Genomic DNA, 43,735 nt, shown 5'->3' with positions numbered 1-43,735 from the left:
TCTTCTGTTCTTAGCTTTTATACAAGTTTTATGTCTTTAACCATTGAAATAATCATACATATCAAAAATATCATACTCATGTTAAAAATATCCCCTTAAGTAGTTTTACTACGTTAAAACCCCTATGTTATCAGCTATTATATTAAAATTAAGATATAATATATCAAAAAAGGATACTGTTATATCAAAAACCTTTCATATACATTAAAAAATCATTATGCAATAATAATCAATGTTACAGAAACATTCTAGCAAAATACTTGTATATGGGAGGATACTAATGAAATCAGCTATGCAGTTAGACCAAAAAAGTATAAGAAAGGGGAAACCAGTAAAAAGAAGGGTAGATAAAAATAGGATAATAAAAAATATAGTAAAGTATAAGCAGCTTTATCTTATGATGTTACCTGGAATACTAATTCTATTTATATTCAAATATGTTCCAATGTTTGGTATTGTGGTTGCATTCAAAAATTATTTGCCAGCAAAAGGATTTCTTGCAAGTGAATGGGTGGGATTGGAGCATTTCAAACATCTGTTTTTGAATTCGCCTGAATTTATTAACGTATTCAAAAATACATTGATCATCAGCTTTTATAAGCTTGTTATTGGATTCCCAATACCTATCATGTTAGCAATACTGATAAATGAATTAAGGTACATAGGTCACAAAAGGACAATACAGACATTAATTTATCTACCACATTTTTTATCCTGGGTTATATTTGGAGGAATTGTATATAATGTATTAGCCTTATCTGGACCAGTAAACACCCTTTTGCAGTCATTTGGGTTTGAACCTATAATGTTTATGACCAAGACTAATATGTTCAGGGGTATCATAGTAGGTTCATCAATATTCAAAGATAGTGGTTGGGGTACAGTTGTCTATTTAGCAGCAATAGTAGGGGTAAACCCCACATTGTACGAAGCAGCGGTTGTTGATGGAGCCAATAGATTTCAACGTATATGGCATGTGACACTACCTGCTATAAAAGGAACTATCATTGTTCTATTAATTCTCAGAATAGGAAGAATACTGGACGTAGGATTCCAGCAGATTCTAGTATTATACAATCCTATTGTATATAATGTTGCAGATGTTTTTGGTACTTTTGTCTACAGGGTAGGAATCAATCAAGGTAATTACAGTTTTGCTACAGCGGCTGGACTATTCAAAGGAGTTGTAGGATTCATACTAGTAAGATTAGCAAACAAATTAAGCAAAAAAATGGGAGAAGCAGGTGTCTGGTAGAAGGAGGTTGAAAAATGAAAATTAAACGAAGTAAAGGTGAAAAAATATTTGATGTATTTAACTTTGTATTTATGACTATAATCGGTTTGTTGATGTTCTATACTTTTTGGAACCAGATATGTATTTCATTAAGTAAACCTGAACTAGCAATTAAAGGTGGTTTGTTTCTTCTACCAAAAGGATTTTCTGTGTCAGCATACAGAGCTGTCTTGAAATTTAAAGAAATATGGATTGGCTATAGAAACACGCTGTTCATTACAGTAGTTGGGACAGCATTAGCTGTTTTTACTACTTCATTACTTGCTTATCCGTTATCAAGAAAATATCTTCCAGGCAGGAAATTCTTTAACATATTTATTGTTATCACTATGTTGTTTAGCGGAGGAATCATTCCAACATATTTGGTAGTTAGAGGTATGGGACTTTTGGACAGCTTGTGGTCATTAATTCTCCCAACTATGATTATTGGATTTAATGTTATTATTGTGAGAAACTTTTTCTCCAACATACCAGACTCCTTAGAGGAATCTGCTAAAATTGATGGTGCCAGCGATTTTACTATTTTCTTGAAGATTATACTGCCTTTATCTAAACCAGTATTAGCAACTATTACATTATGGGTGGCAGTTCGTATTTGGAATGAATATTTTCATGGATTAATTTATTTAAGTGATAGAAATAAATATACTTTGCAATTAGTACTAAGAGACATTGTTACAACATCTGACCCTCAAGATATAATGGATGCAGATGATTTAGTTGCTATTCCAGAAACGTTGAAAGCAGCATCTATTATGGTTGTGACTATACCAATATTAATTGTTTATCCTTTTGTTCAAAAGTATTTTGTAAAGGGTGTCATGGTTGGTTCTGTCAAAGGCTGATATTGGAAATGTATTTCATGAATAAAAAATATGATTTTATAAAAATATAATAAATATTGGAGGTTGTCATGAGAAGACTAATTATGTATTTATCAACAATAATGATTATGGCGTTATTATTAGCAGGGTGTCAAAAAGAAAAGCAAAACGATGAAGATAAACAAACAAATGTTGAACAGACTAAAGGGAAAAATGATACAGGTTCAAATGATACTTTGCCAGAACAGAAAAATCCATTTTTTATACTATCTAATCAAGTAAAACCAGGATGGCCAAAAGATCTAAAAGAAGATATTATCAAGCAGAAGATTCAAGAGTCATCAGGATATGAATATAGACTGGAAATGTATAAAGGTGATGATTACATAACCAAACTTCAACTTTATCTAGCTTCAGGAAAATATCCGGATATATGGTATGCAGAGACACCACAACAGGTAGCAGAATGGAAAGAAGCCGGTGTAATACAACCAGTTGGTGATTTACTACAAAAATATGGGAAAGACTTATTACCATTCATAAATGAAAAAGCTATAGAAGGATTCAGTATAGATGGTGAATTATATGTAGTACCATGGGGATCAGGTGAAGGTAGTATCAATCAGCCAATAACACAAGGACTAGTAATAAGAAAAGACTGGTTAGATAATCTAGGATATGAAATACCAGAAACATTAGACGATTACTATAAGATACTAAAGGCTTTTACTTATGATGATCCAGATGGTAACGGTGAAGATGATACATATGGATTATCTGGAGTTGTTAACAAGGGTAGTGCATTTAAGATGGTATTTAATGCATATGGAATTGATCCAGAACATTGGTATGAAAGAGATGGAAAATTAGTTCTAGGATTGGTTACACCTGAATATAAACAAGCTGTCGCTACTATTAGAAAGTGGTACGAAGAAGGATTAATCGATAAAGAATTTGTTGTATACAATAAGTTATCTGAGGTAGAGAAGAAACTTATACAAGAAAAGGTAGGAAGCTTTAAAGGTCATGTATGGTATACAGATAGTATATGGAAAGTAGAAAGTGCACTTCATAAGAGTAATGAAAAAGCAGATTTTGTTATGGTACCTGCACTAGAAGGACCAAATGGTGCAAGAGGATATAGTGCTCCACTTATTGCTAAGGGAGGAGCTGTAATTAGTGCAGAGGCTGAGAATCCAGAATTGATTATGGATTTTCTTAACTGGTTTGGTAAAGACGAAAATTATCTAATACCACATTTCGGTATTGAAGGAGAGCATTGGAAATGGACAGATGAGACTAAGTCAAAAGTTGAATTCATTGACGATTGGGGTGTATCAGATGTTAAGTTCAAAGCAGGTATAGGAAACCCAAATAGAATTCATAGAATAGAAGATAGAAGACATAGTAGTAATGATATAATAGAAGCTATTGAAAATGTTAATAAATATCTCTTAACAAATGAATTTGAAGGAGCAACACCATCAATGGCTAAGATGTCCAGTTTATTTGAGACAGTAGTTAACCCAGTATTCGCGAAAGTTGTTATAGGAGAAGAATCATTAGAAGCAATTGATGCTATGCAGGAGAGATGGTTATCAGAAGGTGGACAGGATATCATTGATGAAGTTAATGCAGTGTGGAAAAAATAAAATGAGTTAAATTCTTAAAGTCATTCTTTCTATAATTAAGTACTAATAATATAGATTTATTGATATGATTAATAATTAATGATATCATAAAATCTATATTATATGATATGGGGGTGGACATGGTTAAGGATAAAATAGTTGAATTAGTTTATTCAAAAGAATTATTTTTTAAGATATTAAGCAGATTCATGTTGTTGATAATTCTTCCAACATTAACCATGGGTATATTCTTTTTTAAGAATATGACTATAAGATTAGAACAGGAACAAAGAGAGCTTAATAGAAAAGCGTTGGATCTAGTACAAAAGAATATTGACGAAGTATTGGATAATGCAGAGTATAAAATGATTACATTAGCGTTAAACAACAGTGTATTGGAATTCTTTAGAGAAGACATATATGATACAAAGAAATTATTAATAGTAAAGGATATTAGAAACTTATTAGATACAGGGGTATATCATTCCTATATAATGGATTCTATTTATATATATAATGTAAGAAATAATAAAATAATTACTAATCAAGCATATGAAAGCTTAGAGGATTTCAATGATAAAAATTTCCTTATTGGATTAAGAAAAGACGGTACTAATACAATTAGAACTATTAATGGTAGCAATGTAGTTACATGGTATATGAAAATACCTTTTAATTCTTTTACACCAGAAGGTTATATCGTTTATAATTGCAGCGTAGAAAAACTTACAAATGTATTAAGAAATAGACTATACATTGACAAGATTAATCTAGCATTAATTGATATTCATACGGGTAAAGTTATAGCTTCAACAGATGATTACTTTACAGAAGAAGTTATTGATGCTGAAGCTTTGGAAGAGGGTAAAACTAGTAAGTTCAAAGATAATATATTATTCAATAAAAGATCTAGTAAAGATGGTTATGCATATGTAGCTATAATGCCTAAAAATTATTTGGATAACTTATCAAGGCCAATATTATATACAGTATTATCTATTACTATCATACTTCTATTAGTAGGGGTATTAATCTCAATATACTTATCAAGACAGTTGTATAATCCAATAGAAACCCTTGTATATTCAATAAGAAAAGATATATCTAAGATAAATAATGTACCATCAAATAATATTAGAAGTGAAGTAGAATACATTAATTATGCTATGAAACAATATAAGACAACCAACAATAAAACTAAGCATATGTTAAGAAAAAATAAGGATATGATTAAAAATAGTGTTTTCAACAGGTTATTTAATAAAGAGTATATACATTACAGTGATATTCAATCTAATCTTGAAATACTTAATATAAACTTTAGTAAAAAGAATTATTGCTTGTTTGCTGTCTATCTTGAAAATGGTATAGCAAATAGTGAGATTGATATAGTAGACAGATTTGCAGTTATCAATATAGCTGAAGAGATTCTTAATAAAAATAATATAACAGCTGTAGGAGTGGATTCTGACCAAAAGAAAGTAATCATTGTGCTTAATTTTGATTCTGTTAGTGATGATTATACTATATTAAAAGAAATGGCTGTTGAGTTAAAGAGAGTCATATATGAATTTTCAGGTATATCAATCTCTATAGGTATAGGAGATATAGTAAACGAGTTGTTGGATATATGCTTATCTTACACTTCATCCTTAAGAGCATTAAATTATAATGTAATAACTGAAAAACATTCAATTGTTACTCATGAGGAGCTTAATCTGAATAGAGGGAATTATTATCCATTAAGGGATATTGAAAAGATATCAAATAATATTATGATAGGTAAAAAAGATGTAGTAGAAACTATGTTGAGAGATGTATTTGAAGATATCAGACAGAATGTAATGTCTCTACAGAATGTTAAATTCTGTACAATTCAAATGGTTGCTATTGTTTATAAGGATATGATAGATAAAGGACTTGATTTTAACAGTTTTATAGAACGTGAAATTGATATATTCAATGAAATGGATAACATGAAAACTGTTAATCAGATTGAAGAGTGGCTCATAGGATTAGTCGTTGAAGTGACTGATTATTATCAGCGTCTAAGCGGTAAAAGTAATGATGTAATCATTGACAAGGTATTGAGGTATGTACAAGATAATTATACTAAACCTATATATCTTTCTAATCTAGCAGATGAGCTGAATATAACACAACAGCATCTAAGTAGAAAATTCAAGAAGCATAGAGGTATTACTCTAGTAGCTTATATTAATAGATTACGCATACAAAAATCAGCAGAACTATTGAAGACAACCGATAAAAACATTGGTACCATAGCTATTGAAGTAGGATTTAATGATACAAAATATTTCATTAAGAAATTCAAAGAAGCTTATGGTATAACACCAAATATGTATAGAAACAGTTAAATATAGTAAGAAAGAAGGAGTACATTAATGAGTAAAAAAATGAACTTTATATTTTTCTTCCCTGATGAGATGAGAGCAGAGAGTGTTTCGTGTTATGGACACCCTTTAGTTAAGATGCCTAATTATGATAGGATGGCAAAAGAAGGAGTCAGGTTTGATAAATGTTTTGTACAGCATCCAGTATGTTCACCATCTAGATGCTGTCTAATGACTGGATGGTATCCTCATGTAAATGGACATAGAACATTATGGCATTTATTAAGGAGCCATGAACCAAGTATGCTGAAATACCTGAAAGAAGCATCTTATGAAATCAGGTGGTTCGGTAAAAATGATGTTTTTGCGACAGATTTTCTAGACGCAAATGCAGATATATATGGTAATAAAAATCCTGGTGGAGGACATAAAGGAGATAATATATTTGGTATTGAAGAAGAAGGTTACTATACTTTTTTGAAGGATAGCTATAATAAGGGAATAGACAATACAAACGATATGCATAATGTAAAAAAAGCTGTTGAATTCCTTAATTCATATGATGAAAATCAGGATAAACCTTTCATGCTCTATCTTCCATTGTCAATGCCTCATCCGCCATATTCAGCGCCTCATGATTATCATGATATGTATGATATAAATGATATTGAGGAGCTGAGACCTTACATAAAAGAAGGAAAACCAGATTTTCATAGATTAATTCGTAAGTACCGTAATATTGAAAACATACCAAAAGAATTATTAAAGAAAATACAAGCAGTATATTTGGGTATGAATTCCTGTATGGACAATATGCTTGGCATGTTGTTGGATGTTCTTGACAAAACAGGTTTAGCAGATAACACCACAGTTATAGTAAGTTCTGATCATGGTGATTTTGCAGGTGACTATGGTTTAGTAGAAAAATGGCCAAGTGCTATGAGTGATGTTATTACCAGAGTACCTTTAATTATAAGAATGCCAGAAAATAAAGCTGGTCATGTAGTTAATGAACAAGTGGAGTTATTTGATATAATGCCTACAGTCCTTGAACTAGCCAATGTTGAATGCAAGCATACCCATTTTGCTAGAAGTTTGGTAGAGCAATTAAATGGAGCTTCTGGAGATGCTGATAGATACGTCTTTACAGAAGGAGGATATGACGGGCATGAACTAAACTGTTTTGAAGGATATGAGGGTAGGTATTATGACCCTAATAAGATGACAGAAAAACATGATTATTATCCAAAGCGTACACAACAGCAGGAACATCCAGAAAGTGTATGCAGAACCACAATGATTCGTTCATTGGATTACAAACTTGTGAGAAGAACTAATGGTTGTAATGAACTGTATGACCTTAATAAAGACCCAAAAGAACTTAATAACTGTTATAACGTTGAAAGTTATAGTCATATTAGAAACCAACTGGAAATGAAGATGCTAGATTGGTATATGCATACTTCGGATGTAGTCCCTATGGATGATGATAATAGAGGATTTAAGCATGAAAAATGGGAAATGGATTAATTGAAAGAAGGATTGAGATGAAAAAAGATATATTGATATTCTTAAGTGACCAGCATAGTCCTTTATATTGGGAACTTAATTCCGATTCTAAGGTTAAGACACCTAATCTTGCTAAAATAGCAAAAGAAGGTACAAGTTTTGATAAGGCATATACTTCATGCCCTCTATGTGTTCCAGCAAGAATGTCAATGCTATGTGGTCAATTACCGTCAAAAACTCATATATACAATAATAAAGGAGCCCTTCCAGAAGATAAACCTACTTTTTTACATATGCTGGCAATTGAAGGTTATGAAACTGTTCTGTGCGGTAGAATGCATTTTAATGGAGTAGATCAACGTCATGGATTCACTAAGAGAATTATGGGAGATATTACGAAAATCTATTGGGGAGAAAGTAATTTCAGAAATGAATTAGGACCACTATGTAATACTGTAGGTGCCAATGGATGCCTAGGCTATTCAGGTGGTGGTGTTTCACCAATAATAGAATATGACCGAATAGTAGTTGAGAACGCCATAGAGTACCTCCAACAAGAACATGACAAGCCTCAATGTATAGTAGTAGGTACGTATGCGCCACATTTCACGTACATAGCGCCACCGGAGCTATACGAAGAATATAAACAAATTGTGGACTTACCGAAAACAATGAAAAACTCATCCAACCATGACCATCCTGTATTACGGCATAGAAAACAAAAAACAGAAGACAATAAAATAAAGAGTATACGTGCTGCATATTATGGTATGATTACTAACATGGACAAAGAGATTGGTAAATTACATAATAAATGGAAGAAATACTTAAAAAATAATAACAGAGAAGGAATATTTGTGTATATGTCAGACCATGGAGATCAAATAGGTGAACATGATATGTATGGGAAAATGACATTTTATGAAGGCTCATCGAGAATACCATTAATATTTGAAGGAGATGGAGTACAAGAAGGTAATATAATAAAAGAACCTGTAAGTATAATGGATTTAGGACCTACTATCTGTCAGTTGTCAGAAGCTTCAATACCTCCCAAACAAGATGGAATAAGCCTGGTTAAACAGTTGACTAATAATATTGAAGAAACTGATAGATATGTTATAAGCGAATTTGTTGAAAATATGGATGGTAATATTATTCCCGGACGAATGATTAGACAAGGGAAATGGAAACTTATTACCTATTCAATGTATGAAAGTTATGATCTCCTATTTGATATGGATAATGACCCCTACGAATTAACTAATCTTGCTGGTATTAATAAAAATAAACTAGAAGAACTTAGAAATATTGCACACCACAATTGGGATATAATTGAAATAATAAAAAGATACAAGGAAAATGCACAAAATCATAATATACTCAATGAATGGAGTCTGAAAACAGGAACAAAAGAAAAAGAACGATGGTCAGTACCAAAAGAGTTTGTAAAGATACCAGTTGAATAGATGATTAATTTAATATTTAAAAAGGGGTTGTCGGATTGATATTGATGTTAAAAATGTATTATCCGACAGTCCCGTTTATTGATTTATATATTATATTAAAATTATTTTTTACTCATATGATACAAAGTTGATGCATATAGTAATCCGGCAAGAAGGATATCACATATAAACTGTAGAATAAAACTTGGATTAAGGGTCGTAGCTCTAAAGAAGACGATTAATGCTTGTCTAAGAGGAGCAATAGGAGTGAATACACTAATAATTGCAATTAAGATAACATCCGCTACCCAACCAATCCACATATTCTGATATAGCACAAGTGTATGAATAAATGTACTTAATAATATGTAAAAGCCAGTTTGGTATATAAAACATGCAAAAACACCAGAGTTAGTCCAACCAAATGCAGGTATGTAAGATATTTCAAGACTGTTACCCCAGATTATTGGTTCAATAGCATAGTAGAATAAGATGTTTATAATTGCCACAATTACTGCAAGTACCACGTAGTTAATTATACAGCCCTTGATAAAATCGAGTTTTTTAGCTCCAATGTTTATTAGTTTTTTATAGTACTTTAAAACAATAAATATGGGAGCAAGTATATTAATTAGTGTAAATAGATTTCCTATGGAAAGACTACCTTGAACCTGACTACCTATTAAAAATTCTATTATAAGATTAATTATTGTTAGAAGTACTATAATAAGTGTGATTATAAATGTTTGTTTGCAACCATATCTAAAATTGAATTTAGCCACTTTTATTGCTTTATTCATTGATTTCACCCCCTATAAGGTTAGCAAAAAAATCTTGTAATCCCTCATTGCTGATTTGGATTCTATCATTTTCTTCTATTCGTGTATCGTATACATTTACAGTTTTGAATTTTCCTATATCATGTACATTAATAATATTTTTACCTTTTACAGCCTCATCAACATCTGAAGCGATTCCGGTTACACTGTAGCATTTATCTTGTAAATCAATGATATTTGACCTTAATAATAATTCACCTTTATGTATGATAATTATTTCTTCTGCAATCTTGGCTATTTCATCAATTAGATGAGTAGATACTATTATTATTTTTGGATGTCTAGCTATACTTTCTTCTAATAGTGAGTAGAATTTGTTTCTCATAATAACATCAAAACCTAATACAGGTTCATCAAATAGCACAATCTTATTAGTACTAGCAAGACCAATAATGGTATTTACCATAGTTTTCATGCCGAAGGAAAGCTTTTTGAACTTTTTATCTGGATTGAGGTTGAATTTTTTTATCATATCATCGGCAAATTCAGTGTCAAAGCCATCTTGAAAATCAGCTGCTAAACTTATTAAATCCTTTATCTTTAAATTGATATGATTCTCTCGTTCTTCAACGAAACAAACAATATCAGGCATAGATAGTTTATTAACTTTCAAGCCGTTAACTAATACTTCACCTTCTGTGGCTTGGGTTAAACCTGATATGGTTCTTAGAAAAGTAGTTTTGCCAGCTCCATTTTCTCCTAATAAACAATAGATCTTATTCTCATTGATATCTAGATTTATATTATTAAGTGCATTTGTTTTACCATATTTCTTAGATAAATTAATTAACTGAATCATTCCAATCCTCCTCAATCATTTTTATGACATCCTGTTTATTGATATTTAACTTTTTGCATTCCTTAATCAATTTTTTTATAGTATTTGTTTGTAATGAAGTTCTTCTCTTTTTCATTATTATATCTTTTGCCTCCTTAGTGACGTACATCCCCATACCTCTACGTTTATAGATAATACCTTGTTCCGTTAGAATGTTGACACCTTTTATGGCTGTAGCTGGATTGATTTTTAGTAATTTGGATAACTGTGTGGTTGATATAATAGCTGTATCAATTTCGTAAGTTCCATCTAAAATGTAGTCTTCTAACATAGTGGCTATCTGAGCAAAGATAGGTACACTGCTATTAGGATTAATATTGATAGTCATCACCTGCTTTAATTATATGGTTATTTAGTTAACTAATTAACCATATAATATCATTAGTATTATTTATTGTCAATGTATTTTAGAAAATAAACTTAGATTAAAATTTTTAGTTGATATTATAAAAAAATCATGATAATATATGAGTATATTCAAATACAGTAATATAGAGGTGATATTTTGGTAGAATTATTTAAGACTCTTGGTGATGAAAATAGGTTACGTATGGTGAATCTATTAATGAATGAAGAATTATGTGTCTGTGAGATAGAAGTATTACTTGAAATGACTCAATCTAATGTTTCTAGACACTTAAGTAAACTAAAGAATACAGGTATCATTATTTCATCAAAAGATGCTCAGTGGGTTCATTACAAAATAAGTGATAAATTTAAAAAAGATAATATATCACTTATTGAATATCTGATAAGCAAATTTAGATTAGAGGAACTTTTCCTTAATGACAAAAAAAGATTTAATAAATACAAAGAGTTATGTTTGAATTGTCAGATGATTAGAGATGATAAAGAAAAGGTATTAAATCTTATAAGATTGGAGCTTGAAGATGGACAACAAGAAAAACATTAAAATATCAAGTGGAATGGATATATTTGGTCGTTATTTAACTGTTTGGGTTGCATTATGCATAATCATTGGTGTCATGATTGGTAAATTGCTACCCTCAGTACCTAAAACCCTAAGTAGATTTGAATATGCAAATGTATCTATACCAGTTACTATATTAATTTGGTTGATGATATATCCTATGATGCTCAAGATTGATTTCTCAAGTATAGTTGATGCTACAAAAAAGCCAAAAGGACTTATTATAACCTGCGTAACCAATTGGTTGATTAAGCCATTTACAATGTATTTAATTGCTTTATTCTTTCTAAAAATTGTTTTTGGTTCTTGGATTGATACAAAGCTGGCAGATGAATACTTAGCTGGGGCAGTACTTCTTGGGGCTGCACCATGTACAGCTATGGTATTTGTGTGGAGCTATCTTACAAAAGGAGACCCTGCATATACCTTAGTTCAAGTAGCGGTAAATGATATTATTCTATTATTCGCATTTGCACCTATAGTCGCTTTCTTATTAGGAGTAAGTAATGTGATGGTTCCCTATGATACTTTATTCTTATCAGTTGTACTTTTCGTTGTATTGCCTTTTATAGCAGGATATATATCAAGGAAATACATTATTAAATATCAAGGAAAAAATTATTTTGAAAAAGTTTTCTTGAAAAAATTTGATAATACTACTATAGTTGGACTTCTTTTAACTCTTATAATTATTTTTTCTTTTCAGGGAGAAATTATTATTAATAATCCTTTGCATATTCTATTAATTGCAGTGCCCCTTATAATCCAAACATTTTTAATCTTTTTTATTGCATATGGATCCGCTAGATTATTAAAGTTGAATCACAATATTGCTGCACCAGCTGGTATGATTGGAGCGAGTAATTTCTTTGAATTAGCGGTAGCAGTTTCCATATCATTATTTGGATTGCAATCAGGAGCTACATTAGCTACAGTTGTTGGGGTTTTGGTGGAAGTACCAGTAATGTTAACTCTTGTTAAAATAGCTAATAGAACAAAAGGATTATTTGATTATAGGTAAAAATATATAATAAAATGGAGGCTAAAAATAATGAAATATAAAGTTGCATTTGTCTGTGTTCATAATTCATGTAGAAGCCAAATGGCGGAAGGGTGGGCTAAAACATTAGCCAATGATGTATTTGATGTTTACTCAGCGGGAACAGAAGAGTATCCAGAGGTAAAACCAAAGGCTGTACAAGTAATGGAGGAAGTTGGAATAGATATGAGTTCTCATAAACCCAAATTACTATCTGACATTCCTAGTGAAATAGACATTCTAATAAAAATGGGGTGTAATGTCACATGTCCATATTTACCTAATAAACATACTGAAGATTGGGGACTCATTGACCCGTCAGGTGGAGAAATAAAGGAGTTTAGAAAAACAAGAGATATGATAAAAATAAAAGTAGAAGATTTAGCAAAACGTGTCTCTGATGGAAAATTATGTTTATAGATAGTGTTTATTTTAATCCCCTAAATATTAATTCATAAGACTTATTTAGGGGATGGAATAATATTTAAAAAGTTTTACATTGTTGAAGAAATTCAATATATCCAATAATATGTTGAAGAAATTTAGGGGATTTATCTGATAAAGAATCTAATATCTGTTCTGTTAATGCATTTGAAGTAGGGCTAGATGATGTTATTAATAATTGATTTGGTGTTATTTCTAGAACTAAGCAGATTTTCATAATTGTTTCCAATGAAGCTGTTGTATTACCTCTTTCAATATTTCCAATATACTGTATAGAAAGACCTGTCAATCCAGCTAGTTTTTCTTGTGTCAATTCTTTTTTTAATCTATATTGTTTAATATTTTTACCTAAAAGGTTTAAATTTATGATTTTATTTTGCATTAATAAAATGCACCTCCTTCCATAGTTATAGCATATGATAAATTTCAATTTTTAATAAGCAACTATTAAGAGTAATTACTCTTTATAGTTTGCTTTTTTTATGGTATAATAAGTTAATTACTCTAAATAGTTTATATATTAATCCATATAGTTGCTATTTTGTTTATATCTGAAAGAAATTACTCATGGTATAAATATAAAGTTATATATTTATCTATTTATCATGCAATTATTATATTAATATATTGTAATTTTAAAATATAATCAATGGAATATAAAGTAAATGCAATAAGTAATATTACATTCTACTATATAGAAAAGTTAAATAACTTTTAATATACAACAGAGGAGGAACGAAATTGTTTAAGAGTATAAAATTCAAATTAATGGCTTATTTTACTATAATTATAATAGTAGTAAGTGGCGGAGTTGGTATTATGGCATGTATGTCATCAATAAATGCACTTCACAAAACAGTAGATAATGAATTAATAGAGTTAGCTAAAGGGTATAGCAGCTATATTGAATCAGAAATCAGCATAGCAAAAGCAACAATGAATGGAGTAGCTAATAGAAATGTGATAAAATCTTGGGATTGGAATGAACAGAAAAAAGCTATTTTTGCTGAAGTTGATAAAAATAAAATGTTTGCAGGAATGTTTATTGTAGATAAAAATGGTATGGCACATTTTACTAATGGTAAAACTACAAATGTCAGCGAAAGAACATATTTTAAAGAAGCTATGAGAGGAAATACATATTTTAGTGATCTAATATTCAGCGATATAATGGGGGGCATTGAATTTTTCGTAGCATCTCCTATTAAAAATAATGGGATTGAAGGAGTTGTTGTTGGGTATGTAAAGCCACAATATCTTAGTAATTCCATAAAAGATATAATTGTCAGTACTAGTGGTGGAGCTTTTATTGTTGATGAGAAAGGCAATACAATAGCCGATAACAACATGGATATAGTTTTAAAACAAGATAACGTATTAAATAATCAAGAAGATGGTACAGAACAGTTAGCTAAGGTTGTTGAAACTATGATTAAAGGAGAAGCAGGAACCGATGAATATGTGTATGAAGGAAATACATATTACTGTGGATATCATCCTATAGGTAATTCAGGCTGGAGTATAGCTGTTAAAGCTCTAAAAAGTGATTTATTTGCTGATGTAATAAAACTTAGAAAGAATCTTATATGTATTACAAGTATATCATTGATAATTGCTATAGCATTAGTATATTTTATTGGTAAATTATTTACAAAACCTATTATATTAGCAACTAAACATGCTGTAACAATGTCAAAATTAGATTTGACAGAAGAAGTACCAGAAAAATTTTTGAAAAAAACAGATGAAATAGGGGATTTAGCCAGGGCCATTCATGTTATTGCTGAAAATGTAAAAGATGTTATGAAAGATATTCAAGAACATGCTTTTAACTTAAAAGATTCTTCAATAAAATTATCTGATGCAATTAATGAAAATACAGCTACTTCAGAAGAAATTTCAAAAGCTGTTGAAGTAATAGCAGATGGAGCAACAACACAGGCTAGGCAATCGGATAGTGTAGTCAGGGAATTATCCCAGCTTGGTGCTCTTATAACTGAATCCCAAGAATTAGCACAAGAAGTCAATACAGGAACAATTAAAGTAAAAGATGTAAATCTTAAAGGTAGAGAGATAATTGATAAATTAAAAAAAGAGTTCCAGTTAAATATAGATGTTGCTAAAAAAATTAATAGTAATACCCATGAGTTAGCTGATCAATCAAAATTAATTGAAAACATATTAGTCACAATTTCAAGTATAGCGAACCAAACTAATCTACTTGCACTAAATGCCACCATAGAAGCGGCTAGAGCAGGAGAAGCCGGAAAAGGTTTTGGAGTCGTTGCAGAAGAGATAAGTAAGCTGGCAGATGATACAAAACAAGCTACAGAAGAGATTTCTGATATACTTAATAAAATGACTAATGAGATTGAGATTACTAATAAGAACATGAATGAAGCAGGAGAGATTGTAGGTAATGTAGATAGATATTTGGATAAGACTGTTTCAACTTATGATATAATTGAAAATTCAACTGGAGATGTGATTGAGTTATTCAAGCAGTTGAACGAAGCTCTAATTCAAATAAGTGAAAATAAGGATAAGACTTTCTCATTTGTTGAGAAAATCTCAGGTGTAACCCAAGAGTCAGCAGCATCCACAGAGGAAGTAAATGCGTCTGTTGAAGAACAGACAGCATCTATGGAAGAAATAACCAAGTCTAGCGAAAAGCTAGCAGATATTGCAATTACTATGGAAAAACTCTCTGAGAAATTTACCATATAGAATATATAGCAATAAATAAAGATATAGTTTTAACATAGTAATTTAACAAATTAAATTTTGTCTTTACCCTTAATTCTTCATGTTAAGAATTAAGGGTCTTTTTTAAAACTATATCTTGGGAAAATATTTATAATTATTAATAGAAAAATGGATCAATAATTTTTTATTTATAGATTCTTAGTATCCTAAAGCTTTAAGATAATTTTTGACTATCTCTTCCAAGCAGTGTAGTTCATTACCATTAAGCTTGGACAGTAGATTAGATATACTATTGGTATCATTTTCATTAGTAATACCCAATAATAGATAATCGGTACTAACGTTTAGAGCTTTGGCTACTTTGATGATACTTTCTGCACGAAGGTTTTTTCTGCCAGTTTCAACTGTCGAAAAAAATTGATGGCTTAGGTTTGATTTTTCTGCGGCTTGTTCCTGAGTATATCCAAGTTGTTTTCTTCTAATCATTATACGATGACCTATTGTTTCAGATAGGTTTTCTTCATTCATAACATACACCTCTTTTATATTATAAGCCTATAATAGAATTTTATCTATTATAGGCTTATAATATAATAGCCTTTAGTTGCAAAAATGTCACTAAAGATATAAAATAAAAATAAGAGGTGATAACGATGTATAAAATGAATAAGAAAATTAACATGGAAAAAATGAATACTCTACGTAAAAATTTTAATGATAATAGTTATGAAGAGAATAGCAACTTAGAAGAAGTATTAAGGATAAGTAAGGAATTGGATGATTATATATCAATAATGCAAAAAAGATTGAGAGATGATATAATTGACTATGACTAACATTAAAAGGAGATTACTTACATGATAAATATGACTATAGAATTATGGGAAAAACAACAATATAATAGTAGTAATAGTAATTTTATACCAACTATGGATACATATATACTAGATGGAGATAAGAAAAGAGGTACAATTCTAATATGTCCAGGTGGAGGATATGCATTTACATCAGAGAGGGAAGCAGAACCCATAGCATTAAAATTCAATGCAGCAGGTTATCATGCTTTCGTTTTACACTACAGCGTAGCTCCCGCAAGACATCCTCAACCATTATTGGATGTGTCAAAAGCTATGTGTATAATAAGGGAGAATTCAGAAGAATGGAACATTCAATCTGATAAAATCGCAGTATGTGGTTTTTCAGCAGGAGGTCATCTAGCAGCAAGTCTTGGAGTTCATTGGGAAAAAGATTATATAAATAATGCTGAAGGTATAATAGCAGGATTAAATTATCCCAATGCACTGATATTAAGTTATCCTGTAATTACTTCTGGTGAATTAGCTCATAGAGGTTCTTTTGATAATTTACTGGGAAAAGAAGCAAGTGAGGGTTTATTGAATGAAATGTCTCTAGAGAAGCAGGTTAATAAAAAAACACCTCCAACATTTTTATGGCATACTGTTGAAGATGCAAGTGTTCCTATGGAAAACAGCTTATTATTTGTTGGGGCTTTACGAAAAAATGATATTCCATTTGAACTTCACTTATATCCTCATGGTCCTCACGGTTTATCACTTGCAACGGAAGAGACTAGAAGTGAAGATATGAACAATTACCCACATGTTGCTACATGGATAAAATTATGTATAGAATGGTTAGGAAATGTTTTTGACAAAAAGTAGAGGGTAGTTTTATTTACAGTTTTGTTAAGTGTATTAACTCTTATAATGGAGGTAAATATTTATGTATGATATTATAGCACTAGGAGAATTATTAATTGATTTTACACCTATCGGAAAGTCTGATAGAGGTAATAATATATTTGAACAAAATCCAGGAGGAGCTCCAGCTAATTTATTGGCTTATTTATCTAAGTTACATGCTAAAACAGCGTTTATAGGTAAAGTAGGTAATGATTCATTTGGTGAATTCTTAAAGAACACTTTAAAAGAAAAAGGTATTGACACAATTGGAATTAAAGTGGATAAAGATATTAATACTACACTAGCATTTGTTCACATAGATGAAACAGGAGATAGAAGTTTCAGTTTTTATAGAAAACCTGGAGCAGACATCAATCTGTCAATAGAAGAGCTGGATAATGATTTAATCAAAAATACTAAGATATTTCATTTTGGTTCTTTATCACTTACTGATAGCCCAATTAGAGAAACTACTTTGAAAGCTCTTGAAATTGCAAAAAATAACGGAGTGTTCATAACATATGATCCTAACTTAAGAACTAATTTATGGAATAATTTAGATGATGCGAAAGCTATGATAATAAAAGGCTTGGAATATGCTTCAGTTGTAAAAGTTTCTGAAGAGGAATTGGAATTTATTACGAACGAAAAAAATATTAAAATGGCTTCGGCAAAATTGATGAGGGAATTTAATAATATAAAAATGTTGTGTATCTCTTTGGGTGCAGAAGGCAGTATTATAAAGACTGATAAATACTATGAGTTTGTGAAGGCTTATAAGGTACAAGCTATAGATACCACTGGGGCTGGAGATACGTTCTTTGGTGGTATAATATATAAATTGTTAGAAAGTAATATGAGAATAGAGGAGCTATCCAAAGAGGATATAATTGATATGTTAGCTTTTGCTAATGCTGGTGCGGCTATTGTGACTACAAAATATGGGTCAATTAGTATAATGCCCAGTGAGGAAGAAATTAGTGAGTTTAGGAGATTGTTTTAGGACAATTGAGGTGTTAGGACAACGGAATGATAGTTAATACCCTATATAGTGATAATCACTCTTATTACATTTGTTGTTTTATCTGTTTAAGATGTAACAACAACCTGTAAAAGTGGTTCTTATCACTATATAGGGTATCTTTATTGTGGCGCTCTTGAGCGAGTAAAAACCGTGATTTGGTATATTCAAAAAGATATATGGTGTTACACCAAAAAAATATAGAGATATGCAAGATATTTTATAATTTAAAAAAATGTCTTGACATTTCAAATCTACAAGTGTAAACTAAGAAATAGATTTACACGTGTAGATTTAAAAAGGAGGATTTATTATATGAAGAAGAATATTCCTAGTATCTCTGATTCAGAATTACAAGTTATGAAATTAATATGGAAGAAAAATCCTATTACCTCTGATGAGATAATAAATGGTTTATCTGAAAAAATGAGTTGGAATCCACAAACTATTAAGACTTTTATAACTAGGCTTGTTAAGAAGAAAGCTATATCTTATAACAGGTTAGGGCGCAACTATTTATATTATCCTGTTGTTACTCAAAAAGAATATTTAAAGGTTGAGAATAAGAGTTTTCTTCAAAAAATTTATGACGGTGCTGTTGATAGGTTAGTTTATAATTTTATTGAACAAGAGGATTTATCAGAAGAAGATATTAATAAACTTCAAAAAATGTTGGATAATAAGAAAAAAGATAGCACTAAGAATAAGTAATATATAAGGAGTAATAGCTATGGATATTCTTAATACGGTTTTCATGAATGTACTATTAGTCACATTCACATCAAGTATAATAGCAGTAATAATACTCTTAATCAGATATCTATTAAAAGCAAAAATAAGTATCCGATTTAATCAGATACTATTAAGTTTAATTTTATTAAGATTCTGTATGCTTATAGTGCCAGAAAGTTCTATAAGTATACTAAATCTACTGCCCCAATATGGAGCAGAAAATATTATATCAGAGAGTTTGTCCACTATACATCCCAATATAGAAAATCGACAAACTCCAAGAAATAGTATAGGAAAAATAACACAGCTTAATTATAGCAAAAATATTGATAAACGTCTAGATTCGCCTACTATCAATACAAGACATGTTGAAAAGAAATTTAGTATTACTAACATACTATCAATAATATGGTTAGTTGGATTATTACTAATCTTATTTGGCTCAATCATAATACAGGGGAGATTCACTTATAAATTAAAATTATGTAAACAAATAGATGATAGTGATTTACTAATAATAATTGACAAGTGTAAAAAGATACTAGGTATAAAAAGGAAGGTAAATATATATATGGGAGATAGTTTGAGGAGCCCATTTATAACAGGTTTATTTAGACCAAGTATATACATTCCTAAACAGATGATTAATGTGAATCAAGAGCATTTTCAACATGTGATTTTGCATGAACTTGCTCATTATAAGAGAAAAGACTTAATGCACAATATATTTAGCGTTATAGCTGTAGGTATTCATTGGTTCAATCCTATAGTATGGAAAATAACTTCTATTATCAAATCAGATATAGAAGTAGCCTGTGATACTTACGTTCTTGATAAATTAGGCGAGAATAATGCAATATCCTATGGGGAAAGTATATTGGTTGTGACACGTTTGTTTTTAACACGACGTAATCAAATAGGATTGGCTTGTTATTTCAGTAATACCAAAAAGCAGTTGGAGAGGAGAATTATAATGATTAATAAATTTAAGAAAAATACATATAAATTTACAGCACTATCTTTAATCATAGCGTTATTGATTGGAGGCATAGTGCTTACTAATCCAGTAAAGGCTAAACAAAAAAATGACCAGTTAAAAAATTCTAGAGATAATTTAGAAGTAGATGCCAATAAAGACATGATAGATGATATTCTTGTAGAATCTAATTGCAATAGGTATAATAATTTGGATAGCTTTATTGATGATGTTGGATTTGAATTTATGATACCAGATTATATACCACAAAATAATTACCGTTTAGGCGCACTAAATTGGTATCCACAGGATGAAAGGGCTAGGTTATTCTATAGTAATAAGAATAATGGTAACGGCTTCTACTTTAATATTATGATATCACATAAAGACCCGGATGAATATTTTGATGAGATGATGCCAAAGATTGATAGGTATAATAATAGTATAGAAGGTATAGATGGTGAAACATTAATTACTAAACTGGATTCTAGAGTAAGCAAACATTTCATCTATAAGAAAAATGATATATATTATGTTATAGAATATCAAAAAATCAATGAAGATAATAGTATAGATGGTGAATTACCAGAATTAGAAGTTGCTAAAATAATTAGGTCTCTAAAAAATCCAGATAATGTTGATAAAAGTATTTTTAATTTACCAAATACGGCTTTACGTGTTTATAGTATGGAAGATATGACAACAGCTAGAGAAATTGTTGGATTTGATTTTAAACTACCAATAGATGAATTTTTAGGTAAATATACAGAAATAATAGCTTCACAAGATAGAAAATATATAAATTTGAATTTTAAAGGTAGTCTTAGTTTAACACAAAAACAGGAAATTCCATATTATTATGAACAATACACTAAACTTGGAAAATTAGAGATGGCTGATTCTGAAAAGGGTTGGTTTGAAAAGATGGAAGGTAATTGGGAATATATCAACAATAGGAAAGTGTTAAAGATAATTAATACATATGAGTTATTAAAAGATCAAAAAGAACCAGATAGAGACATTGAATATATTTGGTGTGAAAATGATGTATACTATTGTGTTTCATATTATGATTATAAAAATCCTATAGACATTGAAAATATAATGAAACATATTATGGATTCAAAAACTTTTGATGAGATAACTAAGGGAGAATAATTTCCAATCATAATAAGGGAGTAATGGCTATGGATATTCTTAATACGGTTTTCATGAATGTACTATTAGTCACATTCACATCAAGTATAATAGCAGTAGTAATACTCTTAATCAGATATCTATTCAAAACAAAAATAAATATCAGATTTAATCAAATACTATTAAGTTTTATTTTATTAAGATTTTGTATGCTTATAGTGCCAGAAAGCTCTATAAGTATACTAAATCTATTGCCACAATATGGAACAGAAAATACTATATCAGGGAGTTTGTCCACTATACATCCCCATATAAAAAGTCAACAAACTACAATAAATGATATAGGAAAAAAAACACAAATCAAATATAGCCAAAATACTGATAAACATCTAGATACTCCTAATATTAATACAGAACAGGTCAAACACAGATTTAGTATTATTAACATATTATCAATAATATGGTTAGCTGGAGTATTAATAATCTTAGTTGGCTCAATTATAATACAGAAGAGATTTATTATTAGATTAAAATCATGTAAACAAATAGATGATAGCGATTTAATAATTATAATAGACAAGTGTAAAAAGATATTAGGTATCAAAAGAAATGTAAATATATATATGGGAGATAATTTGACAAGCCCATTAATAACAGATTTATTTAAACCTAATGTATACATTCCTAAGCAGATGATTAATGTGGATCAAGAGCATTTTCAACATGTGATTTTGCATGAACTTGCTCATTATAAGAGAAAAGACTTAATTTATAATATACTTAGCGTTATAGCTGTAGGTATTCACTGGTTTAATCCAATAATATGGAAAATAACTTCTATTATCAAATCAGATATAGAACTAGCTTGTGATACTTATGTTCTTGATAAATTAGGAGAGGATAATGCAATATCATATGGGGAAAGTATATTGATTGTGACACGTTTGTTTCTAACAAGACGTAATCAGATAGAATTGGCTTGTTATTTCAGTAATACCAAGAAGCAGTTGGAGAGGAGAATTATAATGATTAATAACTTCAAGAAAAATACATATAAATTTACAGCATTATCTATAATGATAGCGTTATTGATTGGAGGCATAGTGCTTACTAATCCAGTGAAAACTAAAGCACAAGAGCCCCAAATGAAATTTGTTGAAAATAAGGACATAGTGGAAGAGCTTATAGAGCCTAGATTTAGATATTATAAAGAATATAATGATTTGGATAGACTTTTAAAAGATGTTGATTTTAATATCTTGATTCCAGAATATATAATAGAAGATGATTATAATATAGAATGTATTCAATTTATTCCAGAAGAGGGTAGAGTTAATTTCTTCAATAGTATAAATAATGGATTTTACTTTAACATAAATATCTCTAAAACACACCCTGAATTCTATTTGTTAAATAAAGCATATAATAGTAATCCATCTATAATCAACAGATACTTTATAAATTTTGAAGGTATTGAAGGTGAAGTAATAGAAATTAGTATTGGTGGAAAAATAGTAACAAAACATAAACATTTGGTGTTTGAAAAAGATGATATCTATTATGATATAGAGTATAAAGTTATTGATCAAGATAATAATGTTATCGGTGAAATAGATTTATTAGAAGTTGCCAAAATGATTAAATCTCTAAAAGATCCTGAAGATATTAATAAAGATAATTTTATAATTCCTTATAAAACAACACATATATATAGAATGGAAGATATGAAAGAAGCTAGGGAAAACGTTGGATTTGATTTTAAATTTCCTATAGATAATAAATATAGGTCTATAAGTATCATAAATGAAAAAATAATATTAATTAGTGATAGTGAGTATAATTATAGCTTATCAATAGAGAAGAAAGAACCGTATTATTATAATCAATTCAATGAACATGGTAAAATAAACAATGATAATGAAAAAATGATTAAAAGATTAGAAGCAAATTGGGAATATATAAAAAATAAAAAAGTGTTAAAATTAATAACAACCTTTAATAATTCAGATCAACGACCATTTGAAAAAACAGCTGATGAGAGTATTCAATTTATATGGGAAGATAATGATATCTACTATAATATTGTATTTTCTTCGTTTGCAAACAATTATAATAAAACTGAAATGGAGAAAATAATTAAACATATTATGGATTCAAATAGTTTTGATGAGATAATTAAAGAAAATGGTATGAATTAGATAATATCTTACTTGGGGTGGAATTTTTTAAATTTCACCCCTTTACTTATGTTGCTTGCAATATCATTAACTCTAATGTATCATATTAAAATAGAGTTCATGAAGTCATTAATATGGAAGGATGTTAGCCTATGACAGATAATTTATTTATTGAAGAAATCAAGAAAAAAGATTTGGATATAGCTGCACTTGCAGAAAAAATAATAGATAATAAAGAATATAGAGATAGAATAGTGTTATATTTAACGACTTACAAAGAAATTATGGTTTATTACAATAGTTATTATGTTCTAGCACATGCAAGTGAAATTAAACCAGAATTATTTTATGAATATTGGAATCAATTTGCATCATTGCTCAATCATAATAATTCATATCATCGTGACATAGGAATGACATTAATTGCTAATGTTACAGCAGTTGATGTTGATAATAAGTTTGACCACATCTTTGATGAATATGTTAAATGTATTGATGATGAAAAATTCATGACTGCTCAATGCTGTGTAAGAAATTTAAAAAAAATACTTAAGTACAGAGAAGAGCTTATAGAGAAAATAAGTAATATGGTACTTAATATAGAGCATATAACATCATATCCAAAAAAGCAGACAGAATTATTGAAATACGATATTCTAGAGATTTTTGATTCAGTATATGATAAAGTAGAAGTAGACGATAAAAGTAAAATTGATATATTTATTAATGAGTGTATAGAAAGCATTAGCCCTAAGACAAAGAAAATGGCTAAAAGATTAAAGAAAAAATATAAACTCTAATATATAGACTATTGAAGTAAAAAAGTTTGAATATAGTTAGTTTTAGATAGGGAGGATAAAAATGGATATAAAAATACTCAATTTATTAGAAGGAGCAAAACATGCAGAAGGACTTACAGTCATTATTGATGTATTTAGAGCTTTTAGTGTAGAGTGTTACCTATACCAGCAGGGTGTTAAAAACATATATACAGTTGGAACAATAAGAAAAGCTCAACAGCTTAAATTAGAGCATCCAGAGTATATTTTAGTAGGTGAAAGAGATGGACTCTTATTAGATGGTTTTGAATATGGCAATTCACCATATTTTATAAATGAAGCTAATAATATAAAAGGAAGTACAGTAGTTCATACAACTAGTGCAGGTACTAGGGGAATTGTGAACGCAAAAAATGCTACAGAAATTATAACAGGCAGTTTTGTTAATGCTAAAGCTATAGCAACCTACATTTTACGTGAACAGCCTGATAAAGTATCTCTTGTAGCAATGGGGAATGGTGGTTCATATGAAGCGAAAGAAGACGTGCTATGTGCTAACTACATAAAAAGTTTGTTGCTTAATGAAGAGTTTGATTTATCTAATCTAAAAGATAAGCTGTTAAACAATGGTGGAGAGAGATTCCATCAAGTAGATACACAGGATAGTCAGCCAGAAGAAGACTTTCATCTTTGCTTGGAGTATGATAAATTTGATTTTGTAATTAGGGCTGATAAAGTTGACGATGATATGTATAAAATGATACTAATCAACCAATAAATATTATTGAAAAGGATATATATAATTATAGGAGTTTTCTTTCTCTAAGGGGAATAAAGCTCTTTTTTTATGTTAATTAATATAAATAATGAAATAGGTATTTGTACAAAGTGAACAAAAATGGACAAAATTGTACAAAAGTACTTGAAAATCATTATCAATATGATATAATGTATTTATTAAAATACTAGAAAGGTGATGCTCATGGAAGAAAAATATTACACTATTGATGAGGTTGCTAGCAAATTGGAAGTTCATACTAAAACCATAAGAAGATATATATATAGTGGTAAAATACAGGCTTTGAAGGTAGGTGGACAATGGAGAATATATGAAAGTGCATTGGACAAATACTACGAAGATTCTAAATGCGGGTGTGGAAACGGCGACGTCAGTCAAGATGATTTCTGTGTATTTATGGATGGACAAAACAGGACAACAGAAGACAAGCTTCAAGTGTGTAGTATAATAGACTATTACGTTAATGAACAAGAAGAAGCTAAACCTATTGCCCATGAAATAACAGATGTAATAATGTCTATGGAAGGGCAAAATCAATACAAATTTAATTATATATATGATTCAGCAGAAAAACGAGCTAGATTTGTTTTATGGGGAAACGCTACTTTCTTAGAAGAAGTAGCCAACCGTCTTAAAAAATTTCAATAATAAATGTAAATAACGAGATTGGAGGTTTGATGTTATGAAAACAAAAAAAACGTATAAAGTAGAAGGAATGCATTGTGCAGCTTGTTCAGCAGCAGTAGAGCGTGTAACTAAGAAATTAGATGGTGTTTCTTCAGTTAGTGTTAATATAAACACTAAAAAAATGCAAATAGAATATGACGAAGAGGTAGTTGACAAAGGCAAAATCTTTGAAGCGGTTGAAAAAGCTGGATTTGTACCTTCAGAGGATTCGGAAGAAAAAAAGGTTGTAATACCAATAGAAGGAATGCATTGTGCGGCTTGCGCCAAAACAATTGAAACAGGTGTTAATAAATTAGATGGCATTTTAGAAGTGTCCATAAATGTTCTAGCTAACAAAGCTTATATAAAATATGACGTTAAGAAAGTAAGATTATCAGAAATTAAGAAAGCAATTATAAAAGCAGGATTCACTCCTAAGGAAATAGAACGAAATAATGATACTGAAGAAGATAATTCTAATAATATAGAACAAAAGAAAATGTGGTTTAGATTAAAGATCGCCATAGGATTTGTTATTCCTCTTCTATATATATCCATGGGACATATGATAGGGCTACCAATTCCTAAATTCATTAATCCTATGTATGAGCCGCTTAACTTTGCACTTGCGCAATTTATATTGCTTATACCTATCGTTGTAGTTGGTAGATATTTTTATAGTAGAGGGTTTAAAGCTCTATTCACTGGGCATCCCAATATGGATTCACTTATTGCAGTAGGTACATCTGCGGCGATAATATATGGTATAGTTGCAACATACCAGATAAGTATTGGACAAATTCACTATGTAAAAGACTTATATATTGAATCAGCAGGTACTATCATAGCATTAATAATGCTTGGTAAATCCTTAGAGCATCGTTCTAAGGGTAAAGCATCTGAAGCCATCAAGAAATTGATAGGACTCAGACCAAAAGAAGCCTTAGTATTACATGAAACTGAAGAAATACGCATGCCTATAGATGAAGTAGAAGTAGGGGATATCGTTCTAGTCAAACCAGGTGAAAAAATTCCTGTTGATGGACGTGTAATAGAGGGAAGCAGCTTTGTTGATGAGTCAATGATAAGTGGTGAGAGTATACCAGTAGAAAAGAATGTTGGAAGTAATGTTATAGGAGCAAGTATTAATAAAAATGGGTTATTGAAGATTGAAACTACCAAAGTAGGTGATGATACAGCACTTGCAAAGATAATTGATTTAGTTGAACAAGCACAAGGCTCAAAAGCACCAATTGCTAAATTGGCAGATATCATAGCAGGTTATTTCGTACCTATTGTAATTTCTATAGCAGTATTAGCTGGTATAGCTTGGTATATAGGAACTGGTGATTTAGAACTTACTCTTAAGGTATTCATATCTGTTCTTGTCATAGCTTGTCCTTGTGCACTTGGATTAGCTACACCAACGGCTATTATGGTTGGAACTGGTAAAGGTGCAGATGAAGGAGTACTAATTAAAAGTGGTGTAGCACTTGAGACAGCACATAAAATAGATGTTGTCGTTTTTGATAAGACTGGTACCATTACAGAAGGTAAACCAGTAGTTACTGATATGATAACCAAAGATTATGATGAAAAAGAGATATTGAGATTGATTGCTTCAGCAGAAAAGGGCTCAGAGCATCCTCTAGGGGAAGCCATAGTTCATAAAGCTGACTTGGATAATATAGAATTAGTTAAAGATATTGTAGATTTTAAAACCATTTCTGGTCAAGGTATAAAAGCTGTAATAGAAGGTAAAGAGCTATTATTAGGTAATGAAAAGATGATGAAAGAGTTTAATATCAAAGAGTGTGATATTAGTAAAGGTGAGGATTTGGCTTCTGAGGGTAAAACACCAATGTTTATCGCTATTAATGGAAAATATGTTGGTATAGTAGCTGTAGCAGATACAGTTAAGCCAGATAGTAAAAAAGCTATTGACCATCTACAAGATATGGGTATAAAAGTAGCTATGATAACTGGTGATCATAAGAAAACAGCTGAAGCTATAGCTAAAGAAGTTGGAATAAGCTTAACTATAGCAGAAGTTTTACCCGAAGATAAATCTAGAGAAGTCAAAGCTCTGCAAGATAAAGGATATAGAGTAGCAATGGTTGGTGATGGAATCAACGATGCCCCAGCATTAGCACAGGCAGATATAGGTATAGCTATAGGATCAGGAACTGATGTAGCTATGGAATCAGCAGATATAGTATTAATGAAAGATAGTATTGTAGATGTTATAAAGGCAATAGAGCTCAGCAAAGGGACAATTAGAAACATCAAACAAAACTTATTCTGGGCATTTGGATATAATACATTGGGTATACCAATAGCAGCAGGATTACTTCATATATTTGGAGGACCTTTACTTAATCCAATGATTGGAGCTGCCGCAATGTCATTTAGTTCTGTATCAGTGGTTACTAATGCTCTTAGATTAAGAAATATCAAGTTATATGATATATAAATTAGTTGAGTAGCATTTCAGGAGAGTTTTGAATTAAATTTCTCTTTAATTAAGAATGAGGCTTCACCATAATACATTTCTTTTATATTAACGTATTAGGTGAGCCTCATTTTAATTACGTATATGCTTTAACTATTGGTTACTGTATGGTTCAAGAATTTCTTATGGGTATAATCAATACCTATAGCTCCAAGGGGAGCAGTTATTATTATGGCTAGAACAGCTACAGTGAGAATCGTATTACCAGATTCAACGCCTTTTTGTAAAGGTATAGCTCCGATAGCTGCTTGAACGGTTGCTTTAGGCAGATAAGCTATGGAACAAAATATTCTTTCTTTTTTATTCAATCTGGATTTTAATAAACAAATATTGACACCACAAATTCTGAATACTAACGCACATAAAACAAGTAGTATAGAGATTAAACCTGCATCAGCTAGATATCTAATATCTACAGCGGCGCCAACTAATACAAATAATAGTATCTCAGCTCCTACCCATATTTTTGAAAACTTAGTCATCAATCTTCTAGCCAGTACATTATATGATTCAGATATGGTTCCACCTAGAGCCATAACAGCCAGCAAACCAGATATTGATACTATAGGTTTTACAAAACTCTCAAGAGTTACAAATAAAAATGAAATACTAAGTATTATAAGTACTTTGACAGTATCTCTCATATGAAGCCTTTTTACTACCCAGATAAAGACAATACCTGTTAGTATACCAAGTAGTAATCCAAGTACTATTGACAGTGGTACAGATAATAAGCTTGAAGTCTCGAAGCCTTTTCCACTATACATTCCTAAAAAAGCGGTGAATAAAACAATAACATAGATATCATCAACAGATGAACTTGCCATTATCAACTGAGGTATGCTTTTGTCATTTCCATAACCACGTTCCATTAGGTTAATCATTCTTGGCACAACTACTGCTGGTGAAACAGCTGCTAATACAGTACCCATGATAGCTGCTTCAATATAGCTTATATGAAAAAATATTGGAGCAAGTATAATTACTGCTGTTAGTTCGAGAGTTGCAGGGATAAAACACATTAGTATGGCTTGTTTCCCAACTTTCTTCAAATCTCTTATATCAAGAGATAAACCAGCCCTAATTAGAATTACTATCAAGGCAATTTCTCTAAGGTCACTAGAAATATCAAGAATTTCTGGTGAAATAAGGTTAAGTGCAAATGGACCAAGTATTACGCCGGTTAATATCATGCCTAATAGACCAGGTAGATTTAACTTGTTAAGAATTCCACTTAATGCAAATCCTAAAATTAAAATTAACGCTAAACTAAATAACATCTAATAATCCTCCTTTGGCAGAACAGAACAAAAAGTTTTTTATCTATTCAATAAAAAAGCTGATGGTCCTGTGATATCATCACAGAAGTCATCAGCGTATAAGCGGTTTTAGCTTTTGCTAAGGGAGAACTTCATTCCCTGCACAAAATATATTATCATAATATGTCATAATAAGCAATAGTTTTTTATCCAGTTTTAAACTGGTTGTATTGATTAAAATTTCTTTAAGAAAAGATAATAGAAGCGGCTAATAAAGCTGAGATACATGTTTTCATTGAAACTCTGCCAGAGGGATAGGGGATGTACAGAAAAGTGCAGAAACAAGGAATTTATATAGTGCATAAAATTTTTTTTGATGGCAACGTATAGTGTATATACGTTGCTTTTTAAATTATGGAAATAATCTCTTTGTATTTTATAACTTGACATTCCAGTAGCTGGAACATATAAACTTAGTATATAATTATAAGGAGGTAATAATGATGAGTAAAAATATTATGGAATTATGTTGGACACAAATTGAGGAATTCGATAAAGAAAAAACGGTAATGATGATTGGAATAGCACCTATAGAAGAGCATGGTAGACATCTTCCAATAGGTGTAGATGTCTATGAAACAAAACATTGGATAGAAAGATCAATAAGCAAATTAGAGAACTCATTTCCAGAGTATACTTTTTTAACAATGCCAATTATTCCATTGGGACATGCTGATATAAGAGGATTTGTTGGAAACATTCATTTATCTCAGAAACTGATTTATCAAATAGTATTAGAGATGTTAGGTGGAATAGTTGAGTGGGGTATTAAAAATATAGTTATAATATCTGGACATGCAGACCCAAAACATCTAATAGCAATAGAGCAAGCATGTGATGAAATAAATAAAACATATCAAGATGTATCCTTTGCTCCCATGGGTGCGATATTCAGTCAAGATAACATAAACCTTGATTCTAAGGATGATTCAAATCAATTGGTAAAAGAAAAGTTAGGTAAGTATCCAAATGATTTCCATGGAGGGTGGATAGAAACATCAAATATGCTAGATATATGTCCGTGTCTAGTTAATGACAACTATGATAATCTTCCAGATATATCAATAAATGAAATGGAAATGATACAACCAGAAATAGTAAGTAGTAAAATAAAAGAGCAAGGTCATATAGGATATCCAAAAGAATCAACTGTGCAACTCGGTCAAGTACTCAATGAAAATATGGCGGAAAGAATTAAAATATGTGTTGAAGCATATTTAACAAGAAAAGATTATAAAAAATATTCACATCATAAATTGTATAATATACCTGCATTAAAAGTACAAGGAGGAAAGTAGACATGTATACCATAGGTGAATTTGCTATTATAGTTAAGCTGAATAAAAAAACTATAAGATATTACGATGAAATAGGTTTGTTTCAACCAGCTTATATAGATCCTAATAATCAATATCGTTATTATAAAAGAGAACAAATTAATGATTTAAATAGAATTATAAAATTAAAGGAAACTGGTATCTCCCTAGAACAAGTAAAAAATATAACCACAGATTCAGAAGATGTATCAATGAAAGATATATACAATAAAAGATTATCAGAAATAGAACTTGAAATTGAAAAATTAAAAAAGCAGCAAGACAATATTAAAACTCTCTTATCAACTTCTCATGCAGAAAGGAATGTTAATAAGGAATTTGATATTTCTAAAGGATATTACATTGAACAAGGATTAATAGTATACCAAAAAACAGAAAAGCAAAAAGATATTCATGACATCATCAATAATTTCTATAATTATGCAGGTAATAAAGTAAAACTTAGTTCAGGGCATTTTTTCAAGAGGTCTCTGGATGATAATTCAGATGGTATTAGTGAAATATTTGCTTATACAACCAATGCATCAGAAGAATTAGATATCAAAACACAAACAAAAGAACTTTGCTTAAGAATATTGTGCGATTCAATAGAAAATAGAGATCTAGCATATGCCTCGCTATTTGATTATGCAAAAAATAATAATATTGTAGTAGGCTCCATATATGAAAGATATAAAATGAATGACGGTAAGATGCAGATAGAAATAATGTTTGGGATTGTATAAATCGTGGAATGAAAGTTTGACATATGTTAAAATAGATATATAATTTGTTACACAGAAAGGGGTATACTATGTATTTATGCACATATAAATATGAAGGTAAAGAAAATGTAGGTATAATGATAAAAGATAATGTATCCATTATTCCAATTAATAAGCTTATTGATGAAACCATTAATGATATGAATGAATTCATAAGTAAGTATAGTGATAAAATGGTATCCTTGAAAAAGAAGGCTATTGAATACTCAGGTAATCTAATATCATTAAACGATGTAAAGGTCAGTTCACCTATTAGATACCCCAGAAGAGATATTCTGTGTTTAGGGAAGAATTATAAAGATCATGCTTTGGAAATAAAGGATTTTGTTAAGAACAAAGAACTCATTCCTAAGTATCCTATATATTTTACAAAAAGAGCTGATAAAACTATAGGTACAGGAGATACAATTCTTAGGCATGAGAAGATAACTAATGAAATAGATTATGAAGTTGAATTAGCTGTAATAATAGGCAAAGACGGAATTAATATAGATAAAAAAGATGTTGATGAGTATATTTTTGGATATACAATTGTTAACGATGTATCAGCTAGAGATGTTCAGAGAAAACATGAACAGTGGTTTAGAGGTAAAAGTCTAAGAACTTTCTGTCCCATGGGTCCATATATAGTAACTAAAGATGAGATATCTTCCCCTGTTGCTTTAGATATTACCTGCAAAGTGAATGATGAACTTCGTCAATCATCTAATACAAACAATATGATATTTGATATACCATACATTATATCGGAATTGTCAAAAGGCATAGAGTTAAAGACAGGTGATATCATAATAACAGGAACACCTTCAGGGGTAGGATTAGGTTTTAATCCTCCTAGATACTTAAAATCGGGAGATAAGATTGAATGTACAATAGAAAAAATAGGTACCTTGATAAACTATATGGAATAAAATTAATGAGATGATTATATTCTTATGATTTGTATCAATGGAAATTGGTGATAGTATCTGATAACCAAGAATTAATTGCTTATTTAAGGGCTGTCAGATAATATATTTTTGGAGATGGCTGCATGTATTATCCGACAGCCCCTTATAAAAGCATAGTTATGAAATCATTGTTTAATAACTATGCTATGGTTTCTTAAATATCATCTCTGTATTTTTTATAATATTGGCTTGGCGTCATGTTAAGGTATTTTTTAAACACAGTTGAAAAATAATTAGTTGACTCAAATCCAACTTTTAAGGCTATTTCAGTCAGGTTATAATTTGTATTCTTAATCAGTATGGTAGCCTGATTGATTCTATACTGATTCAAATACTGTTTTAATGATATATGATATTCTTGCTTGAATTGAGCTGACAAGTAGCTTTCGTTCATGGGAATACTCTTTGCAATATCCCCTAATTTTATATTATTCATATAATTTGTATGTATATACTTTAATACTTGAAGTATGTTGGGAGATAATTCTATGGAATCATAATCTTTTATCACACCAAAGAATTCTTTTATTATCAATTCTCCAATTTGAAACAAGGTACTATAATCATAATGCTGGTCAATATTTAAAATACAAGTATTGGAAATCTTGTGTAATTGGGTTTTCAGCTCTTTAAAATGAATACATAGATGATACTGTATAACTGTAGTAAATGCTACTAATTGATATTTTAGCATTTTTATATTACATTTATTTTGGTAAGGTAGCTCTAAAAATATCTGTATCGTATTATATGATTTTAGTGCGTTCTTAATATCTTTTATGACTAAGTAATCACATATCTGTTTAACTGCTGGAAAATTAATAAACCCATTTGTATAATTGTAAGAATCAAGAGGTAGGGCTTTACCCCATTTCGTACTATTCATAGTTTCCATAGGTCTAAAATGCTGATATCCAATATAGATGCTTTTAGACATCAAATGATAGAATAATTGTCCTAGATAATTAAGTCTGTTATTATGTATATAATTAAATTTTTTGAAAGTAGAGTAGGTAATAGGTATTTTTGTAGTCTTACAATACTTCTCAAAATAACATTTTTTATCTATTGTAGATAAATTGATAATTGTAAAAGGTTCCATGATTAAGAAAGCTATAAGTATATTATCTCTTAATACAGGAGCTATTATAGTGTATGTATTTTTATATAATTCATATATTAATGAATCTCGTGGGGATAAAGAAATATTATGTATATAGTTGGTAATTACACTCCCGGCTATGTTGTCCATATAATCATTTACGTCTGCATAATCATCCTTAGTTATTTTATCTATTAATTTTCCGGTATCATCATATGCGTAAACACTATATCCAGTAGTATAATAATAACTTTTTAGTACATGATTGAGATGTGGATAGATAATGTTATTGTTATTAGATAAAAAAATATTCATAACTTCCTCCTAATATTGATAATGATTATTAATATCATAACATACTTTTATTATAATAACAAAAGAAATTGAAGAAATTCTAAAAATATTAAATGTAATTGATAATGATAATTGATATCATTAAACGGAAAGAGATGGTGAGATTATGAAAAAAATAGCAATCTATGGAAAAGGCGGTATTGGTAAATCTACAACAGTATCAAATTTATCCAGAGCATTAGCTGCGACAGGAAAAACAGTAATGCAGATAGGATGTGATCCAAAAGCCGATTCTACGAAGAGTCTTGTAGGAGGGAAGAGAATTCCTACGATTCTACATACATTGAAAGAGAAGAAAAAATCTACTAAGTTAGAGGATATCATGGTTGTTGGTGACGGTGGAGTTTTATGTCTAGAAGCAGGAGGTCCAACACCAGGTATAGGCTGTGCTGGAAGAGGAATAATATCAGCTTTTGAATTATTGGAAGAGCTTAATGCTTATGAAATCTATAAGCCTGAAATAGTAATCTATGATGTTCTAGGAGATGTTGTTTGTGGTGGATTCGCTATGCCACTTAGAAAAGGATATTCAGATGAAGTATTTATAGTAACAAGTGGTGAAATGATGAGTATGTATGCAGCTAGCAATATTGCCAAAGCAGTAAGGCAGTTTTCTAATCGTGAATATGCTTCACTTGGCGGATTGATATTAAATGCTAAGAACATTGAAAACGAAGGCGAACTGGTTAAGAAATTAAGTACAGAACTGGATACATCAATTATTCAGTATATACCAAGGAATCCAATAGTACAAAAAGCAGAAAATCTAGGTAAGACTGTTGTAGAAGCTTTTCCAGATGATGAAATGTCTAAAATATATATGGATTTAGCACAAAAGATTATTAAGGAGGAAAATGATAATGAGAAATAAAGGTTTAATATGTTTGATATTAATAGTGATGATGATGGCTACAGGGTGTAGTTCTAAGAATACTCAAGTGGAAACAAGTAAAGATGGGACAAAGGTACAGGACAACAAGGAACAAGAAAAAGATAGTGATATAGATGCAAAAGAAGATAATAAAGAAAACGTACATAGTGATGAAGATAATAAAAAAGAAGAGATTGATGATATGACCAGCGCATCAAAAAGAGAAGAGAGTAAACTGGACTTTGACTCAATACCTGAAAAAGTTGCAGTAGGAACAATAGGATTAACAGAAATATTTGATGCACTAACAATAGATTTAGTAGGTGTACCATCATCAAAATCTCATAACATACCAGAGCGTTACGCAGACCTTCCAGCCATAGGAATGAGTATGCAGCCAGATATGGAAAAACTGAAAAGTCTGGAACTTGATGTATTTATTACTGATAGTGCTTTACAAGATAGTTTGGAAGAAAGTCTGAATGATAAGAAAATAAAAGCTGAATTTGTACAAACTAGTGGATACAATGATATCATTGCTTCAATTGAATCTATTGGAAAAGCTTTTGATAAAGAAGATAAAGCAAATGAGATTATAGGCAACATGAAAAAAATTGAAAAAGAAGTAATGGATAAGATTGAAGGAAAAGACAGTAAGAAAGTCATGATAATATTTGGAACACCTGAAAGCTTCATGTTAGCTACAGATATGTCATACATAGGAGATTTAGCCAATCGTATGAATCTAGAAAACATAACTGACGACATGGATATTAAAAGTCCTTATTTACCATTTAGTATTGAATCAGTTGTTGCAATGAACCCAGATGTAATACTTAGATTCACTCATACAGATCCAGAAACAAGTAAAAAAATGTTTGAAAAAGAGTTCTCAGAAAATCCAGTATGGAATGCTCTAGATGCAGTCAAAAATGAGCAAGTGTTTGATCTTGACCCACATTATTTTGGCGTAGTAGCTAATATAAGATGTGCGGAGGCGTTAGAAAAATTAGCTGACATGATTTATGGTGAATAATCTATGGTGAAAAAATGGCTAAAATCAAAATTGATAATTATTATTGGTGTACTTATTTTATCAATTTTCCTTGGTATATGTTTAGGAAGTGTAAGGATATCTTTGAATGATATTATTAAGAGCCTTTTCAGTGACGAATATACTGTAAAAAAAGCTATTATTAGTGACATAAGACTTCCAAGAGTATGGATAGCTGTTTTTGTGGGAGCTAATTTATCAGCTAGTGGAGCACTTCTACAAGCTGTTATGAGGAACCCATTGGCTGACCCTGGTATTACTGGGGTTTCAGCTGGTGCTAGCCTATTTGCAATTATAATTTTGCTGTTATTTCCAAGTTATGTGTCATTAGTTCCAATAGCTGCTTTTGTTGGCGGTGTTATAGCTTGTGGGATTGTGTATGGGTTGGCATGGAAAGGTGGAGGAATTGAACCTATTAGAATTGTATTAGCTGGTGTAGCCGTTAATGCTATCCTAGGTGGAGCCACTGGTCTCCTTTCACTCCTTAATTCAGACAAAATACAAGGTGTTATGTTATGGACCAATGGTTCATTATCTAGAGTATCATGGATGGATGTAAAGCTTCTTGGCATTTATTCTATTGTAGGCATCATATTAGCGCTGATATGTATTAGAGCTGCTAATGTATTACAGCTTGGTGATGATGTAGCTAAGAATTTAGGCTATAACGTAAATTTAACAAGAATACTTATCTCTCTTGTGGCTGTTTATTTAGCAGGTATAAGCGTTGCTTTTGTTGGGATAATTGGATTTGTAGGATTAGTCGTACCTCATATAAGCAGGTTACTATTTGGTTCTGATTATAAATGGTTGTTACCTGTAAGTATGCTCATGGGAGGAGCGGTTCTAGTTATTGCAGATACAATGGCTAGAATGATAGCGGCACCTATTGAATTGCCTGTTGGAACAATGATGGCAATGTTAGGTGGTCCATTCTTTTTATATTTACTAAGAAGGGGTGCTAAAAGGTGATTGAAATAAATAATATATCATTTTCATATAATGAAATGCCCTTTATAAATGATTTGAACCTAGTAATTAATAAGGGAGAAATATTATCAATAGTAGGGCCTAATGGTTCTGGAAAATCAACAGTACTGAAAAATATTACAAAAAAACTTGAATACCAAAAAGGAAATATATTAATAGAGAAAGAAGATATAAAAAATCTATCTGCTAAAAAGATAGCTAAGAGATTAGCTGCGTTAAGTCAACATCATGGTTCTACTACTGATTTTACTGTAAAACAGCTCATACTATACGGTAGAATGCCTCACAAAAAATGGTATGAGCCTATGAGCGATTATGACAAGGAACAAATCAACTGGGCTATGGAAAAAACAGGTGTCATGTATCTTGCTGATAAACCAGTTAATTCTTTATCAGGTGGTGAAAGGCAGAGAGTATGGATAGCTATGACTCTAGCTAGGAATCCTAAGATACTCCTTCTTGATGAGCCTACAACATATTTGGATATATGTCATCAATTGGAAATACTTGATTTGATAAAAGAATTGAATAAAGAACTGAATATGACTATTGTTATGGTTCTACATGATTTAAATCAAGCGTGCAGGTATTCTCACAGAGTATGTGTTATGAAGAGTGGACGGGTTGAAAAGATTGGAGAACCCAATAAGATTTTTAGTTCAGCATTAATTAGGGATGTATATAAAGTAGAGGCAATTGTAGCCCATGATGAAGATGGAAAAGTACATATAAGACCTATAAAAGTTTTTAAAGGAGGAAAGAATAATGTTAAGTGAAAAGTATCGTTTGACTAATATTAGAGAAGATAAAGATATCAAGAGCTTAAGCAAAGCTCAATTTCCTGGTCCTCACTGTCCTCTTTTTGGAGCAGTAATGACAGCTTCTTATATTGAAGATTTAACTCTTCTTATAATAGGAACGGAAGAATGTACATATTATGGGAAAGATTTTGCCATGATACGTCAAAATGGCAAAGATCGTGTTTATTCTGCGGTATTGGAACAGCATGATATTACTTTTGGATGTGAGGAAGATCTAAAAGATATTATAATAAAGATAGATAGAGAAGAGAAACCAAAAGCGCTTATGGTAATAACAACTTGTGTTGTAGAACTTATAGGTGAAGATGTTACAAGTATTCTGCGTAGTTTGAAGAATGAAGTAGATACTAAACTGCTAATAGTAAAGACTGAACACTTTAAATGCAATAGTCATATAGAAGGTGTTGAGAAGGCGCTAGAACAGTTGGCATCACTTATGACTCCTATGGAAAAAAAGGAAAAGACAGTTAATATATTAGGATTTAAATATCTTGGTGTAGAAAATACTGAACTGTATAAGGAACTTAAGAAAAACGGTGTAAACATATCAATGACCATACCTACTAAAGTAAATATGGAAGCTATAGAAAAAGCAGCTGAAAGTTCTTTGAATATAGTGGTAGAACATACAGCCATATCACTTGCAAAGGAGATGGAAAAATCATTAGGAATTCCTTATGTGATTTTTCCTATGGCACTGGATTTAGATAAGATAGTAAAAGCATATGAACAAGTAGGAGATATCTTAGATGTAAAATTTGATTCTCTGATTAGTGAAAAATATGAGCTGGTCACATCTAATTTAATTGCTGCAGAGCAATTACTAAAAAATAAAAGCTTCATTTATGGTAACACACCCTTTAATTGCTTTGAATTTACAGATTTTTTGGTTGGATTAGGTATGCAACCAATAATAATTCAATGTAGAGAATTAGTAAAAAATGATAGGGAAGTAATGGATAGGTTAATTGATAAAGGTGTAAATCCTTACATAGTACGTATGGCTAACATTGCACCTTTAAGGCGAATATATGGTGAGTTAAGTCCTGATTATTATTTTGGACATGAAAGCCCAATGATTCTTGCTGAACATAATATTGTACAGATAGTAACAGATAATTGTGCTAAGAAAATTGGATTTGAAAAAATAACTGAAGTTCTAAGTACTATTTTAGGGGAGAGAGGTATATTCAGCCTTCTAGATGAAAAAAAGAGTGCTATGGAGGATGAAGTTAGAGATAAAATAAAAAATCTTAAGAATATGCCTGCACCTATGAAAAAAATTCTACTTAATATGAAAGAAATTCCAGAAGGAATGAAAGTAGCCTTATTAACTTTGGATGACAATGATTCTATGATAGAAATGATGAAAAATCATAGAGCTAGTATGTAGAGGAGGCCCTAATATGAAATTATATAAAAATAATCCTATAGCTTCTGATAGAATGGGTATCCTATGGACATTAAATGGTATTAATGATGCTGTTATCGTAGAATTTGGTCCTGCTGGTACAACACATTTTTCTATTGAAGGGCTTATGCAATTTGGTGCAGATACATCTGCTAAGACTTTTACAACACATATGGATGAACATGATGTAACTTTTGGTAATGAAGATAGAATTATTGATGCTATTCTAGAAATAGATGAAATTGAGAAACCAGAATACATTTTTGTTATTGGATCATCCATAACATCAATAATTGGAATTGATTTAGAAAGTGTTAGATTTCAAGTAGAGGACAGAGTAAATAGTAAAATAATATTACTACCAGATTGTGATTTTCAAAATGATTTTACACATGGTGTTGATGAGACATTACAGATACTGGTTAATGAGATTACCAAGAAAAGTCCGAAGATGGAGAAATTACCTTTTTATAATATCCTTGGTTTAGGTATATATAATTATAATCAGAGTAGTGATTTTAATGAAATCAAAAGGCTAATGAAAGAGAATTTTTCACTAGAACTTGGTACAACTTTTATGCTAGATACTAATATCAAAGATATAGAACAAGCTTCAAAAGCCTTAATAAATATAGTGATTTATGAGGAAGGGTTAGAAGCTGCAAAATTATTAGAAGAAGCATATGACCAACCTTATATATACTTAACACCTTATGGTATTGAAGGTACTAAGAATTGGTTAAATAGTATTAGTGAGTTATTGAATATGGACATTACTCTGACAGAAGATAATAGTGAAATCAATAGAATAGTTTATAAAGAAAATATGTTAAAAAGAAGAGTAGCAAGGTTGGATAATAACAAATTCAGTTTTAACAACAATAATATATCAAACATGTATTTAGAAGATTATTTATATAAATTAGGCTTCAAAAAAACATTAGATGAAGAAGAAGCTATCATTTGTTTTTCTGATGGAATAGAAGCATTACATAATCAAAACGTAATACAGATAAGTCACCCAAGCTTTCGACAAGACAACGAGTATCCATATTTGCCTATCATGGGCTATAGAGGAGCTTATTATCTTGTACAACAGATCAATAATACTTTAACTAAAGCTGAGTTGTCACAGTGAGGTTGAAGTCTAAAGCTTAGGTTTCTTCATAAAAAAGGGGCTGTTTATTTAGCCCCTTCCTTAACACATAAGCTATTTAAGAGATTTGTAACAGAACCACCAATCTTTGCATTCAATCTCTCCATTGTTAACACTTTCTTCACGAGCTTTTATTTCTGCTTCTGAGCTAGCTGGAGGTATAATGACTTTATCACCAATAAAACCATTATTTGGCCAGTTTTCTGGCATTGCTACTTTATTAGCATCAGATACTTGTAAAGCTCTTACAGCACGAAGGACTTCATCTACGCTTCTACCTACTTCTTGAGGATAATACATCATGAGACGTAAAATACCACTGGCATCAACTATAAATACTGCTCTAACAGTATTAGTACCTTTTTTCTCATGAAGCATTCCAAGTTCAGTTGATACACGGCCCAATTCATCTGCTATAACTGGGAAAGGAATAGTGACATCTGTTTTCTCCTTAATCCACTGGACCCATTTAAGGTGAGAGAAGACTTGATCTACTGATAGACCTATTAATTCTGTATTAAGAGCCTTGAATTCGTCAGCTTTTTTAGCAAAGCCTATAAATTCTGTTGTACAAACAGGTGTAAAATCACCTGGGTGACTAAATAGTACAAACCATTTTCCGGCATAATCATCAGGTAAAGTTGTGTTTCCTTTAGTTGTTTTAACTACCATTTGTGGGAATTTATCTCCTAGTAAAGGTAATTTAGCGTTTTCCATAATAAAACCTCCTTGTAATATTTAATATTAATTAATAATTGTTATTAACTAATATCTATTATAGCACTATAAATTCTGTTGTCAATATATTTTTAAATAAAAATAAAACAAATATTTATTGGGCTGGATATTATAATATATTTTGCCACACAAACATTTGTTTTATAACTTTATTTTCGATGTACTTTTTATAGAAGACTATTGGTTTTTATTTCTTTAGCTCTTTCATAAGGTGCCTTTTCATTTGTAAGACCTAATAAGTAATCGGTACTGGTGTTATAGAATATAGCGAGTTCAATTAGAAGTTCTAATGGAATTCTTCTGACTCCTAATTCATAGTTACCATATGTTCTTTCAGGAATTTTTAGCTCATCAGCTACTTGTTTTTGCAATAAATCATTATCTTCTCTAAGATTTTTTAGACGTTCTAATATCATATAATCACCTCAATGTTATTATACAAAGTTCATAATGAGATATTGACAAATATCCCAAAATGAGAGATAATAATATCTAATCAATAATATATATACTAAAATAGGAGGTAATATTTATGAATCAGTTTTACACAGAGTCATTTAATAAATTAATTTATGATATATTAGATATAAAAATAAAAGAAGTATCATTGTATAATAAAGAAATAAAAGATCATGATAACTGACTTTGGAGAAGGGATATTCGAGAAATACGGAAATGATTTAGAAGGTCTATTAAAATTATAAAGGATATTTGTAAAACTTTACGGGTAACTAGTTGAATAAGGTTACGTTATATGTTAAAATAAAGTAAAATATTCCGTAATTAGAAGTTTATAAGTAATTATCATAAAGGGCTTTGAATATGTTCAAGCCTATTATTTATAAACATTAAGTGATAATGACTATCATTATTAAAAAAACAATAAGTTTAATTAGCGATTTATAGTTAATACTGATAATATAAAGGTTAAAAAATAATACCATAGTTAACATTTGAAAGCTATTAATTAAGATTTAAGGACTAGCTAACTTATTGATTATTCATAAATTAATAGAAACTAAAGAAAGAGGTGATATAAAATGAGTTTACTTAAGATTGATAATCTAGAAGTTGAGGTAGATGGAAAAAAAGTTTTGAATAAACTTAATTTAGAAATGGGAAAAGGAGAAACCCATGTATTATTAGGTCCTAACGCTTCAGGTAAATCAACATTACTTTGTACATTATTAGGATTTTCTAAATATAAAATAAAAGCTGGAAAGATTCTTTTTAAAGATGAGGATATATCGGATATAGAAATTGAAGAAAGAGCACAAAGAGGTATAGCAGCAGTATATCAGAATCCACCTGCAATCAATATAAAATTATCTAAACTCTTGGATAAAATAAGAAAAAAGAACGTTAAGATAGAAGGTATAGAATCTTTGATGCAGAGAAATGTAAATATAGGCTTCTCTGGTGGAGAAAGAAAATTTTCAGAAGTAATTCAAGTTATAAGTTTGGATCCAGATTTAATCATATTGGATGAATTAGATGCTGGATTGGATGTAGAGAATCTAGAAAGATTATGTTTGTTGATAAAAGAACAGTTAAATGATAAAACGATACTATTGATTACTCATAGAGGTAAAGCACTTAACTATTTTAAACCTGATTATGCACATGTAATGCTAGATGGCAAGATTACTTGCTCATCAAAGGATTGGGAAAAAATATGGAGATTAATTGAGGAGAATGGCTATGAAAAATGTAAAACATGTAAGTTATCTTCAGCTAGATAATGATGTTCAGATACATGAAGAAAAAGATTTAATTATTCTGCCTATAACTAAAGCTTTTGATACCTTTGACTGGGTTAGAGGATTCTATTGCAAGAAACCGGAGAATGGATATTTTATATGGGTAAAAAAATCTGTTGATAAACCTATAATAACTAATATACTTATGTGTTCTATGCATGTTGTCCAGAAAACCAACAATCTAGTTGTAGTAGAGAAAAATGTAGAGGCGAAATTACAAAGTGTTTGTGCAGCAAGAAAGAAATATTTATATGGTAAGCACAGCGGTGAGACAAAAATAATTGCTAAAGAAAATGCAATGATTGAAATCAATAATTTTCATTCATGGGGTAAATATGACACTGTTGAATCAAGTATGGAACTTATCTTAAAAGAAAATGCACAAGTTTCATATAATAATAAATGCCATGAAGTTCCTATGCAGATGAATATAAGGAATACTAACTATCTAGATAAAAAAGCTTCTCTCAACTTTGTGACTACAGTTTTGGCTGAACGTGGAAAAATGGAAATGTATGATGATACTTATCTTAATGGGAAAGATGCTAATGGAATATCAAGAGTAAGAATGATTTCAAGATATAAATCACAGATTAATGCCTACAGTAATATGATTGGTAATGAGGCAGGAACAGGGCATCTGGATTGTATGGGATTGCTTTTATCTGATTCAGGTAGCATTGTGGCAGAACCAAAACTAGTCAATAGAAACAAGGATGCATCTCTGACACATGAAGCGTCAGTTGGTA

40 protein-coding genes and 1 riboswitch (1 of these 41 running past the window's edge) are annotated in these 43,735 nt (G+C 30.3%); of the genes, 31 read left to right on the top strand and 9 right to left on the bottom strand.

Annotation, left to right across the window (positions count from 1 at the left end):
• Positions 1-280: 280 nt before the first annotated feature.
• The 6 genes from AACQ14_RS04280 (at position 281) to AACQ14_RS04255 (ending at position 9,081) form a co-directional block, all read left to right on the top strand.
• Positions 281-1,255 carry an ABC transporter permease gene (locus tag AACQ14_RS04280; RefSeq protein WP_339362337.1) on the top strand — a complete coding sequence of 325 codons (975 nt, stop codon included), beginning with the start codon at positions 281-283 and terminating at the stop codon, positions 1,253-1,255.
• A 14-nt stretch (positions 1,256-1,269) separates the two neighbouring features.
• On the top strand, positions 1,270-2,139 hold the full coding sequence (locus AACQ14_RS04275; protein WP_339362336.1) for a carbohydrate ABC transporter permease: 870 nt from the start codon (positions 1,270-1,272) through the stop codon (positions 2,137-2,139).
• Between the two features lie 68 nt (positions 2,140-2,207).
• Complete coding sequence (locus AACQ14_RS04270; RefSeq protein WP_339362335.1) at positions 2,208-3,770, top strand: extracellular solute-binding protein; 1,563 nt, start codon at positions 2,208-2,210, stop codon at positions 3,768-3,770.
• A 119-nt stretch (positions 3,771-3,889) separates the two neighbouring features.
• Positions 3,890-6,127: a helix-turn-helix transcriptional regulator gene (locus AACQ14_RS04265; protein ID WP_339362334.1), complete on the top strand. Its 2,238-nt coding sequence runs from the start codon at positions 3,890-3,892 to the stop codon at positions 6,125-6,127.
• Positions 6,128-6,154: 27 nt separating this feature from the next.
• The gene (locus AACQ14_RS04260; RefSeq protein ID WP_339362333.1) at positions 6,155-7,633 is read left to right on the top strand and encodes a sulfatase-like hydrolase/transferase; all 1,479 of its coding nucleotides are present in this window, start codon (positions 6,155-6,157) and stop codon (positions 7,631-7,633) included.
• Between the two features lie 17 nt (positions 7,634-7,650).
• Positions 7,651-9,081, top strand: coding sequence for a sulfatase-like hydrolase/transferase (locus tag AACQ14_RS04255; RefSeq protein WP_339362332.1), 1,431 nt, complete (start codon positions 7,651-7,653; stop codon positions 9,079-9,081).
• A 101-nt stretch (positions 9,082-9,182) separates the two neighbouring features.
• Here the strand turns inward: AACQ14_RS04255 and AACQ14_RS04250 are convergent, their stop codons facing one another.
• From AACQ14_RS04250 to AACQ14_RS04240, 3 genes are read right to left on the bottom strand one after another with little or no spacing between them, the layout of a single operon-like run.
• Complete coding sequence (locus tag AACQ14_RS04250; RefSeq protein WP_339362331.1) at positions 9,183-9,860, bottom strand: hypothetical protein; 678 nt, start codon at positions 9,858-9,860, stop codon at positions 9,183-9,185.
• On the bottom strand, positions 9,853-10,698 hold the full coding sequence (locus AACQ14_RS04245) for an ABC transporter ATP-binding protein (protein WP_339362330.1): 846 nt from the start codon (positions 10,696-10,698) through the stop codon (positions 9,853-9,855). Before AACQ14_RS04245 ends, AACQ14_RS04250 begins: the two co-directional genes overlap by 8 nt.
• Positions 10,682-11,068: a GntR family transcriptional regulator gene (locus AACQ14_RS04240; protein WP_339362329.1), complete on the bottom strand. Its 387-nt coding sequence runs from the start codon at positions 11,066-11,068 to the stop codon at positions 10,682-10,684. Before AACQ14_RS04240 ends, AACQ14_RS04245 begins: the two co-directional genes overlap by 17 nt.
• A 174-nt stretch (positions 11,069-11,242) precedes the next feature.
• Here AACQ14_RS04240 and AACQ14_RS04235 point away from each other — a divergent pair, with 174 nt between their 5' ends.
• From AACQ14_RS04235 to AACQ14_RS04225, 3 genes are read left to right on the top strand one after another with little or no spacing between them, the layout of a single operon-like run.
• A complete protein-coding gene (locus AACQ14_RS04235) occupies positions 11,243-11,650 on the top strand; it encodes an ArsR/SmtB family transcription factor (protein WP_339362328.1) in 408 nt (135 codons plus the stop codon).
• Complete coding sequence (arsB, locus tag AACQ14_RS04230) at positions 11,628-12,689, top strand: ACR3 family arsenite efflux transporter (protein ID WP_339362327.1); 1,062 nt, start codon at positions 11,628-11,630, stop codon at positions 12,687-12,689. The genes AACQ14_RS04235 and arsB overlap by 23 nt, the downstream gene beginning before the upstream one ends.
• 30 nt (positions 12,690-12,719) lie before the next feature.
• Positions 12,720-13,127, top strand: coding sequence for an arsenate reductase ArsC (locus tag AACQ14_RS04225; RefSeq protein ID WP_339362326.1), 408 nt, complete (start codon positions 12,720-12,722; stop codon positions 13,125-13,127).
• Between the two features lie 64 nt (positions 13,128-13,191).
• On the opposite strand, the gene AACQ14_RS04220 is transcribed toward AACQ14_RS04225, so the two are convergent.
• Positions 13,192-13,533, bottom strand: a complete 342-nt coding sequence (locus tag AACQ14_RS04220; RefSeq protein ID WP_339362325.1) for a helix-turn-helix domain-containing protein — start codon at positions 13,531-13,533, stop codon at positions 13,192-13,194.
• A 359-nt stretch (positions 13,534-13,892) separates the two neighbouring features.
• Here AACQ14_RS04220 and AACQ14_RS04215 point away from each other — a divergent pair, with 359 nt between their 5' ends.
• Positions 13,893-15,878, top strand: a complete 1,986-nt coding sequence (locus AACQ14_RS04215) for a methyl-accepting chemotaxis protein (RefSeq protein WP_339362324.1) — start codon at positions 13,893-13,895, stop codon at positions 15,876-15,878.
• A 177-nt stretch (positions 15,879-16,055) separates the two neighbouring features.
• On the opposite strand, the gene AACQ14_RS04210 is transcribed toward AACQ14_RS04215, so the two are convergent.
• A complete protein-coding gene (locus AACQ14_RS04210; protein WP_339362323.1) occupies positions 16,056-16,385 on the bottom strand; it encodes a helix-turn-helix domain-containing protein in 330 nt (109 codons plus the stop codon).
• A gap of 125 nt (positions 16,386-16,510) precedes the next feature.
• Here AACQ14_RS04210 and AACQ14_RS04205 point away from each other — a divergent pair, with 125 nt between their 5' ends.
• The 10 genes from AACQ14_RS04205 (at position 16,511) to AACQ14_RS04160 (ending at position 28,320) form a co-directional block, all read left to right on the top strand.
• Entirely contained in the window at positions 16,511-16,693 is a 183-nt protein-coding gene (locus AACQ14_RS04205; protein WP_339362322.1) for a hypothetical protein, read from the top strand.
• Between the two features lie 21 nt (positions 16,694-16,714).
• Entirely contained in the window at positions 16,715-17,539 is an 825-nt protein-coding gene (locus tag AACQ14_RS04200) for an alpha/beta hydrolase (RefSeq protein ID WP_339362321.1), read from the top strand.
• A 61-nt stretch (positions 17,540-17,600) separates the two neighbouring features.
• Positions 17,601-18,563, top strand: a complete 963-nt coding sequence (locus AACQ14_RS04195; protein ID WP_339362320.1) for a carbohydrate kinase family protein — start codon at positions 17,601-17,603, stop codon at positions 18,561-18,563.
• A 333-nt stretch (positions 18,564-18,896) separates the two neighbouring features.
• A complete protein-coding gene (locus AACQ14_RS04190; protein WP_339362319.1) occupies positions 18,897-19,292 on the top strand; it encodes a BlaI/MecI/CopY family transcriptional regulator in 396 nt (131 codons plus the stop codon).
• Positions 19,293-19,311: 19 nt separating this feature from the next.
• The gene (locus AACQ14_RS04185) at positions 19,312-21,447 is read left to right on the top strand and encodes a M56 family metallopeptidase (protein ID WP_339362318.1); all 2,136 of its coding nucleotides are present in this window, start codon (positions 19,312-19,314) and stop codon (positions 21,445-21,447) included.
• Positions 21,448-21,476: 29 nt separating this feature from the next.
• A complete protein-coding gene (locus tag AACQ14_RS04180; protein ID WP_339362317.1) occupies positions 21,477-23,624 on the top strand; it encodes a M56 family metallopeptidase in 2,148 nt (715 codons plus the stop codon).
• Between the two features lie 131 nt (positions 23,625-23,755).
• Complete coding sequence (locus tag AACQ14_RS04175) at positions 23,756-24,403, top strand: hypothetical protein (RefSeq protein WP_339362316.1); 648 nt, start codon at positions 23,756-23,758, stop codon at positions 24,401-24,403.
• Positions 24,404-24,464: 61 nt separating this feature from the next.
• On the top strand, positions 24,465-25,160 hold the full coding sequence (locus AACQ14_RS04170; protein WP_339362315.1) for a 2-phosphosulfolactate phosphatase: 696 nt from the start codon (positions 24,465-24,467) through the stop codon (positions 25,158-25,160).
• A gap of 204 nt (positions 25,161-25,364) precedes the next feature.
• A complete protein-coding gene (locus tag AACQ14_RS04165; RefSeq protein ID WP_339362314.1) occupies positions 25,365-25,829 on the top strand; it encodes a helix-turn-helix domain-containing protein in 465 nt (154 codons plus the stop codon).
• 34 nt (positions 25,830-25,863) lie between these two features.
• The gene (locus tag AACQ14_RS04160; RefSeq protein WP_339362313.1) at positions 25,864-28,320 is read left to right on the top strand and encodes a heavy metal translocating P-type ATPase; all 2,457 of its coding nucleotides are present in this window, start codon (positions 25,864-25,866) and stop codon (positions 28,318-28,320) included.
• Between the two features lie 128 nt (positions 28,321-28,448).
• Here the strand turns inward: AACQ14_RS04160 and AACQ14_RS04155 are convergent, their stop codons facing one another.
• Positions 28,449-29,639, bottom strand: a complete 1,191-nt coding sequence (locus AACQ14_RS04155; protein WP_339362312.1) for a cation:proton antiporter — start codon at positions 29,637-29,639, stop codon at positions 28,449-28,451.
• A gap of 75 nt (positions 29,640-29,714) precedes the next feature.
• Positions 29,715-29,787, bottom strand: a riboswitch (Fluoride riboswitch).
• A gap of 334 nt (positions 29,788-30,121) precedes the next feature.
• On the opposite strand from AACQ14_RS04155, the gene AACQ14_RS04150 reads away from it, so the two are divergent.
• From AACQ14_RS04150 to AACQ14_RS04140, 3 genes are all read left to right on the top strand, one after another.
• Positions 30,122-30,976 carry a creatininase family protein gene (locus tag AACQ14_RS04150; protein WP_339362311.1) on the top strand — a complete coding sequence of 285 codons (855 nt, stop codon included), beginning with the start codon at positions 30,122-30,124 and terminating at the stop codon, positions 30,974-30,976.
• Between the two features lie 2 nt (positions 30,977-30,978).
• Positions 30,979-31,740: a MerR family transcriptional regulator gene (locus AACQ14_RS04145; RefSeq protein ID WP_339362310.1), complete on the top strand. Its 762-nt coding sequence runs from the start codon at positions 30,979-30,981 to the stop codon at positions 31,738-31,740.
• 68 nt (positions 31,741-31,808) lie between these two features.
• Positions 31,809-32,690 carry a fumarylacetoacetate hydrolase family protein gene (locus tag AACQ14_RS04140; protein WP_339362309.1) on the top strand — a complete coding sequence of 294 codons (882 nt, stop codon included), beginning with the start codon at positions 31,809-31,811 and terminating at the stop codon, positions 32,688-32,690.
• 193 nt (positions 32,691-32,883) lie between these two features.
• Here the strand turns inward: AACQ14_RS04140 and AACQ14_RS04135 are convergent, their stop codons facing one another.
• Positions 32,884-34,146, bottom strand: coding sequence for a helix-turn-helix transcriptional regulator (locus AACQ14_RS04135; protein ID WP_339362308.1), 1,263 nt, complete (start codon positions 34,144-34,146; stop codon positions 32,884-32,886).
• Positions 34,147-34,291: 145 nt separating this feature from the next.
• Between AACQ14_RS04135 and AACQ14_RS04130 the strand changes: the two genes are divergently transcribed.
• Genes AACQ14_RS04130 through AACQ14_RS04105 form a run of 6 tightly spaced genes read left to right on the top strand, consistent with a single transcriptional unit; the run spans position 34,292 to position 40,470 of the window.
• Entirely contained in the window at positions 34,292-35,056 is a 765-nt protein-coding gene (locus AACQ14_RS04130; protein WP_339362307.1) for a nitrogenase iron protein NifH, read from the top strand.
• Complete coding sequence (locus tag AACQ14_RS04125) at positions 35,046-36,092, top strand: ABC transporter substrate-binding protein (RefSeq protein WP_339362306.1); 1,047 nt, start codon at positions 35,046-35,048, stop codon at positions 36,090-36,092. Before AACQ14_RS04130 ends, AACQ14_RS04125 begins: the two co-directional genes overlap by 11 nt.
• A gap of 3 nt (positions 36,093-36,095) precedes the next feature.
• The gene (locus tag AACQ14_RS04120; protein WP_339362305.1) at positions 36,096-37,082 is read left to right on the top strand and encodes a FecCD family ABC transporter permease; all 987 of its coding nucleotides are present in this window, start codon (positions 36,096-36,098) and stop codon (positions 37,080-37,082) included.
• Entirely contained in the window at positions 37,079-37,876 is a 798-nt protein-coding gene (locus tag AACQ14_RS04115) for an ABC transporter ATP-binding protein (protein WP_339362304.1), read from the top strand. The genes AACQ14_RS04120 and AACQ14_RS04115 overlap by 4 nt, the downstream gene beginning before the upstream one ends.
• Positions 37,866-39,314 (top strand): nitrogenase component 1, encoded by a 1,449-nt coding sequence (locus AACQ14_RS04110; protein WP_339362303.1) that lies wholly within the window; start codon positions 37,866-37,868, stop codon positions 39,312-39,314. Before AACQ14_RS04115 ends, AACQ14_RS04110 begins: the two co-directional genes overlap by 11 nt.
• A gap of 13 nt (positions 39,315-39,327) precedes the next feature.
• Positions 39,328-40,470, top strand: coding sequence for a nitrogenase component 1 (locus AACQ14_RS04105; RefSeq protein ID WP_339362302.1), 1,143 nt, complete (start codon positions 39,328-39,330; stop codon positions 40,468-40,470).
• 72 nt (positions 40,471-40,542) lie between these two features.
• Here the strand turns inward: AACQ14_RS04105 and AACQ14_RS04100 are convergent, their stop codons facing one another.
• Both AACQ14_RS04100 and AACQ14_RS04095 read right to left on the bottom strand, forming a co-directional pair.
• Entirely contained in the window at positions 40,543-41,205 is a 663-nt protein-coding gene (locus AACQ14_RS04100; RefSeq protein WP_339362301.1) for a peroxiredoxin, read from the bottom strand.
• Positions 41,206-41,393: 188 nt separating this feature from the next.
• A complete protein-coding gene (locus AACQ14_RS04095) occupies positions 41,394-41,642 on the bottom strand; it encodes a helix-turn-helix domain-containing protein (protein ID WP_339362300.1) in 249 nt (82 codons plus the stop codon).
• A 624-nt stretch (positions 41,643-42,266) separates the two neighbouring features.
• Here AACQ14_RS04095 and AACQ14_RS04090 point away from each other — a divergent pair.
• Both AACQ14_RS04090 and AACQ14_RS04085 read left to right on the top strand, forming a co-directional pair.
• Positions 42,267-42,968, top strand: a complete 702-nt coding sequence (locus tag AACQ14_RS04090) for an ABC transporter ATP-binding protein (protein WP_339362299.1) — start codon at positions 42,267-42,269, stop codon at positions 42,966-42,968.
• Positions 42,928-43,735, top strand: the 5' portion of a protein-coding gene (locus tag AACQ14_RS04085) for a SufB/SufD family protein (protein WP_339362298.1). The gene runs 146 nt beyond the window's last position; only the first 808 of its 954 coding nucleotides appear in the window; its start codon is at positions 42,928-42,930; its stop codon lies beyond the right edge, outside the window. Before AACQ14_RS04090 ends, AACQ14_RS04085 begins: the two co-directional genes overlap by 41 nt.

The sequence above is a fragment of the Vallitalea maricola genome (assembly GCF_036985595.1).
In the GTDB taxonomy this organism is placed as follows: Bacteria; Bacillota; Clostridia; order Lachnospirales; family Vallitaleaceae; genus Vallitalea; species Vallitalea maricola.
Note: the sequence above shows the minus strand (reverse complement) of the source record. Positions and strands in the feature narration are given on the sequence as shown.

Excerpts from the sequence above, each read along its gene's own strand:
- AACQ14_RS04280 (WP_339362337.1), top strand. The coding sequence starts at position 281 with ATGAAATCAGCTATGCAGTTAGACCAAAAAAGTATAAGAAAGGGGAAA.
- AACQ14_RS04275 (WP_339362336.1), top strand. The coding sequence starts at position 1,270 with ATGAAAATTAAACGAAGTAAAGGTGAAAAAATATTTGATGTATTTAAC.
- AACQ14_RS04270 (WP_339362335.1), top strand. The coding sequence starts at position 2,208 with ATGAGAAGACTAATTATGTATTTATCAACAATAATGATTATGGCGTTA.
- AACQ14_RS04265 (WP_339362334.1), top strand. The coding sequence starts at position 3,890 with ATGGTTAAGGATAAAATAGTTGAATTAGTTTATTCAAAAGAATTATTT.
- AACQ14_RS04260 (WP_339362333.1), top strand. The coding sequence starts at position 6,155 with ATGAGTAAAAAAATGAACTTTATATTTTTCTTCCCTGATGAGATGAGA.
- AACQ14_RS04255 (WP_339362332.1), top strand. The coding sequence starts at position 7,651 with ATGAAAAAAGATATATTGATATTCTTAAGTGACCAGCATAGTCCTTTA.
- AACQ14_RS04250 (WP_339362331.1), bottom strand. The coding sequence starts at position 9,860 with ATGAATAAAGCAATAAAAGTGGCTAAATTCAATTTTAGATATGGTTGC.
- AACQ14_RS04245 (WP_339362330.1), bottom strand. The coding sequence starts at position 10,698 with ATGATTCAGTTAATTAATTTATCTAAGAAATATGGTAAAACAAATGCA.
- arsB (WP_339362327.1), top strand. The coding sequence starts at position 11,628 with ATGGACAACAAGAAAAACATTAAAATATCAAGTGGAATGGATATATTT.
- AACQ14_RS04225 (WP_339362326.1), top strand. The coding sequence starts at position 12,720 with ATGAAATATAAAGTTGCATTTGTCTGTGTTCATAATTCATGTAGAAGC.
- AACQ14_RS04220 (WP_339362325.1), bottom strand. The coding sequence starts at position 13,533 with ATGCAAAATAAAATCATAAATTTAAACCTTTTAGGTAAAAATATTAAA.
- AACQ14_RS04210 (WP_339362323.1), bottom strand. The coding sequence starts at position 16,385 with ATGAATGAAGAAAACCTATCTGAAACAATAGGTCATCGTATAATGATT.
- AACQ14_RS04205 (WP_339362322.1), top strand. The coding sequence starts at position 16,511 with ATGTATAAAATGAATAAGAAAATTAACATGGAAAAAATGAATACTCTA.
- AACQ14_RS04200 (WP_339362321.1), top strand. The coding sequence starts at position 16,715 with ATGATAAATATGACTATAGAATTATGGGAAAAACAACAATATAATAGT.
- AACQ14_RS04195 (WP_339362320.1), top strand. The coding sequence starts at position 17,601 with ATGTATGATATTATAGCACTAGGAGAATTATTAATTGATTTTACACCT.
- AACQ14_RS04190 (WP_339362319.1), top strand. The coding sequence starts at position 18,897 with ATGAAGAAGAATATTCCTAGTATCTCTGATTCAGAATTACAAGTTATG.
- AACQ14_RS04185 (WP_339362318.1), top strand. The coding sequence starts at position 19,312 with ATGGATATTCTTAATACGGTTTTCATGAATGTACTATTAGTCACATTC.
- AACQ14_RS04180 (WP_339362317.1), top strand. The coding sequence starts at position 21,477 with ATGGATATTCTTAATACGGTTTTCATGAATGTACTATTAGTCACATTC.
- AACQ14_RS04175 (WP_339362316.1), top strand. The coding sequence starts at position 23,756 with ATGACAGATAATTTATTTATTGAAGAAATCAAGAAAAAAGATTTGGAT.
- AACQ14_RS04170 (WP_339362315.1), top strand. The coding sequence starts at position 24,465 with ATGGATATAAAAATACTCAATTTATTAGAAGGAGCAAAACATGCAGAA.
- AACQ14_RS04165 (WP_339362314.1), top strand. The coding sequence starts at position 25,365 with ATGGAAGAAAAATATTACACTATTGATGAGGTTGCTAGCAAATTGGAA.
- AACQ14_RS04160 (WP_339362313.1), top strand. The coding sequence starts at position 25,864 with ATGAAAACAAAAAAAACGTATAAAGTAGAAGGAATGCATTGTGCAGCT.
- AACQ14_RS04155 (WP_339362312.1), bottom strand. The coding sequence starts at position 29,639 with ATGTTATTTAGTTTAGCGTTAATTTTAATTTTAGGATTTGCATTAAGT.
- AACQ14_RS04150 (WP_339362311.1), top strand. The coding sequence starts at position 30,122 with ATGAGTAAAAATATTATGGAATTATGTTGGACACAAATTGAGGAATTC.
- AACQ14_RS04145 (WP_339362310.1), top strand. The coding sequence starts at position 30,979 with ATGTATACCATAGGTGAATTTGCTATTATAGTTAAGCTGAATAAAAAA.
- AACQ14_RS04140 (WP_339362309.1), top strand. The coding sequence starts at position 31,809 with ATGTATTTATGCACATATAAATATGAAGGTAAAGAAAATGTAGGTATA.
- AACQ14_RS04135 (WP_339362308.1), bottom strand. The coding sequence starts at position 34,146 with ATGAATATTTTTTTATCTAATAACAATAACATTATCTATCCACATCTC.
- AACQ14_RS04130 (WP_339362307.1), top strand. The coding sequence starts at position 34,292 with ATGAAAAAAATAGCAATCTATGGAAAAGGCGGTATTGGTAAATCTACA.
- AACQ14_RS04125 (WP_339362306.1), top strand. The coding sequence starts at position 35,046 with ATGAGAAATAAAGGTTTAATATGTTTGATATTAATAGTGATGATGATG.
- AACQ14_RS04120 (WP_339362305.1), top strand. The coding sequence starts at position 36,096 with ATGGTGAAAAAATGGCTAAAATCAAAATTGATAATTATTATTGGTGTA.
- AACQ14_RS04110 (WP_339362303.1), top strand. The coding sequence starts at position 37,866 with ATGTTAAGTGAAAAGTATCGTTTGACTAATATTAGAGAAGATAAAGAT.
- AACQ14_RS04105 (WP_339362302.1), top strand. The coding sequence starts at position 39,328 with ATGAAATTATATAAAAATAATCCTATAGCTTCTGATAGAATGGGTATC.
- AACQ14_RS04100 (WP_339362301.1), bottom strand. The coding sequence starts at position 41,205 with ATGGAAAACGCTAAATTACCTTTACTAGGAGATAAATTCCCACAAATG.
- AACQ14_RS04095 (WP_339362300.1), bottom strand. The coding sequence starts at position 41,642 with ATGATATTAGAACGTCTAAAAAATCTTAGAGAAGATAATGATTTATTG.
- AACQ14_RS04090 (WP_339362299.1), top strand. The coding sequence starts at position 42,267 with ATGAGTTTACTTAAGATTGATAATCTAGAAGTTGAGGTAGATGGAAAA.